The sequence below is a fragment of the Flavobacterium sp. CHNK8 genome, from assembly GCF_019774515.1.
GTDB classification, from domain to species: Bacteria; Bacteroidota; Bacteroidia; order Flavobacteriales; family Flavobacteriaceae; genus Flavobacterium; species Flavobacterium tiangeerense.
This window is the reverse complement of the sequence record NZ_CP081492.1, coordinates 3,286,776-3,344,446: the sequence shown is the minus strand read 5'-3', so window position 1 is coordinate 3,344,446 and position 57,671 is coordinate 3,286,776. Positions and strand designations below refer to the sequence as shown.

Sequence of the window (57,671 nt, the reverse complement as noted above, 5' to 3'; positions counted from 1 at the left end):
AAATGAACTTGATAGAGCATTTTTGGCGTGAGTTCTTTTCTTCCTTGCATAGTTAAAAATACAATTTCTTTTACTTTTTTGCAAGTTTTTTTTGATATATTTGTTCGAGTTGTGCAACAAGCACACACGCTACAAGCAATTTGGGTATTAGGCTTAATGGAAAAATTGGTTTTTTATTTGGAAGATTTGGCAAATCCGAAGAATGGACTTAATTTAGTCCCAAACCCGCTGTAGTCCCAAGACGGTACTAGTAATTGTAAAAGGCGAAAACGCAATGACAAATCAGTTCAACTTTGACATAAAATCTGCGGGACAAATTTCTAAAGAATTTATCGACAGAAACATTCTGACTTTTAATCAAGCAACTTTATTCGTAAAAGAACTAGCTTATGGACGTAATGCGGACAAAAATAATTTAGCTTCTGTGTTTACTGACAATTGTGGAACTTGTAGCACAAAGCACGCTTTACTCAAAAAACTTGCAGACGAAAATAATTTTGAAACAGTTAAACTTATTGTTGGAATTTTTAGAATGAACAAAAATAATACACCTGAAATTTCTGCAACACTATTACAAAATAATTTAGATTTTATTCCAGAAGCTCATTGTTATTTGAAATTTGAAGACCAAATACTCGACCTTACAAAAATTAATTCTAACCCGAAAGACTTTGTGAATGACCTAATTGAAGAAATAGAAATTTTGCCAGAACAAATCACCGACTACAAAGTAAACTATCACAAAAATTATCTTGTAACTTGGCTCGACAATAACAAACAAATAAATTTTTCACTTAACGACATTTGGAAGATTAGAGAACAATGTATTGAAGACTTGGCAAACAGATGACAAGAAAAACACTACAAAATATTTAGGTGATTGTCTAAATGGTAAATTGGTTTTGTATTTGGGAATTTTGGCTAGTCCTAAAAATAACGATGATTTAGACCCAAACCGCTTGAAACAAAGTAACTTTGGCGTTCAGATTAAAAAAAAGACACAATAAAGACACAAATTAACTTTATGAATATTGAGCTATTAAAATACCCTACAGGTAAGTTTGACAAACCTACATTAATAACGAAAGACATTTTGAAAAAATGGATTTCTGATATTTCTACCTTTCCTCAGAGATTATCAAACGAAGTCATAAATTTAACTGACGAGCAACTTGACACCCCCTACAGACCTGATGGCTGGACAATTAGGCAAGTAGTTCATCACTGTGCTGACAGTCATATGAACAGTTTAATTCGTTTAAAACTTTCATTGACAGAGGATAAACCAACAATAAAACCATATTATGAAGATCGTTGGGCAGAACTGTCTGATAGCAAAAATATGCAAATAGAACCGTCATTAAAAATGATTGAAGGTATTCACGAAAGATGGACCGTTTTATTAAACAATTTAGCAGAAAGCGACTATTCAAAAATATTTATTCATCCCGAACACGGAAAAGAGTTCAGGATAGACGAGTATATTGGAGTTTATGCGTGGCATTGCAACCATCATCTTGCTCATATAACTGAAACAAAGAAACGAAACAACTGGAAATGAGTTTAAAAAACATTGTACAGAATAAAACCCGAAATGCTGTAGCTCGAGAACTTAATCCTTTATAGCCTCGAGAAGGGAAAAATAAAACTTAAAAGAAAATTAACAGTACCAAAATTGACAAATTCCAGTAACATATTTTCTGAAATACAACTTTTAAATAATTCCATATTTAAACTTTGCGGAATGCAACTTGAAAACCTAGAAATTGAAAAAGAAAGTCAAGAGTATTTCGCTCATAATTTTAAACTTAATAAACAAAAAGTAATATTCAGAATGGCGAAAATCACGCCAACTAAAACGGGGCAATTTGTATCAATCTGGAAACGAAATGAAAAGGGCATAACGGAACCGCATAGTGTTGACGATGAATTCGAATTCTACTTAATTGCAACGCGTCAAGCAGAAAGGTTTGGAGTTTTTATTTTCAACAAAACAGTTTTGAGCGAAAATAGAATTTTGACAAGCCCAAAAGGGAAAGGAAAACGTGGAATTAGAGTATATCCAAATTGGAGCGTAACAGAAAATAAACAAGCACAAAAAACTCAAAATTGGCAAACAAAATATTTCGTAGAAATTGGAAACAGCAACGAAATTGACTTAAACAAGTTAAAAAAGTTACTGAAATTAGAGTCAGAATAAAATTAACGCCGCTACCGCGGATTTGCAATCCGTGCCTACAAGTTTTATCAAATTTGTAAAATCGAGCGCACTCGTGATTCCGTTTTAGCTCTGAAATTATCAAAATTGTTTGGCAAACCAGTAAATGATTTTTTTGAATTAGAAGGAGATGAATAAAGGTGTTTTTATCTTTTTTGTCAAAATGCAAGTAAATCGATTTTGGCTTAAAGCGTAACTTTCGACCTACGACTTTCAACTTTCAACTTTAATTTACTACTTTCGCATTTCGATTAAAGAAAAGGATAAAATGAGCACAAAATTTACTGAATACAAAGGACTTGACTTGCCAACAGTGGCGTCAGAAGTACTTGCTTTTTGGAAGAAAGAAACTATATTTGAAAAGAGTGTAACCACTCGCGAAGGCAATCAACCGTTCGTATTTTTTGAAGGCCCGCCTTCAGCAAATGGATTACCAGGAATTCACCACGTGATGGCACGTGCTATTAAAGATATTTTTTGCCGTTATAAAACTCAAAAAGGATTCCAAGTAAAGCGTAAAGCCGGTTGGGATACGCACGGTTTACCTGTGGAATTAGGTACCGAGAAAGAACTTGGAATTACCAAAGAAGATATTGGAAAAACCATTTCTATTGAAGAATACAACGAAGCGTGTAAAAGAACAGTTATGCGCTACACGGATGTATGGAATGATTTGACCGAAAAAATGGGATATTGGGTTGATATGGAAGATCCGTATGTGACCTACAAACCAAAATACATGGAAACCGTTTGGTGGATTTTAAAACAAATCTACAACAAGGATTTGATGTACAAAGGATACACCATTCAGCCGTACTCTCCAAAAGCAGGAACAGGATTGTCCTCACACGAGGTTAATCAGCCAGGAAGTTACCGCGATGTAACGGATACTACAGTTGTGGCACAATTTAAAGTTCTTGAAGAAAGCCTCTCAGATTTGCAACGCATTTTTGAAATAGGACATCTTTTTGAAGATACTTTTTTCTTAGCTTGGACTACTACACCGTGGACTTTACCAAGTAACACCGCGCTTACCGTTGGTCCTAAAATTGACTATGTTGTAGTAAGTACCTACAACCAATATACGTTTAAACCTGTCAATGTAATTTTAGCAAAAGCATTGGTAAACAAACAATTTGCTGGAAAATATACAGAAGTACAAGAGGAAAGCGAATTGTTGAATTACAAAGAAGACGATAAAAAAATCCCATTCTTTATAACTGCAACGTGTAAAGGAGCTGATTTAGTCAACATTCAATACGAACAATTAATGCCATTGGTATTGCCGTATCAAAATGCTGAAAACGCTTTTAGAGTGATTTTAGGAGATTTTGTTACTACCGAAGATGGTACTGGAATTGTTCATACTTCGCCAACTTTTGGTGCCGATGATGCCAAAGTAGCCAAAGAAGCTACACCAGAAGTGCCACCATTATTGGTGCTTGATGAAAACGGAATTCCGGTTCCATTAGTAGACTTGCAAGGACGTTTTGTACAAGGACTTGGTAGTTACTCAGGCAAGTATGTGAAAAACGAATATTACAACGAAGGTGAAGCTCCAGAGCGTTCCGTTGATGTAGAAATTGCGATTCAATTAAAAGAAGAAAACAAAGCGTTTAAAGTAGAGAAATACGTGCACAGTTACCCACATTGCTGGAGAACAGACAAGCCTATTTTGTACTATCCTTTGGATTCTTGGTTTATCAAAATATCAGAGGTCAAAGATAGAATGTTCGACCTAAACGAAACCATCAATTGGAAGCCAAAAGCAACTGGAGAAGGTCGTTTTGGGAACTGGTTGAAAAACGCTAATGACTGGAATCTTTCCCGTTCTAGATATTGGGGAATCCCATTGCCAATTTGGAGAACTGAGGATAAACTAGAGGAAGTTTTAATTGGTTCTGTTGAAGAATTGTACAACGAAATAGAAAAATCTATCGCTGCTGGTTTTCAAAAAGAAAATCCTTTTAAAGGGTTTGAAATCGGAAACATGAGCGAGGAAAACTATGATTTAATTGATTTGCATAAAAATGTAGTCGACGAAATTACGTTGGTTTCGGCTTCGGGTAAGCCAATGACACGCGAAACCGACTTAATTGATGTTTGGTTCGATTCAGGTTCTATGCCGTATGCACAATGGCATTATCCTTTTGAAAACAAAGAAAAAATAGATCAAAACCAAGATTTCCCAGCTGATTTTATTGCTGAAGGTGTGGATCAAACCCGTGGATGGTTTTATACTTTGCACGCTATTGGTACTTTGGTTTTTGATAAAGTAGCCTATAAAAATGTAGTTTCAAACGGATTGGTTTTAGACAAAAACGGACAAAAAATGTCCAAACGTTTAGGCAATGCTGCGGACCCTTTTGAAACTTTAAAAGAGTACGGACCAGATGCTACGCGCTGGTACATGATCTCAAATGCTAATCCTTGGGACAACTTGAAATTTGACTTAGAGGGAATTGCTGAGGTACGAAGAAAATTCTTTGGTACTTTATACAATACCTATTCCTTCTTTAGCTTGTATGCTAATATTGATGGTTTTACATATGCTGAAGCGGAGATTCCTGTACAAGAGAGACCAGAAATTGATCAATGGATTATTTCTGAGCTAAATACTTTAATTAAAGAAGTGGATGGCTTTTATGCCGATTATGAGCCTACAAAAGCAGCGAGAGCCATATCTGAATTTGTTCAGGAAAACTTGAGTAACTGGTACGTTCGTTTGTGCAGAAGACGTTTCTGGAAAGGCGAGTACGCGCAGGATAAAATTGCTGCTTATCAAACATTATACACGTGTTTGTTAACGGTAAGTAAACTAGGTGCGGCTATTGCTCCATTTTTCATGGATAAACTTTACAGAGATTTAACGCAAGCAACACAATCTGAAACGTTCGAGAGTGTACATTTGGCGGAGTTTCCAAAATACGTTGAAAACTTTGTTAATAAGTCGTTAGAGAGTAAAATGCAGAAGGCACAAACCATTTCATCTTTAGTTTTATCACTACGTAAAAAGGAAATGATTAAGGTACGTCAACCTTTGCAAAAGGTAATGATTCCAGTACTTGACGATAATCAAAGAGCTGAAATTGAGGCCGTATCTGACCTTATAAAAGCAGAGGTAAACGTGAAGGAAATAGTACTTCTTGATGATGCATCAGGAGTTTTGGTAAAGCAAATTAAACCAAATTTTAAGGCACTTGGGCCTCGTTTTGGTAAAGATATGGGATTGATTTCCAAAGAGATACAAGGTTTTTCTAAAGAGCAAATTGCGCAGTTAGATAAAGAAGGAAACCTCGATATTGTAATTGCAGGAAATTCCGTAACTTTAACCTTAGAAGATGTGGAGATTACTTCACAAGATATTGAGGGCTGGTTAGTAGCAAATTCTAATGGAATTACTGTTGCACTTGACATTACAATATCAGACGAATTAAGACAAGAGGGGATTGCAAGAGAATTAGTAAACAGAATTCAAAACATCCGTAAAGATTCAGGATTTGAAGTAACGGATACGATTAAAGTGCAATTAAAGCGAAATGGAATTTTAGAAGAGGCTATCTTGAAAAATGAAGCATACATAAAATCAGAAACATTAACACATGATTTAGTTTTTGTAGATGATTTACAAGAAGGTACAGAAATAGAATTTGACGAGATAAAAACAATGATATTAATTTCAAAATAAAATACGATGGTAGATGAAGCTACACGATACTCTGACGCTGATTTAGCAGAGTTCAAAGAGTTAATACTCAATAAAATTCAAAAAGCACAAGCTGATTTAGATTTGATCAAAAGTGCTTACATGAATGATTTAAATAACGGAACAGATGATACATCGCCTACATTCAAAGCTTTTGAAGAAGGAAGCGAAACCATGTCTAAAGAAGCAAATTCACAATTGGCAATTCGTCAGGAGAAATTTATTCGAGATTTAAAAAACGCACTTTTCCGTGTTGAAAATAAGACTTACGGAGTTTGTAAAGTAACAGGTAAATTGATTGGGAAAGAAAGATTAAAAATCGTTCCTCATGCAACAATGAGTATTGAAGCAAAGAACTTGCAACGATAAACCTCTTGTTAAACAAGATTTAACGCTCCATTGGGAGCGTTTTTTTTGATTAAATTGTTATTTTTGCGCCATTAAAATTTATAAAATGACATTACGAAAAGCGTATCTCCTTATTTTTATCTTATTGATTGTTGATCAAGTTTCTAAAATTTACATTAAAACTAATTTTGTTTTAGGGGAAGAAGTGGAAGTGTTCAATTGGTTCAAAATTCTATTCATTGAAAATGAAGGGATGGCTTGGGGAGTTCAAATTCCAGGAGCGTATGGAAAATTGTTTTTAACTCTTTTTAGAATTGGTGCTGTTGGTGGTATAGGCTATTGGTTGTGGGATTCTGTAAAAAAGAAGAGTTCAGATTATTTGATTGTTGCCATTTCTTTAATTCTTGTTGGTGCTTTCGGTAACATTATTGATTCTGTTTTTTATGGTGTTATTTTTAATGACAGTCAACAACAATTAGCTACTATGTTTTCGGATCAACCTTATGGAACTTGGTTTCACGGAAAAGTAGTAGACATGCTTTATTTCCCTTTTTGGCATGGAAATTTGCCTGATTGGTTGCCAATTTGGGGCGGAAAAGAATTTACTTTTTTCAACGCTATATTCAATGTTGCTGATATGGCAATTTCAACAGGAGTTGGAATCTTGATTTTTTTCAATAAAAAAGCATTTCATAACAGTTAGATTTAATGTTATTCACACTATAAAAAAAGACCTGTTCAATTTTGAACAGGTCTTTTTTATTAATTTTTATTTTGTCCGGGCGCGTAACGTTTAGCACTCTTTCCGCCATATATTTTTTTAGCTTGTCCTGGTGGAAGTGTTTTCGCTTTATATGTTGATCTGCTGGTTCCAGTATGGATGCTACAGTTTGAAAATGAAACTGCAAATAGAATAACCATAACGCTTACGGCAAATCTTGATTTTTTAAATGTTCTCATAACTTATTTAGATTTTTATCTATTGGCAAAGTAACGATTTAAAAATTAAAACGAGTGCACCTCATTTGGGGTGACACAATAATCCAGTTGTATGTCGCCTTCAAAAACGCCTTCTATACTTTCTTCAGGTTCAAAAAAAGACAGTCCAATATTGATTACATCTGGTTTGCATTCAGAGAGAAATTTATCATAAAACCCTTTGCCGTAGCCCACGCGATGTCCGCTTTTATCAAAAGCTAATAGCGGTACAAAAACAACATCAATTTTAGTTGAGGGAACTTCAATTCCATCTACAGGTTCTGGAATGTTGTATTTGTTTTTCTTAATTTTTGTATTGTCAGTAAGCAAAAAATGAGTCATTTTGCGGGTTTCGAAATCAGCTTTGGACACAATAATTTCCTTGTCTTTTCCTGATAATAAATGAAGAATGAATTCGGTATTTACCTCTTTTTGTTCTGTTATGGGTAAAAAAATATGGAAGTAGTTTTTCTCCCAAATAGGAAGTTTGATTATTTTATTGGCAACAGCCAAACTCATTTCCTCTATTTCATTTTCAGATAAAGAATTCCGTAAGGCTTTGTATTTTTGTCGTAACTCTGTTTTATTCATTTTACTAATTTTATTCTCCTTCTTCGCCTGATGCATTCGATAAGTGGTAAATAGCGTCACCTTCGTAAACAATCGGGGAATGATTGGCATTGATAATATAACCGTCGTTTGGGGCTTTTACTTTTCGTTCAAACTTTCCGTAGGGATCAGTTATGGAGGCAAGAATGGTTCCTTTTTTTACAAATTTACCTATTGAATTATAATCATGTAATAAACCAGAACATTTGGCACGTATCCAGCCTGATTTTTCAATATAAATGGTGTTGGATTGTTGTTGTTCTGCTGTATGTTTTAAATCGAGCATGTCAAGATGTTTAAGCAGTCTCTTAGCTCCATTTAAACCTTCTTTAGCGATATCTTTATTAATATCTAATGATTTTCCGCCTTCAAAAAGTAGCATTTTTACATTCATTTTTTCACTGGAACTCCTAAACGAACCAGCAATGTTTCTAGAATATAAGGTGAATGGGGCGTTAAAAACATCGGCAAGAATTTTTAAATCAGCATTATTATGTGCTATTCTAATTTGTGGTGCGTTAAAACGACTCGCTCCGCCAGCATGAAAATCAACAGCGTATTGCACAACAGGCATGATTTCGGTTAGAATGTGATAGGCAAATCGGCTGGCCAAAGAACCCGTTTTACTTCCGGGAAAAACACGGTTTAAATCCCTGCCATCAGGGAATTCTCTGGATTTATTAACAAATCCGTACACGTTAATAATAGGAATACAAATTATAGTACCTCTTTTAGGTTTGTTTATTTTTTCATGAATAAGTTGCCGTACAATTTCTACACCATTTATTTCGTCTCCATGAATTCCAGCAGAGAATAACACTACAGGACCTTCTAGTTTTGAACGTTTTACAATAACGGGAATGTTTAATTTAGTAGTAGTGTGCAGTCGGGCAATTTCAACATTTATTGTTTTGCTTTCGCCAGGATATATGCTTTCGCCAAAAAGCACAATAGGAGTAGTATTGCTTTTTATCATAAGTTCTTGAAAATATAAAAATAAGCATAATAACGAATTACAACCAAGAATTAGGCTAAATATTTTGCAAGAAACAATTCGCTAGCATTGATTTGTATTTCGTAATTTTAGAAGTTAACTTTGTTACATGAATCCAACAGCTCTAGCCCTACAAATACAAACCTTACCAGACAATCCCGGCGTATACCAATATTACGACAAAGAGGGAAAAATTTTGTATGTAGGCAAAGCTAAAAATCTAAAGAAAAGAGTTTCTTCCTATTTTAATAAAATTCACGATACTGCTAAAACAAATGTTTTGGTAAAGAAGATTGTGACCATAAAACATATTGTGGTTCCTACAGAGACTGATGCGCTTTTGTTAGAAAATAACTTGATTAAAACGCTACAGCCACGGTATAATGTATTGCTTCGCGATGATAAAAGTTATCCGTGGTTGTGTATCAAGAAAGAACCTTTCTCGCGCATATTTGCTACGCGTAGGATGGTTAAGGATGGATCGGAATATTTTGGACCGTATACCAGTTTCAAAACAGTAAGTACAATTTTAGAACTCATCAAAGAATTGTACCCGCTGCGTACTTGTAATTATGATTTAAGTAAGAATAATATAGAGAGCGGAAAGTTTAAGGTGTGTCTTGAGTATCATATTGGCAATTGTATGGGGCCATGTGAAGGTCATGAAACTATTGAAAACTACCAGAAACAAGTAGATGCCATTCGTGAAATACTCAAAGGAAACTTTAAGGAGAGCATGAAAGATTTCAAGCGGGTCATGACAAACTTAGCTGCCGAAATGCATTTTGAGGAGGCGCAAAAAATCAAAGAAAAAATAGAGGTTTTAGAAAATTATCAATCCCGTTCTACGGTGGTAAATCCTAAAATTACTAACATTGATGTTTTTTCCATTGTGTCTGATGAGGCGGCTGCCTATGTCAACTTTTTACAAATATCCCATGGCTCCATTATTAGGTCTCACACCATGGAAATCAAGAAAAAATTAGATGAACCTGACGAAGAGCTACTCGAATTGGCTATCATTGAATTAAGAGAGCGTTTTCAGTTACTATCTCGTGAAATAATTGTTCCGTTTCCAGTAGATCTGGGTGAAAACATAAAAATAACCGTTCCACAACTGGGAGACAAAAAGCAAATTTTAGATTTATCCATTCGTAACGCTAAGTTTTATAGAATAGAACAACTCAAACAACTACAAATAGTAGATCCAGATAGACACACCAATAGGATTATGGCACAAATGCAAAAAGATTTGCGCTTGCCCGTAGAACCTAGGCATATTGAGTGTTTTGATAACTCAAATATTCAAGGTACAAATCCAGTATCAGCATGTGTTGTTTTTAAAGATGGAAAACCAAGTAAAAAAGATTACCGCCATTTTAACATCAAAACTGTAGAAGGACCAGATGATTTTGCCTCTATGACTGAGGTGGTTTACAGACGCTACAAACGACTATTGGACGAAAACCAACCTTTACCTAATTTAATTATTATTGATGGGGGAAAAGGGCAGTTGTCCTCGGCCTTAAAAAGTATCGATGATTTAGGATTACGAGGTAAAATAGCCATTATTGGGATTGCCAAAAGGCTGGAAGAGTTGTTTTATCCTGGTGATTCTATTCCGTTATACTTAGACAAAAAATCCGAAACGCTCAAAGTGATACAACAACTGCGTAACGAAGCCCACCGTTTTGGGATAACGCATCATAGAGACAAACGCAGTAAAGCAGCGCTCAATTCATCTATAGAATCCATACCAGGCATTGGCGAAAAAACTATGTTATCCTTAATTCAGCATTTTAAAAGTGTTAAAAGATTAAAATTAGCCACAGAAAAAGAAATTTCAGACGTTGTAGGTAGTTCAAAAGCCAAAAAAATTACCGAATTTTACAACAATAAATAGTGTTTTTCTATGAGCCAATTCCAGCTATCCGTTTCAAGCGCTCCGCAAAAAAGCTTTTTTTCTAATAAAAGCAAAGGAGCTCCTGCGGTCGCTCTTTCCTTTTATGAAAAAATAGCTTTTTTTGCCTCTCGGCTTTTCACTACTATCTGGGGCTTTAAGCAAAGACCTGCAGGAGTACTTCCGGCAATACTCTTTTTTATAACTTCTTTTTTATTAGGATTGCAAACTACCGTTGCGCAAGAGCAAAAAAGTCCTAAAATAGGTTTGGTTTTAAGTGGAGGCGGTGCTAAAGGTTTTGCTCATATTGGAGTTTTAAAAGTGCTTGAAGAGGCAGGGGTTAAAATTGATTACATAGGCGGTACCAGCATGGGAGCTGTAATAGGCGGACTTTATGCAACAGGATATAATGCAAAGCAAATAGACTCTATTTTTCACACTACAAATTTTAACGAGTTATTAAACGATTTTATTCCTAGATCTTCAAAAAACTTTTACGAACGTGGAAATGATGAGTCCTATGCGCTAGTACTCCCTTTTAATAAAATGAAAATAGGCATCCCCGAAGCTTTATCAAAAGGGATGTACAACTATAATTTATTGAGTAGAATTACAAGAAATGTAAGTACTATTAAAGATTTTTCAAAACTACCCATACCTTTTTTATGCATAGGAACAAATATAGAAACTGGTGAGCAAGTGGTTTTGAACAAAGGCAATCTTGCACAAGCTATGATAGCAAGCTCTGCATTTCCTTCCTTGTTTGCACCAGTAGAAATTGATGGAAAAATACTGGTAGATGGAGGTGTGGTTAATAATTATCCTATTGAGGAAGTGCGTAAAATGGGCGCAGATATTATAATTGGTGTTGATGTGCAAGACGGACTTCTTGATCGTAGTCAATTAAAAGATGCGACAAAAATTTTGGTGCAAATTACAAGCTTGCAATCTATTGACCGTATGAAAAAAAACATTTCAAATACGGATATCTATATAAAGCCAGATATTTCTCAATACGGAGTCGTATCATTTGATAAAGGTAAAGAAATCATAAAAAAAGGGGAAGAGGCGGCAACACTCGTTTTAGATAAAATTAATACCATTGTCAATCCAGTAAAATTTTACACAAAACCAAGTCTTAAATTAATATCAGATAGCCTCTATATCCGAAATATAAATGCAGGTAAACTAGACAATTATACAAAGGAATACATCATAGGAAAACTCAGATTTAAACCTGGAACCAAGACCACATTTACTGATTTGCTCAGGGGAATAAACAATATAAATGCCACACAAAACTTCAGCGCTATTTCTTATTCGCTAGAAAAGAATCAAAACGAACTGGATTTAAACTTAAATCTAACCGAAAATCCAACTAAAACCTATCTGAAATTTGGCCTGCATTATGATGATTTATTCAAAAGCGGTGTTTTGATCAATCTAACTCGAAAAAAAGCAATTTTTAAAAATGATGTAGCTTCTTTTGACCTAGTTTTAGGAGATAATGTGCGTTACAGCTTAGATTATTATGTTGAAAATGGTTTTAATTTAAGTTTTGGATTCAAGTCTTTTTACAATCAATTTAGTAGAAATGTGTCTAATGAAATAAGCCCAATTACATCTAGTAATCCTAGTATCAATTCTATCAATGTCGATTTTACGGACTTGACAAATCAAGTTTATTTTCAATCCCTATTTGTTCAAAAATTTTTGATAGGTGGCGGTGTAGAATTGAAATATTTAAAAATAAAATCAGAAACACTGGCTAACGTAGATCCTACAATAGATAATAGTAATTACGTAAGTCTCTTTGGGTACTTAAAAGCCGATTCTTTTGATAATAAATATTTTCCTAAAAAAGGCTGGTATTTCTCGGGTGATATTCAAACCTATGTTGCTTCGTCAAACTATACAGGTGGTTTTCAACCTTATTCTATTGCCAAAGGAGATTTTGGGGTAGCAGCTTCTTTATTTAAAAATGCTACCGTAAAGTTCCAGACAGATGCTGGTTTCTCTTTTGGTCAACAAAGCGTTACTTTTTTCAATTTTATTTTAGGTGGTTATGGTTTCAATATGATAAATAATTTTAAATATTTATATGGGTATGATCATTTGAGTGTTGCTGGAAATAGTTACATCAAATCTACGGCTACTATTGATTATGAGTTTTTGAAAAAAAATCACCTTAATTTTTCGGCAAATTTTGCTAATATTGGCGACAGAATTTTTGAAACTGTCAATTGGATTTCTATTCCTAAATATTCAGGATACGCCTTAGGATATGGCATGGAAACAATCATAGGTCCTGTAGAAATCAAGTATACATGGTCTCCTGAGCTCTCCAAAGGTTTTACCTGGTTTAGCATAGGCTTTTTATTTTAAACTTAAATTAATTCAAAAATAATTACGATATTTGTCATAATGAAAGCAAATTGGACAGGTTTATTAGCGCATTTACAATTCCTAATCAAGAGAAATCCGGAATAGCGAATCAATTTTTGATTTAGAAAAAAACCAAGCGTTATCGCTGTAATTAATTACAACTTTTTTAAACAAAAAATTATGCCACTATATCATAAACTAGGGACTTTCCCTCAAAAAAGACACGTGCAATTCGAAAAACCGAATGGAGGTTTTTACTACGAACAATTGTTTGGAACCGAAGGTTTTCATGGTCATGCTTCCTTATCATACCATGTGCACCGCCCTACGCAAGTCAAAGAAATTCTCAAATCGTATTCCGTTGAACCTAAAATAGCCATTGGTAAAAACATAAAATCGTTGTTGTTAAAAGGTTTTGAACTAAAGCCCGAAGACGATTTTTTAGACAGTCGTAAAGCGTTATTAGTCAATAAAGACTGTACCATCGGTCTGGCAGCGCCTAAAAAATCTTTAACATCGTATTTCTATAAAAATGCCGATGCCGATGAAATGATTTTCATTCACAAAGGAAAAGGAAAATTGCGTACAATGTTAGGAAACATTCCTTTTGAGTACGGGGATTATCTTATTATTCCGCGCGGAATTATATACCAAATTGAGTTTGATACTGATGATAACCGTTTGTTTTACGTAGAATCATTTGCTCCATTTTATACTCCAAAACGTTATAAAAATGAATCGGGTCAGCACTTAGAGCATTCTCCTTTTTGCGAGCGTGATTTTATTTTGCCTAACGAGTTAGAAACGCATGACGAAAAAGGAGATTTCCTTATCAAAATCAAAAAAGAAGGCATGATGCACGAAGTAGTGTATGCTACACATCCTTTTGATGTTATCGGTTGGGACGGTTATAATTTCCCATACGGTTTTAGCATTCATAATTTCGAGCCTATTACAGGACGAGTACACCAACCGCCACCAGTGCATCAAACTTTTGAAACTGCCACTTTTGTAGTATGTTCATTTGTACCTAGATTGTACGATTACCATCCAAAATCAATTCCGGCGCCTTACAACCATAGTAATATTGACAGTGATGAGGTCTTGTATTACGTAGATGGTGATTTCATGAGCCGCAACAACATAGAGCAAGGACACATAACGCTCCACCCAAAAGGTATTCCGCACGGTCCAGCACCGGGAGCTATGGAGCGCAGTATTGGTCACACCGGAACAGAAGAGTTGGCCGTAATGGTAGATACTTTCCGTCCCTTAATGGTTACTGAGGAGGCCATGGGTCTAGACGACGGTCAATATTATAAATCTTGGGTTGAATAAATAAGTTTTCACCTTGGATTTCAGGAGCTATTTCCTGCTGTACGCTATATCTTTTTCTGATCTCGTTAAAAAAACGAGACCAGAAAAAGGATGTCGCTTCCATCAGGGCTAGAGCCACATTTACATAATACTATTTTTTTAAAATTAATAAATCCGTGTACCTCAGTTTATTTGCATCAGCTGCTTTATAAACTCAAGTACCGAATATAAACATAAATCACAATGAGTAAAGAAGTAAAATCAGTAGAATACGGACTAGAAAAAATATTTGAAGGAGCACAAGATTTCTTGCCGCTTTTAGGAACAGATTACGTAGAGTTTTATGTAGGTAATGCAAAACAATCTGCTCATTATTACAAAACAGCTTTTGGATATCAATCATTAGCTTACGCTGGTTTAGAAACGGGTGTAAAAGACAGAACATCTTATGTATTAAAACAAGATAAAATCCGCATTGTTTTAACTACTCCATTAACGCAAGATTCACCTTTACATGATCATTTAAAAAAACATGGTGATGGTGTAAAAGTAGCAGCTTTATGGGTTGAAGATGCAACAAGTGCTTACAACGAAACCATGAAACGTGGTGCGCGCTCTTTTATGGAGCCTACCGTAGAGCAAGATGAATTTGGTCAAGTAGTTCGCTCAGGGATTTATACTTACGGTGAAACGGTTCATATATTTGTAGAAAGAAAAAATTACAACGGGATTTTCTTGCCAGGCTACAAAGAATGGAAATCAGATTACAACCCTGAACCAACAGGATTAAAATACATAGATCACATGGTAGGAAATGTGGGCTGGAACGACATGAATACTTGGGTAAAGTTTTATGAAGAGGTAATGGGATTTGTTAACTTCCTGTCATTTGATGATAAGCAAATCAATACTGAATATTCAGCCTTGATGAGTAAAGTAATGTCAAACGGAAACGGAAGAATTAAATTCCCTATCAATGAACCTGCCGAAGGAAAGAAAAAATCACAAATTGAGGAGTATTTAGATTTTTATGGTGGGCCAGGAATACAACACATTGCTATTGCTACCGATGATATTATTAAAACAGTAAGCCAATTAAAAGCAAGAGGTGTAGAGTTCTTATCAGCGCCGCCACACGCCTATTATGAAGCTATTCCAGAGCGTTTAGGCGCTCACATGGATATGATGAAAGAAGATATCAACGAAATCGAAAAATTAGCCATCATGGTCGATGCCGATGAAGATGGGTATTTGTTGCAAATTTTTACTAAACCGGTTCAAGATAGGCCAACCTTGTTTTTTGAGATTATTCAAAGAATGGGAGCCAAAGGTTTTGGTGCTGGAAACTTTAAAGCCTTATTTGAATCAATTGAAAGAGAACAGCAATTACGAGGAACGTTATAAAAGTTAATTATTTTTACATATTGTGAAAAAATAACCATTCAACGACCTATTTTTTATTAAATGTTGTGTTAAACTTTATTTTTTATAAATAAAACTGGATTTGTTAGCTACCTTTGCACTCGCAAAAAGGGAAGGGGTGGTTTCCTTCCTAATTTCATATAAATTTCATAGTTTATAGTTTTTTGGTTAGTTAATAGCATAAAAACTCAGTCATTATTTGACTGAGTTTTTTTGTTTTAATATATTTGGAATAAAAATTGTAATACGAGTATATAAATTTATAAACTAAGAAATGAAAAAATTACTTGTACTCTGTATCATTGGTATCACCTTTGGTTTTTCCTCGCCCCAAGAGGATGCCTACGCAGTAGGAGAGTTTTTTAAATTCAGAATTCACTACGGCATTGTCAATGCGGGTTATGCTACTCTTGAAGTAAAAGATGCCAATGTAAACAATAAAAAAACGTTTCATATTGTTGGGAAAGGCTACACTACAGGTATGTCACGATTTTTCTTTAAAGTAGATGATTTATACGAAAGCTATATTGATAAAGAAACAAGAAATCCATACCAGTTTGTTAGAAAAATTGATGAAGGCGGATACACAAAAAATCAAGAAGGTTTTTTCAATCAATCCTCAAATAAAGTAGTTGTAAAAGATTATAAACATAAAACAGAAAAGGCACTTTATATTCCGAAAAACACTCAGGATATATTGTCAACATTTTACTACCTTAGGAATCATCCTAATATTGATAAGTTAAATGTTGGAGAATCTATAGCTGTAGACATGTTTTTTGATGATGAAACCACAAAATTCAAGCTAAAATTTATAGGTCGTGAAAATATAACCACTAAATTTGGCGTTGTTCCCTCCATGATATTTCGTCCCTTAGTGCAGTCGGGACGTGTGTTTAAGGAACAAGAAAGTGTTACGGTCTGGATATCAGATGATAATAATAAAGTGCCGTTACGCATAAAAGCTAGTTTAGCTGTAGGGTCTATAAAAGCAGATCTAGATGCTTATAAAGGGTTAAAAAGCCCATTTAAATTAAAAAAATAATGAGTAATACAGAGGTTTCTGAAACTATTTTAAAAGAAATTGAGCAAAAATATCAGGCTATTAATCAAAAAGTAGAAACCCAACTTGAAGGTTTGCTTTGGTCTAAACCCATAACGTATTGGGATTATATTCAAACAGATGCTTTGCTGGGCCTGCAAACGCAGCGCACCACCCTTCCCGATGAAATGGTGTTCATCATGTATCACCAGGTCAATGAGTTAATCTTCAAAATGATTCTTTGGGAAATCAAGCAAATTGCTTATCAGCCAGCTATTAATGCTGAATTTTTCACTGAAAGAGTCATGAGAATTAGCAGGTATTTTGACATGCTTACAACCTCTTTTAGTATTATGGGTGACGGTATGGAGGTGGATCAATACATGAAATTTAGAAATACATTAACTCCTGCTAGTGGTTTTCAAAGTGCGCAATATAGATTAATTGAATTTTCATCTACTGATTTAATTAACCTTATTGATAATAGATTTAGAGGGACAATAGATAGAGATACCCCATATGAGCATGCACTAGAACATTTGTATTGGCAAGCAGCAGGTAAGGATTATCACACGGGTAAAAAAACCTATTTGCTAGATGAATTCGAAAAGAAATACAAGAAAGAATTCCTAGCTTATATGGAAGAGTATAACACCATCAATATTTGGCAAAAATTCAAACAGTTGCCAGAGTTAGATCAGCAAAACCCAGAGTTAATCAAGGCTATGAGACATTATGATTATACTGTTAATATTACTTGGGTAATGCAACATTTAAACACGGCTAAGAAATATATTGATCAAAGTGGTCAAGGAGATGGAGAAGCAACTGGCGGAAGCGACTGGAAGAAATACATGCATCCTAAATACCAAAAAAGAATTTTTTTCCCAGAATTATGGAACAGTCAAGAATTAGAGAACTGGGGAGTTGAGGTCTAAGTTGAACGTAAACACATAGTTTGAAAAAAATATTCACAATAATTGCTGTACTAATATTAATAGTGTCATGCAAACAAGAGGAACTTAAAGTTGAAACAGTTAAGGGTATAACAAAACCAAAAAAAAGTGAGTTTGGTTTTGTGTATGCTGATTTTAATGTGGTACATGATACCATTCATGATGGCGATACCTTTGGGACTTTGCTGGAGAGTCAAAACATTGGAAATCGACAAGTTTATGATATTATAGCAAAAGTTAAAGATAGTTTTAATGTTAAAACAATTCGGCTAAACAAGCCTTATACTATTCTTAGATCTAAAAACAAAACTAATGATCTACAGGTTTTTATTTATCAGCCTGATAATTTGAGTTATTATGTTGTAGATTTTAGGGATACTGCAATTGCGGTGTATAAAAAAGTAAAACCCATAACTATTAAAAGACGAACAATAGGTGGCGTCTTGAAAGAATCATTATCAGAAACGTTAGGGAATGCTAAAATTGAAGGTGCTTTGGCTAGTAAAATCACTAAAATTTATGCGTACTCTATAGATTTTATGAAATTGAAAAAAGGCGATCGTTTTGCATTAACATTTACGGAGAGGTATATTAATGATTCTATTTATGATGGAGTAGAGGAACTCGAGGCTTCTTTTTTTGAATACAAAGGAAAGTTTATTTATGCATTTCCTTTTGCACAAAATCCAGAATCAGGTAAAGTAGATTATTATGACGAACAGGGTAAGACATTAAAAAATTTCTTTCTCAAATCTCCAATAAAGTTTAGTAGAATATCTTCTCGTTTTTCATCTAGTAGATTTCATCCTGTTCAGCATCGTTGGAAAGCACATAAAGGTACGGACTATGCTGCGCCAAGGGGAACACCTATTACAACCACAGCAGGTGGAGTGGTTGAGCAAAGTGGGTATTCTGCTGGAAACGGAAACTTTGTAAAAGTCAAACACAATGGAACATTTTCTACTCAGTACTTACACATGTCTAAAATTCTTGTGCGACGAGGGCAAAGAGTAACTCAAGGACAAGTTATTGGCTTAGTGGGTAGCACTGGTCTTGCAACTGGTCCTCACGTATGTTATCGTTTCTGGAAAAATGGTGTTCAGGTTGATGCATTAAGACTCAAATTGCCTACTGGCGAGCCCATGACAGGTGCAAATAAAAATAGGTTCTTACAACAAATAACTCCTTTGAAACAAGAACTGGATAGTATTGCAAATTTATAAGCAAACAGTACTTTATTTTAATAGTAGGTAGAGAGCATCTGCTTTTAAAAATGAAAATACTTTGCACTTCTATTTGTGAAACAATCGGGTTTTTAATCATTAAACTAATTTGAGTATTTTTACCCAAATTTTATTACAACTAAAAAAATACATTTTAAATGGCTTTAGATACAATTAATCCAACAAACACTAATGCTTGGAAAAAACTGGAATTGCACTTTCAAACTATGCAAAAGGCAACAATTCAAGATTTGTTCGAGTCAGATCCAGCAAGAACTGAAAAATTGAATATTCAATGGAATGATTTTTTAATAGATTACTCAAAAAATATCATTGATGAGGAAACAGTTCAGTTGTTAGTAGAATTAGCAAATGAAGTTGGACTTAAAGCTGCTATTGCTGATTATTTTGATGGTACAGTGATTAATAAAACCGAGAGTAGAGCCGTGCTTCATACTGCTTTGCGTGCTGTTGAATCTGCAGTGGTCAATGTAGATGGGATAAATGTAATGCCCGAAGTATATGAAGTAAAAAATAAAATAAAAGGATTTACAAACGAAGTTGTTTCGGGTATACGAACTGGTTATACAGGAAAGCCTTTTACAGATATCGTAAATATAGGAATAGGAGGATCAGATTTGGGACCAGCAATGGTAGTCGAGGCACTTCAGTTTTATAAAAACCATCTTAACGTTCATTTTGTTTCAAACGTGGATGGTGATCATGTTCAAGAGATTCTAAAAAAATTAAATCCTGAGACTACGCTTTTTGTAATTGTTTCAAAAACATTTACCACGCAGGAAACTTTAACGAATTCAGAAACGATTAAAGATTGGTTTCTAAAATCAGCAAAACAAGAAGATGTTGCCAAGCATTTTGTTGCAGTTTCAACTAATCTTGAGAAAGTTACTGCTTTTGGAATAGATGCCAGCAACGTTTTTCCAATGTGGGATTGGGTTGGCGGTCGTTTCTCTTTGTGGAGTGCAGTAGGTCTTACTGTCAGCTTATCAATAGGGTATGATAATTTTAATAGTTTGTTGAAAGGTGCTAATGAAATGGACGAGCATTTTAAGACAGCTGATTTTGATAAAAACATGCCTGTTTTATTGGCGATGTTGAGTGTTTGGTATAATAATTTCTTTGGTGCTGAAAGTGAAGCTTTAATTCCTTACACCCAGTACTTGCAAAAATTTGCACCTTATTTGCAGCAGGGTACCATGGAAAGTAATGGCAAAAGTGTTGGTCGAGATGGAAAACCTGTTAATTATCAAACAGGTACAATCATTTGGGGCGAACCAGGAACCAATGCACAACATGCTTTTTTTCAGTTGATACATCAAGGTACAAAATTAATTCCAGCTGATTTCATAGGATTTGTTACTCCTTTATATGGAGATGCCAATCATCATGATAAGTTAATGTCTAATTTCTTTGCGCAAACAGAAGCGCTGATGCACGGAAAATCTGCAACGCAAGTTCAAAAGGAATTTGATCTTCAAGGAATACCAGCTGAGAAAGCAGAATTCCTATTGCCCTATAAAATTTTCTCAGGTAACAAACCTACAAATACAATTTTAATTCAAAAATTAACTCCACATACTTTAGGTTCATTGATCGCTTTATATGAACATAAGATTTTTGTTCAAGGTATTGTTTGGAATATATTTAGTTTCGATCAATGGGGTGTTGAACTCGGTAAACAGTTGGCAAATTCTATTTTAGCGGAGATTACCACAAAAGAAGTTAAAAGTCATGATAGCTCTACTGCTTTTTTATTAAATCATTTTTTTAAAAATAAATAATCTAACGAGCCTTTAGTGAAAGTGATAATTTCAAAAAACGTTAAATTTTATCTACGTCAATCGCTTTTATAACGTATTGAATAATAAGTTTTAGCGTTTTTTTTATATTTCAAAAAATAAAAAGAATGTGAAAAAATATTTGTATCTCTAAAACGTCAATTTGTTTAATGAATAATTCTAAATTTAGCATTATTGTTCAATTTTATTCATAAAATAGTCTTTTTTGAACGGATTTGTTGATTTTTATTAATTTCTTACTTTGGCAAACAACGATTCTTAACATTGTGTTAACTTACTTAACTAAATTTGTTATAATTTTGCCAAATATTAATAAACTAATCAATATGAAAAAATTATTAAAAGCGTTTTTTGTGCTATCCGTTTTGTTGCTTTCTGCAACAAGCAGTTATGCACAAGGTAACACTAATTCTTCTATTAGTGGTAGTGTATATGATAAGGATAAGTTAACCCTACCGGGAGCTTCAATTCTTGCGGTACACACACCATCTGGTTCTCGTTACACAGCAACTACAGATTACACGGGTAATTTTAGAATCTCAAACATGAGAGTTGGTGGTCCGTACAAAATTACAATTTCATTTGTAGGTTTCGCTAACTTTGATGACAGTGATGTTTATTTGCAGTTAGGAGAAAACAAAACTTTTAAAATTAATTTAGCTGAAGAGTCAAATCAATTGAAAGAAGTTATTGTTAGAAGTTCAAGAGATAATACTTTTAATTCTCAAAGAACAGGTGCACAAACGGTTATTAACTCTGATAAGATTAAAGCATTGCCATCTTTATCAAGAAACATATCTGATTTTGCAAGATTAACACCTCAAGCGCAATTAAGAGGGGATGACGTTTTATCTATTGGTGGACAAAACAACAGATTCAATGCAATTTATATCGATGGAGCTGTTAGTAATGACGTTTTTGGTTTAGCAGCAAATGGTACTAACGGAGGTCAAACTGGAGTAAGTCCAATTTCTGTTGATGCTATTGAGCAATTCCAAGTGAGTGTTGCTCCTTATGATGTAAAATTATCAGGTTTTGCTGGTGGTGCTATTAGTGCTATTACACGTTCAGGAACAAACAATTTTGAAGGTTCTGCTTATTTCTTAAATCGTAATGAGTCAATCTCTGGTAAAACTCCTCCATCATTAGCTGGTACAGCTGGAAGAAAAAAATTAGGAGATTTTTCTGCTTTGACTTATGGAGTTCGTGCTGGTGGTGCAATAGTTAAAGATAAATTGTTTTATTTCATTAACTACGAAAGACAAGACAATGAGACTCCTCAACCATTTGAATTGTCAACCTATACAGGATTGTCAGCTAATAGATTGGGAGAGTTAAGGGCAAAATTAGCTACTTACGGTTATGATCCAGGTAATTTCAATAATAATGTACGTACATTAGTAAGTGATAAAGTAATTGGTAAAATTGACTGGAACATCAATGATGATCACAAATTATCATTCAAACACAGTTACGTAAAAGCTGAACAATTCTCTCCAAGTCGTTCATCGGCAACTGCAATTAGTTTTGAAAATGGTAGTCAGTTGTTTAATTCAGTTACAAATTCTACATCATTAGAATTAAACTCAAGATTTGGAAATAAATTTTCAAACAACCTGGTAGTGGCTTACACTAATGTAGCAGATGATAGAGATCCAGCTGGAAATCCATTTCCAACGGTGCAAATTTTTGATGGAGCTAACCAAAGTATATTTTTTGGAGCGGAAGGTTTTTCAACTGCAAACTTGTTAGATCAAAAAATATTAACGATTACTGATAATTTTGAAATCAATGCTGGTATCAGTAAAATTACATTGGGTACTCATAATGAGTTTTCACAATCTAAAAACGTATTTTTTGGTAACAACTTCGGGTCTTACCGTTATGCAAACTTAGATGATTTCTTATTAGATAGAAAACCGAATAGATTTCAATTGAACTACTCTTTAATAGGTGGTGAAGGAGATGGATCATTAGGAGCTGCTGAATTTGGAACAAAACAATTTGGTTTTTATGCTCAAAATGACATGAGATTATCTGATAATTTTAAATTATCCTATGGTGTGAGAGTTGATATTCCTGTTTGGGAAGACGGATTGGGTAATGCTGATTTCAACAACAGAACGATTCCATTGTTACAAGCTGCAGGTAAAAACTTGCAAGGTGCTGTAGTTGGAGAGCGTATCAATACAACTGCACATATTGCTCCTCGTATTGGTTTCAACTATGATTTAAATGGTAAAAAGGCAACTCAATTTAGAGGTGGTGCTGGTATTTTTACTTCAAGATTACCTCTTGTTTGGCCAGGTGGAACATACAACAACAATGGTGTTACACAAGGAGCTATTCAAATTACTAATGCTGCACAAATGCCTGTTTTCAACCCGAATCCAAGTGTGGCTAGTCAATTAACTGGAGTACCAAATACTCCTCAATTTCCAAGACCAGGTTCTGGTGGAAGAGGTGGTAACGTAGATTTATTTGCTAAAGATTTTAAATTACCACAAGTGTTTAAAGCAAGTTTTGCTGTAGATCAAAAATTACCTTTAGGTTTTGTTGTTACATCTGAAATCACATATAATGATAACATCAGCGCTGTAACTTATGAAAATTTAAATATTAGAGCTGCATCTAGTAGCTTAACTGGTGCTGATACAAGACCACGTTACAATGGTAACTCAAGAGTAGATAGTCAATATTTAGGTATTTACTTAGGTTCAAATACTAGTGAAGGAAAAGCATATAATATGTCTTTTACATTAGCTAAAAATTTCAAATCAGACTTTATTGACGGTAACATCTCTGGTACTTATTCTTACGGAAAATCTACTGTGATAATGGATGCTACATCATCTCAAAATAGTTCTCAATGGAATAATACTGAAACTGTAAATGGAGCAAATTCATTAAGTTTATCAAGATCTGATTTTGATCCAGGAAGAAGAATTATTTCAAATGGTAATGCTACAATTAAATGGAGTAAATTCACAAAGTCTAGAATTGGTTTCTTTTATGAAGGAGCTCAAGGAACTCCAATAAGCTATGTTTATAATGACTCTGGACGTTTATTACAAGATACATTTTCTAACTCTGCATTGATTTTCATTCCTGCAAAACAATCTGATATTGTTTTGGTGAGTACAACTGCTAATACATTAACTCCGCAACAACAATGGGATGCTTTAAGTGCTTTTATTGAAGGAAATGAGTATTTACGTGAGAGAAAAGGTGGTTATGCTGAGCGTAATGGAGATCGTTTAAAAACGAGCCATGTTGTGGATTTAAAATTCGCACAAGAGTTCACAATAAATGTTGGTAAAAAGAAACATACTTTCGAGATTACTGCTGATATTTTTAACTTTACAAACTTATTGAACAAAAATTGGGGTAAAAGATATTTTACTGCAAATGATCAGGTTCAATTGTTAACACAAGTTGGTTTTGGTACAGGCGCAAATGCAAATACGCCTACTTTTAGTTACAATCCAACTGTTGGAAACAGTATCAACCAAGTTGATGATGTAGGTTTAAACTCATCAAGATGGCAAATGCAAACTGGTGTTCGTTATACGTTTAACTAGTTTACCTTTAAATAAATCAACCCTCATTTCTTATGAAATGGGGGTTTTTTTTATGTCTTTTTTTATTATATTTGTTAAAACAAAAAAAGTATTTATGTACCATTTTATTCAAAAATTTCATTCGGGCTGGGCTTATCTAGCACTTTTAATCCTAGTTATTGCAGTTGTTAATTCTTTAATAGGATTGTTTTCTAAAAAGGATTTTACTTCAAAAGATCGTAAAATAGCATTATTTGCTTTGATTGTAATTCACATTCAATTACTAGTTGGAATTATTTTGTATTTCGTTTCGCCATTAGGGTTAGATTCTTTTGGTCAAATGCAGGATAAAGCGTTGCGCTTAACTTCTCTAGAGCACCCGTTGATTAATATTGTTGCCATTGTTCTTATTACAATAGGTTGGTCTAAACATAAAAAATTAGTTTCAAGTGAATCTAAATTTAAAACGTTTTCTATTTTTTACGGTATTGGTTTACTTCTTATTTTAAGTAGAATACCATGGAAATTATGGTTGTAATAACCAGTTAAAGCTCTAGAAATAGAGCTTTTTTTATCTAGGTATGGTTTTTGCAATTTTGTTCAACTAATACATAATACATGAAAAAATCAATTACTTTATTTATTTTTATAGCAATGGTAAGTATTGCTGTTTGTCAAACATCTGTAGCGACAAAGCAGAACGTCTCTAATGCTAAAGTTTCTTCTGTAAAAGGAGCAAGTAATAAAGGTCTTGTAGAAAAAGACTCCATCAAAAAAGAAAGGGCTATTACCGATATTCAGGAGAAAAAAGCTGATTCAATGATGGCGACTTTGGGAACATTCAAATTGTATAAAAAAGAGTCTCATGCCTCATATTACGCCGATAAATTTAATGGTAAAAAAACATCTAGTGGCAGACGATTTGATAACTCTAAGCTTACTGCTGCTCATAAAAAGCTTCCTTTTGGGACAAAAGTTAGAGTAACAAATGAAAAAAATGGTAAGTCAGTAATTGTTGAAGTTATAGACCGAGGTCCATTTGTTAGATCAAGGGAAATTGATTTAACCAAACGTGCTTTTATGGAAATTGCCTCTAATAAAGGTAGTGGTGGAATGCTTGTTACACTTGAAGTATTAAATAATTAATTACCATTCCTTAAAAGGTAAGATACTTAAGTTGGAGTTGTAGTAGCGTTGTTCTCCTGTTACTTCATCTCCAAGCCAATTGGGTTTATCAAATTTTTCGTTCTCAGAACTCAATTCGATTTCTGCAATGATAAGCCCTTCATTATCTTCATGAAATTCATCTACCTCAATCGTATGATTCCCAAACGGTATTTCGTATCTTGTTTTTGTGATTGCTCCTTTTTCGCACAACTTAAATAGTTCTTTGGCCTCTACCAGTGGTATCTCTTTCTCCCATTCATACCTCGAAGTTCCAGATTCGTTTGAAATTCCTTTTATGGTAAGGTATCCTTTTTCATTTTTCATTCTTACTCGTACCGTATGTTCAGGATTTGAACTTAAATATCCTTGAGATACAATGCTTTTCGTGTGAATCTCTTCTTTAAAGGATTGATTTTTAACAATAAATTTTCTTTCAATTTCAATCATAGCATTTTTGTTATTAGCAATTCAAATGTATCGTTTTTTATTTGAACTTATTATTCTCGATATAGAATTGTACTTTTCTTTACTTTCAAATTAGTTTTATCGGATATGGTATTGATTTTTGTTATCAAAGAAATCGTCATTCTATTTTTTGAATTGTAAATTTACATAAATTCTTATTCATGAAATTTTTTTCAAAACCTAAAGGTAAGCCAACGTTCGAAACCACTTTCAGAAATTTTTTTGATAATGCCTCTAGCGGTTTTATTCCTAATGTTTCTTATGAACTCTTGGTGCGTTTGGTAAGTATCCTAAGGCCTTCAAGAAAAGACGTAAACAAAACAGTTGACTTGCAGGATTTGATTTCTTTTTTAGAACAACATCCATCTCTTTGTGAACAATTTTCCTTGTATTTGAAATTAGTTTTAAAGGATTTAAGGTTCAATTCGGTACTTTCGGACGCAGCCATATTGCAAGATGTAGATTTTATTTTTGAATTAAAGAAACGTATTGTAGCTAAGTTTCTCCCCTTTCAACCAGAAAAAGACAGTTTAGAGTTTGTCTTGAACCAAATATTTTATTTGCCAACAGATGGAGATTGGATTAGTGCTATTCCGATCATTCAGTTAGATCATTTATTCAATTTATTAGAATTAGAAACTATTTATGACTCAGGACCCGCTAATTTTGCCTTGTCTGAGGTGATGATGTCCATGCATGTCATAACACAACGTGTTAGCGGTCGTGCCATGGAAAGGGAAGTGATCAAGATGGTTCCTGAATATGAGCAATTACAAAGTCCTTTTTCTGCTTTTGAAAAAGAATTATTTTTGATTGAGGATCGAATAAAAGAATTAAAGGAACATTTTATCACTCCTGATGATTTGTCTTATCAACAACTTTTAGTCTTGCATAAACAATGTTTGGATTTTGTAAATAAGGCGTTTCATAATAGTAGTAAGTTTGGCATATCATTACGGGTTAACCAAAATCTATTAAAAATAAAACAACAGTTAGAACGATTAGAATTTTTAATTTCCTTGATAGTTGTTTCGGATGTAAATGGAACTACAACAAACACAATACGACTTGGTATACAATTAATTCAATTTAACTGTTATAAGAGTAATATTCGAAAATTTATTGCCGAGAGTACACAACTTTTATCTTATGAAATCACTCAGCACACGGCTAAGACAGGTGAGCACTACATAACCGAAACCCGAAAAGAATATTTTAAGATGTTGCGGACTGCAATAGGTGGTGGTTTTATAGTAGGAATATTGTGTTTGATTAAAATTGCGCTTTCAAAAGTTGAAACTAGTCTTTTTGGTCATGCTTTTTTGTATAGTATGAATTATGCATTTGGATTTATCTTAATTTATGTTTTAGGGTTTACATTAGCCACAAAGCAACCAGCAATGACAGCATCAGCATTGATAAAGGCTTTAGAGGATGGTGCTTCCAAAAAAGGGAAAGAAATAGAAAAATATGCGGCTTTTTCCATTTTATTTGCCAGAGTTTTTCGTTCTCAATTTATAGCGTTTGTTGGAAACGTACTTATGGCATTTCCGGTTTCGTTATTTGGTATATGGATCATAGATTATTATTTTAATTATAATATTGCTGGATCAAAATGGGAAAACTTAGTTCAAGATTTAAGTCCAATACATTCCCTAGCTATGCTGCATGCCGCTATAGCCGGTGTTTTCTTATTTTTATCGGGTATTATTTCAGGTAGTGTTGCAAATAGGGACAAGCACAATCAGGTTTATTATAGAATTGCTGAAAATCCTTTTTTAAAACGAAATTTAGGCATCCAAAAGACTTTGGCATTATCAAAATTATATGAAAAACGCTGGGCTGGTATTATTTCAAATTTTTGGTTTGGTATTTTCATGGGTAGTACAGCTTCGTTTGGGTTGTTTGTAGGGTTGAATTTAGATATTAGACACATTACCTTTGCTAGTGGGAATCTTGCTTTAGCGTTATATGGATCTAATTATCAAGTAAGTCAAACAATGCTATTTTGGGGTATTTTTGGTATTGGAATTATAGGGTTAATCAATTTCCTCGTCAGTTTTAGTCTTTCATTAGGTCTCGCTTTTCGTTCTAGAGGAATGTCTTGGTTTGAATTGAGGCATATAGCAACCTCTATATGGAGGCATTTTAAAACTAAACCCTTGAGTTTCCTTTTTCCAACGGAGAGTAAAAATAAAACTGCCGTTATTGAAAACTATTTGCAAATAGATAATGCTAAGGATGATAGTCATAAAAAAGTTTAAGTAATTGTATAATGCGCAACTTGGATGCAAGAAGAAGTGTCAAAAAGAAAAATTATCCATGTAGACATGGATGCTTTTTATGCATCGGTAGAACAAATGGATAGTCCTGCCTTAAGAGGAAAACCAATCGCTGTTGGTGGTTCTGAGGTGCGTGGCGTAGTGTCCGCAGCAAGCTATGAAGCTAGGAAGTTTGGCGTTAAAAGTGCTATGAGTGGTATTGTAGCTAAGAAAAACTGTCCTGATCTTATATTTGTTAAACCACGTTTTGATCGGTACAAAGAAATTTCAAAACAAATTCAAAAAATCTTTTACGATTATACAGATCTTGTTGAACCATTATCTCTAGATGAAGCTTATCTAGATGTAACCCATAACAAAAAGGGAAATCCGAGTGCAACCTTATTAGCGCAAGAAATTAGAGCACGAATTTTTAATGAAGTTGGACTTACTGCTTCGGCAGGGATATCAATTAATAAATTTGTTGCAAAAGTTGCTAGTGATTATAACAAACCAAATGGCCAAAAAACAGTTAATCCTGATGAAGTCATTTCATTTCTTGAGGCTTTACCTATTAGGAAATTTTATGGAGTTGGTAAGGTTACTACTGAGAAAATGTATCAACTAGGTATTTTTACCGGACTAGAGTTAAGAGACAAATCAGTAGCTTTTTTAGAAAAACATTTTGGTAAAATGGGAAACTACTATCATGATGTGGTTAGAGGAATACATAATAGCCCTGTAAAAAGTTCCCGAATAGCAAAGTCCGTGGCAGCAGAGCATACCTTTGATATCAATCTATCATCAGAAATTTTTATGATAGAAAAATTAGAAATGATTGCATCCTCATTAGAAAAAAGATTAAAAAGACACAACGTTTCTGGTAAAACGGTGACTTTAAAAATAAAGTATAGTGATTTTACACAACAAACTAGAAGTAAAACGTTACCTTATTTTATTGCAGATAAATCTCTTATTTTAGAAATTGTTAAAGAATTATTGTATCAAGAACGGCTTAAAAATTCGGTAAGGCTATTAGGGATTTCAATGAATAACTTAAACACCGATGAAAAAAAAATTGTAGTAGTTCAGTTAAAATTTGAATTCTAAACACTCATTTGTAGTTGAACAATGGTTAAAGTTGGTAAAATAATATTTTTTCATTATAAATAAATATACTTTTGACCAATAATGTAAACATCATGAGTAATTTATCACAATACGACGCCGCATTTTCAAGATTTTATAACTGCATGCGAATCAAAACTTTGCCGCTGTATTCTTTTGATTTTCATCATGAATACACTAAGGTACTGCAAAATACCTTTATAGATACCGCTAGAATAAAAGTTTTAGCAACAAAAAATAAATGGAAAAATACAGATTGGGATTTGCAATCTATTTTAAAAGATGATGTTGTTATTGTAACTGATGTCAATCTAAGAATTGTTTTTGCATCGCATAATCTTGTAAAAATGAATGGCTATGTTGAAGAAGAAGTTCTAGGGAAAAGCCCAAAAATATTTCAAGGAGAAGTAACTAACCGAATCACATCAAGTGAGATTAAAAAAGCTATAGATGCTCATGAAGCTTTTGAGAATGTAGTAATGAATTATAAAAAAAATGGAGAAGTTTATGCTTGTTTAATAAAAGGATATCCTTTATTTAATAACAAAGGAGAGTTAAGTCACTACATAGCCTTTGAAAGAGCAGCATAAAAAAAACCTTTCCAAAATAATTCTTGGAAAGGTTTTTTTGATTTAATCAGTATTAGTTTTTACTGTTGAGTTTACTAAGCAGTCTAAGAAATTCAATATAAAGCCATACCAGAGTAATCATTAATCCCATTGCGCCGTACCATTCCATGTACTTTGGCATTTTTTCCTGAGCTCCTTTTTCGATTCTATCAAAATCTAAAAATAAATTTAAGGAAGCTATTACTATTACAAATACGCTAATTCCTATGCTTATCCAAGAATTACCATAGTGTACAGGAACAAAGCTAGTAAACATTGACAGTAACCAAGAAATTAAATAGTACGTTCCTATAGCTAGTGTTGCCGCAATTACAACTGATTTGAATTGTTCATTAACTTGTACAATTTTGTACTTATATAGACCCAGGCAAATCATAAATGTTACAAAAGTGGCACCAACAGCTTGAAGCACAATACCAGGATACAAAGCTTCAAAAATAGCGGATACTGCACCAATAAATAAACCTTCAAAAATAGCATAACCGGGAGCAAGATAGGGCGAGTATTGAGGTTTGAAAGCGGCTATAAGTACAAGTACTAAACCTACTACGGCACCGCCAATTGCAGGAACAAGTGGATTCATTCCGTTGAAAGTAAGCCACCAGATTACCGTAGCTGATCCAATTAGAATCATAAACAATAGTAAGCTCTTGTTTATTGTGCCAGAAATGGTCATTTCATCATTGTAGTCAATGATTGTTGCTTGATTTATCTCTTCACTTTTTGAAACAGCAGTTGAAAATCTTTTACTATTTAAAAACGGATTATTTGAATTCAAACTCATAATTTTTGTGTTTTATTTACCTTCAAATATAATTGTATTTCCTGTAAATTCATACTTATGATTTCGGTTTTTTAGCAAAAAAAAACCATCCACATAAGATATGGGATGGTTTAGCTAGGCTGTAATTAGTGTTATTCTATTTCAGAAACTCTCAGGGTGTTTACCATTCCTTTATCTTTAATAGGCATCGCTGCTAGATTGATAAGGAAATCTCCTTTTTGAACAAAGCCTTTTTGTTTCACAATCTCGTTTACATCTGTTACCGTATCATCAGTACTTACATCTTTAGTGTACATGAAAGATTTTACTCCCCACAATAAATTAAGTTGAGTCAGGATTCTTTCATTCGATGTAAAAACTAAAATGTGTGCATTAGGTCTCCAAGCCGAAATTTGAAAGGCTGTGTATCCACTATTAGTAAGGGTACAAATAGCTTTTGCTTTAATCACATTAGCCATAGTAGCAGCGTGATGACAAATAGTTTTTGTAATAAAACGTTTGGTTTTTATTTGTGGTGTGTTTTGTGGCACTTGAATTAGCGGAGAATCTTCAACTGCTTCAATAATTTGAGTCATTTTTTGAATAACTTGAACAGGGTAGTTACCCGTTGCAGTTTCACCAGAAAGCATTACTGCATCTGCGCCATCCATTACAGAGTTTGCAACATCATTTACCTCTGCACGCGTAGGAGTCAAGCTTGTAATCATAGTCTCCATCATTTGAGTTGCTACAATTACTGGGATTCTAGCTGTTTTTGCTCTACGTATTAATTCTTTTTGAACTAAAGGTACTTCGTGAGCTGGTAATTCTACTCCTAAATCTCCACGAGCTACCATAAGTGCATCACAATAGGCTACAATTTTATCAATGTTCTCTAACGCTTCAGGCATTTCGATTTTTGCAACAATAGGAATTTTATACTCAGAATGCTCTGCAATTAATTCTTGTAGATCTTGTAAATCTCGTGGTGTTTTTACAAAGGATAATGCAATCCAATCTACGTTTTGTCCAATGGCAAAAATAGCATCTTCAATATCTTTCTCAGTCATTGCTGGAAGGGATATCTTTGTATTAGGTAAGTTTACCCCTTTTTTAGATTTAAGTTCACCACCTTGTATTACTCTTGCAACTACTTCAGATTTTTTATCGGTTTCAACAATTTCAAAAATAAGTTTTCCATCATCAAGTAATATTCTTTCTCCAGGATTTACATCATTTGGAAAGTTTTTATACTTCATAAATACTTTTTTTGCAGTACCAAGAATATCTTCGGCTGTGGTAAATGTTATTAAATCTCCATCATGAACAACAACGCCTTCCTCCATAACACCTACGCGTAATTTAGGACCTTGTAAATCACCAAGAATTGCTGTTGTATAACCAAACTCTTTGTTTAACCCGCGAATAATATTTATTTTTTCTTTTACATCTTCGTAGTCTGCATGCGAAAAATTTACACGAAACACATTGACTCCTGCATCAATCATGTCCTTGATGGTTTCTCTTGTACTACATGCTGGCCCTAGTGTAGCTACAATTTTAGTTTTTTTGTTTGTAAGCATTTGTATTAAAAAATTAAATTGTTTTTAGATTTTATTTTAGTTGTCTCTACGCTGTAAACCGCAGAAACTTTATTTATGGTATTTAATAGTGTTTTTATTTCGTTTAAATTCAAGGTGTCATCTGTATTTTCAATTTTAAAAAAGTAGTCTACTTTTTTAAACTCAGGTAATAAAAATACTTTTGTAGCTACATCCATCTTGATATCAGAAAATAAATTTTGAGAAAATTCCTTTTGCTTCTCTTGCAGCACTTCATTTTTATTTTGGATTAAATCCCAAGAAATTTCATTTTCAGGACCTTCATAGAAAAATCTTGAAAAATTTGTTTCTCCCTCCTTAATCTTAATTTGAATTTCATTGCTACATTTACTCAAATTGATAGGTAATTTTTGATTGATAAAATAAGCCAATCGATAATCTTCTAATGAGGTATGTATAGCAATAAGATGATAGTCTATTGCATCAAATTCACCTAAATTAAGTTTAAGATTTGCCATTTCATCAAAAAATAAGATGTAAATATAGCATTTCTATTGAAGTGTATAGTCTTCTAAATAAGATGTTTTTGTTAATTTATGAACGAAAACGATATAGTTTTATAGAAAATTGTATTATTTTCTGTCCATTTTTTCTTGAAATGCAAAATAAGCGCGTTGGGATGCTTTTTCTTCTGCTTTCTTTTTAGAGGTAGCCCTTGCTTTTGCAATGACTTTATCGTCAATACTAAGTTTAACACCAAAAAAACGTTGGCCATCAATAGAGTTGTCATCAAAAATATCGTAATGAAATATTTTTTTCTCTTTTTGACACCATTCAATTACTAAGCTTTTATAGCTAATTACCTTGCCTTCTAGACGTGCAATATCTACATAAGGAGTGATTACTCTGTTTCTAATGAATTTTTCACAAAACTCGTAGCCTCTATCTAGGTAAATGGCACCTACTAAAGATTCAAAAATATTGCCATGAATATTTTCTCCAAAATGTTGAACAGGAACTTTACTTTCTATAAATTGAATCAAATTTAAGTCTTTCCCTAGCTCGTTTAAATGTTCCCTACTTACAATTTTAGAGCGCATTTTGGTAAGATACCCTTCGTCACCAGCAGGCGCTTCATTAAATAAATGAGCGGCAATAACTGCACTTAACATAGCATCTCCTAGAAACTCTAAGCGTTCATAATTGATGGGATTTCCAGATAAATCCAGCCTGTTAGATGATCTATGGGTAAAAGCTTTTGTGTAAAATTCTAGGTTTAAGGGAGGAAATCCTAGGATTTTCTGGATAGAATCAAAAAAAATCCCGTCTGTAGCCGAACGGGATTTTTTGAATATTTTTCTAATTATATTCATACAATTAGATATCTAATTTTTTTACCAAAACGCATGCGTTATGGCCTCCGAAACCAAATGTATTGCTCATTACTACATTCATATCTCTTTTTTGAGCTTTATTAAATGTAAAGTTCAATTTTGAATCAATGTTCTCATCATCTGTAAAATGATTGATAGTAGGAGGTACTAAGCCGTGTTTTAAGGAAAGTATAGCAGATATAGTTTCTACAGCACCTGCAGCACCTAATAAGTGACCTGTCATTGATTTTGTAGAATTTAAATTCATGCTATAGGCATGTTCGCCAAATACATGAAGAATAGCTTTTGACTCTGCCATATCACCAAGAGGAGTAGATGTTCCATGCATGTTTACACCATCTACATCAGAAGGTTGTAATCCAGCATCTCTAAGGCAGTTTAGCATTACATTTTTAGCGCCCAATCCTTCTGGATGTGGAGCAGTAATGTGGTAAGCATCTGCCGACATACCGCCACCACCTATTTCGCAATAAATGGTTGCACCACGAGCAACAGCGTGTTCGTATTCTTCAAGAACCAAGGCGCCTGCTCCTTCTCCTAGAACAAAACCATCTCTGTCTTTGTCCATTGGTCTTGATGCAGATTTTGGATCGTCATTTCTAGTTGATAGTGCATGCATTGCATTAAAACCTCCCATACCAGCAATTGTTACCGCAGCTTCAGAGCCACCTGTAACCATAGCATCGGCATGGCCAAGTCTAATATAATTGAAAGCATCTATAATGGCATTTGTAGAAGAAGCACATGCAGAAACAGTTGTAAAGTTAGGTCCTCTAAAACCATATTTAATGGAGATGTGTCCACCTGCAATATCGGCGATCATTTTTGGGATAAAGAAAGGATTAAATTTTGGAGTCCCGTCTCCTGAAGCATAATTAAGAACTTCAATTTGAAAAGTCTCTAATCCGCCAATTCCTGATCCCCAAATAACGCCCACGCGGTCTTTGTCAATTTTCTCCATATCAAAACCTGCATCTTTTACTGCTTCTTCAGATGCAACCATGGCATATTGAGCGTATCGGTCCATTTTGCGGGCTTCTTTACGGTCAATGAAATTTTCAACATTAAAGTTTTTAACCTCGCATGCAAAGTGAGTTCTAAATTTAGAGGCATCAAAGTAAGTGATAGGTGCAGCTCCGCTAACGCCATTAATCAAACCGTCCCAATACTCTTGTACAGTATTTCCAATAGGGGTAAGAGCGCCTAATCCTGTTACTACAACTCTTCTTAATTCCATAAATTCTTTGTTATGTTATCTTTAAACAAATAAAACCCACGCTGATACTGTATAAAATACTACAAAATAGCTATGGGTAATACAATAATATCTTTTGGATTGAAGTTCAATCTTAATTTTAATATTTAAAAAAATAATAACACCCGTTCACATGAATGCAAGCGGGTGTTTGATTTATTATTTTTTAGCTTCCTCGATGTAAGAGATTGCTTGACCTACAGTAGCGATGTTTTCTGCTTGATCGTCTGGAATTTGGATATCAAATTCTTTTTCGAATTCCATAATAAGCTCAACAGTGTCTAATGAGTCAGCTCCTAAATCATTAGTGAAGCTTGCTTCTGTTACAACTTCGTTTTCGTCAACGCCTAATTTGTCTACGATAATCGCTTTTACTCTTGATGCAATGTCTGACATAATCTTTAATTTTAGAATTTAATTTGTTGGCAAAAATAAAAAACTTTATTTTAAAACAACTATTTAGTTAATAAATGTGACATCTAATTTATGAAATATATTTTGACAAAGGTGTCTCAATGTTATTTATTTTCAATTATTATGCTTTTTTTTGTGGCTTCAAATAGAATGTAATTATGAAAAAAATCGTGATTTTTGCCTCCGGATCGGGTACCAATGCTGAAAATATTATCCAATATTTCAAAAAAACAAGCTCAGCAGCTGTTGTTGCAGTTTTTACAAATAATCCTAAAGCGGGTGTGATTACGAGAGTTCAGAAATACAATTTACCAATAGAGATTTTTACCAAAACACAATTATTTGAAAATGAAGTACTACAAAAAGTTCAAGCTCTCCAACCAGATTTGATTGTTTTAGCTGGTTTTTTACTCCAATTTCCTTCAAATATTATTAATGCCTTCCCTAATAAAATCATAAACATTCACCCCGCATTATTACCTAAATATGGTGGAAAAGGAATGTATGGAATGTATGTACATCAAGCAGTTCTTGATAATAAGGAATTAGAAACGGGAATCACAGTACATTATGTGAATGAAAATTACGATGAAGGCGCGATTATCGATCAACAAAGAGTTGCATTATCTGCGGTAGATACGGTTCCAACAATCGTCGAAAAGATACATGAACTAGAGCAAGAATTTTTCCCAATTATCATAGAGCGCATTTTAAACCAAAGTATATAATTGTAATGGGACACGATGTACACATATATACAGATGGTGCTGCCAAGGGTAACCCAGGAAATGGCGGCTATGGAGTGGTAATGGAATGGGTAGGAAAACCGTATAAAAAAGAATTTTATGAAGGTTTTAGGCGAACTACGAATAATAGAATGGAATTACTAGGCGTAATTGTAGGACTTGAAAAATTAAAAAATCCCAATACGAGAGTATTAGTAGTTTCGGATTCTAAATATGTCGTAGATTCTGTAGAGAAAAAATGGGTTTTAGGCTGGGAAAAAAAAGGATTTGTTGACAGGAAAAATGCCGATTTGTGGAAACGGTTTTTACTAGTATACCGCAATCACAAAGTCGATTTTAAATGGATAAAAGGACACAACAATCATGTTCAAAACGAAAGGTGTGATGAATTAGCCGTTATGGCATCCATGCAAAAACAACTTTCTGTGGATGCTTTTTATGAAAAAGAGGAGGCTAAATTGTTGTAAATATGTTGTTTAAATTGGCAAAACTTTACATGTCTTGCGCTTTGCAACTTTACAACTTATAAACTATCTTTGCCCCTTAATTTGAAACGTATATAATGAATAAATTATTGATTGTTGGAACAGTAGCTTTTGACGCAATTGAAACTCCATTTGGGAAAACGGACAAAATTTTAGGTGGTGCAGGAACATATATTGGTTTGTCTGCTTCTTTTTTTAATGTGCAATCAGCCATTGTTTCTGTAGTTGGAGATGATTTTCCTCAAGAATATTTAGATTTATTAACTTCAAGAAACATTGATATCTCTGGACTAGAAGTTGTACAAGGTGGTAAAACATTCTTTTGGAGTGGTCGTTACCACAATGACTTAAACTCAAGAGATACACTAGATACGCAATTAAATGTTTTGGCTGATTTTCAACCAAAAGTACCACAAGATTATAAAAATGCTGAGATTGTAATGCTAGGGAACTTACATCCATTAGTACAAAGCAGTGTTTTAGATCAAATGGAAACACAACCTAAATTAGTAGTGCTAGACACAATGAATTTTTGGATGGATTGTGCTTTACCTGAATTGCTAGACGTAATCAAGCGCGTTGATGTAATCACTATCAATGATGAGGAAGCGAGACAACTTTCTGGAGAATATTCTCTTGTTAAGGCTGCTGCCAAAATTCAAACTATGGGTCCTAAGTATGTGGTAATTAAAAAAGGAGAGCATGGCGCACTTATTTTTCATGATAAGGAAGTTTTCTTTGCTCCAGCATTACCATTAGAAGAAGTGTTTGACCCAACAGGAGCAGGAGATACATTTGCAGGAGGATTTGCAGGTTACTTGACACAAAGCGAAAACATCTCTTTTGAGAATATGAAAAATGCTATTATTCAGGGTTCTAACTTAGCTTCTTTTTGTGTAGAAAAATTTGGTACCGAGAGAATGCTAACTTTAGAGAAAACCGAAGTAGTGTCTCGATTAAAACAATTCAAATCGCTAACACAATTTGACATAGAATTATAATATCTTAAAACCTCGGAAACGAGGTTTTTTTTGTATAAAAATAGTAGCAGGAAATTTTAGTTTTTACTTTTGTAAAACATAAAACTTATGCTTTACTAATTTCAGAATATCACAACAACACAACAAATTACACTACAATGAGCGATGCTTTACAACATGAATGTGGAATAGCTTTAATTAGATTACTTAAACCGCTTGAATATTATAAAGAGAAATATGGAACCGCATTTTACGGAATCCAGAAAATGTATCTTTTGATGGAAAAGCAACACAACCGAGGTCAAGATGGTGCTGGTTTTGCAAGTATTAAACTAGATGTAGAACCTGGTGAACGGTACATCAGCCGTGTACGATCAAATCATGCGCAGCCTATTCAAGATGTCTTTAAACAAATAAACGACAGAATAAACGAAGAAATGGCAGCGCACCCTGAGTATGCTGATGATGTGGCTTTACAAAAACAAAAGTTACCGTACCTTGGTGAATTGTTTCTAGGACATGTACGTTATGGGACTTTTGGTAAAAATAGTATTGAAAGTGTTCACCCATTTTTACGCCAGAATAACTGGATGCATCGCAACTTGATCTTAGCAGGAAACTTTAATATGACTAATGTTAAAGAGCTTTTTCAAAATTTGATTGATCTGGGACAGCATCCAAAAGAGATGGCAGATACCGTGACTGTAATGGAAAAAATAGGTCATTTTCTAGATAATGCAGTTACAGATTTGTACCAAGATTGCAAAAACGAAGGATTGAGTAAGAGAGAAGCGTCGCCTGTAATTGCAGAACGATTAGATGTAGCTAAGATTTTATCACGCGCAGCTAAAAATCTAGATGGAGGATACGCCATGGCTGGACTTTTAGGTCACGGTGATTCTTTTGTATTTAGAGATCCTGCCGGAATTAGACCTGCATATTTTTATCAAGATGATGAAATTGTGGTAGTAGCATCAGAACGGCCAGTGATTCAGACCGTGTTTAATGTTCCTTTTGAATCGGTGCAAGAAATTGAACCAGGAAATGCTTTGATCATCAAGAAAAATGGCACGATTTCTATGAAAGAAATTTTGCCTCCAACGGTTAAAAAAGCATGTTCTTTTGAGCGCATTTATTTTTCAAGAGGTAGCGACGCCGAAATTTACCAAGAACGTAAAACTCTAGGAAGATTAATCTTGCCAGCAGTTTTAAAATCTATAGATGAAGATACAGACAATACCGTTTTCTCTTATATACCCAATACGGCTGAAACCTCATTTTACGGATTAGTAGAGGCTGCTCAGGATTTCTTAAATCAAAGGAAAAATAATTTTATCTTAGAAAACAGAAATACCTTAACTAAGGAAACGCTACAGGAGTTGCTTTCGGTAAAAATACGTACTGAGAAAGTAGCTATAAAGGATGCAAAATTAAGAACTTTTATTACTGAGGATAGCAGTAGGGATGACTTAGTTGCCCACGTTTATGATGTTACTTATGGTGTAATTAAGCCAACTGATAATTTAGTTATTATTGACGATAGTATTGTAAGAGGGACTACTTTAAAAATGAGTATCATCAAAATGATGGATCGTTTGAATCCAAAACGAATTGTAATTGTTTCATCGGCTCCGCAAATTCGTTATCCTGATTGTTACGGTATTGATATGGCCAAACTAGAGGGATTAGTGGCTTTTAGAGCTGCTCTTGAATTACTTAAAGAAAGGAATTTATATCATATTATAGATGAAGTGTATGCTAAATGTAAAGCACAAGAAAATTATAAAGATAATGATGTTGTGAATTATGTAACGGCTGTTTATGCTCCTTTTGAAGCTCAAGAGATTTCAGATAAAATTGCTGAAATGTTAAGTTCATCAGAAATAAAAGCCGAAGTGAAAATTATCTTTCAAACCGTTGAAGATTTACATATAGCTTGTCCAAAAAATTTAGGGGATTGGTACTTTACTGGGGATTATCCAACTCCAGGAGGGAATAGGGTAGTGAACCGCGCTTTTATGAATTTTTATGAAGGTAAAGATGCACGAGCATATTAGAAATAAGAATAAAAGAGGTTTTAATCGATTTTATAAGTTGTTCATCTAATTTATTTGACTAAACAATATAAAATATATATATTTATATCACCATAATATTAGTAGGTTAAATTTATGGTAGATTTGGGGCAAAAAGGGTGGAAGCAATTCCACCTTTTTTATTGGAATAAAGTCAAGGAAGAAATAAGAATATAGAGGAGAGAATAAAGAGAAGAGAAAAAAACAAAAAAGACGAATAAGCCAAGTGTTTGTTCGTCTTTTTTAATAAGGAGTAGTAATACTTTTTTAGATAAAAAAAATAGACAAACAACTTTTAAGTCATTTGTCTATTCTCTTTATTCTGATCTCTTAAAAGATTATTTCTCTAAAGCAAATCTTCTTGAAACTTCAGTCCAGTTGATTACGTTGAAAAATGCTTCAATATAATCAGGTCTTCTGTTTTGGTAGTTTAAGTAGTAAGCATGCTCCCAAACGTCCATTGCTAAAATAGGTGTTCCGCCACAACCTACACCTGGCATTAATGGATTATCTTGGTTTGGTGTACCACAAACTTCTACTTTTCCGCCTTTTTGTACACAAAGCCAAGCCCATCCTGAACCAAATTGTGTAGCCCCAGCTTTGCTAAAACTTGCTTTGAATTCTTCAAATGTTCCAAAAGCGGTTTCAATTGCAGCAAGTAAATCTCCTGTTGGTAACCCACCACCATTAGGTGTCATCACTGTCCAAAATAAGTTATGGTTGTAAAATCCACCACCGTTATTGCGTACTGCAGCGTTTTTTAAATCAAGATTGATCAAGATATTTTCAATGGTTTTACCTTCCATATCAGTACCTGCAATAGCTGCATTTAGATTGGTTGTGTAAGCATTGTGGTGCTTAGAATGGTGTATTTCCATTGTTCTAGCATCAATATGTGGTTCTAATGCATCGTATGCATAAGGTAATTGTGGTAATTCAAAAGCCATGATATAATTGTTTTATAAGTGAATTAATATATTATTCAAATTTAAACATTAAAGTTTGGAAACGGAAATTCTATTTCGTTATAATTTCATTAAATTAATTTATTAAGCACCATATTGCTGTGTAAGTATTAATAAATCAATATTTTACAGGTGTTCGTAAAGGCGCTGAAGGTAATTGTTGATTAAAATGTTTAAAATGTGTTATTTATAGGTGGTACTATTTTTATTCCATTAAAGACTAAAAATTCACCTAATAGGATAAGTATTTAATTTCCAAACGTGGATTTTAAACCTTAGATAAATTAGCGCTAAGATTGATTTAGGATTGCGCCATAGCCATACAAACAATACTTATTTTGGCTCCAGGAATTTTCAACAAAGCTCTTGAGCATGCCTCAAGTGTGGCTCCAGTTGTAATCACATCATCAATTAGTAGAAAGTGCTTGTTGTGATCTTTTTTATCAAATACAACATCAAACACGCTTTCTATTCCCTCAGTACGGCCTAATAAGTTTTTCTTTGATTGTGTTTTTGAGTATACATTGCGTTTTAAGATAGTATCATCGTAAGTGATTTTTAAATTTAATGATAGTGCTTTGCCAAATGTTGTAACTTGATTATAACCTCTTTCTCGAAGCTTCTTTGGGTGTAAAGGAACGGGTATAATGGCATCTACATCTTGTAACGCTTCAACAATTTTTAATTCATGAGCATACCAATCCCCAATAAGTGTCCCTACTTTTTCATGACCTTTGTATTTTAAGTTGTGAATGATTTGCTGTACAATGCCTTTTTTTCTAAAATAAAATAAAGCTGATGCATGAATTACCGGTATACGTCCATAGAATTTCTTGAACGCCTCATTGTTTTCCATCAAATGATGATTTGTCAAGGGAATGTTGTGTCTGCAAATGGTACAAATCACTAATTCATTGGCAACCAAAAAAGAATCGCACCCTGAACAAACTTTTGGAAAAAAGAGATTTATAAAGCTTTCAAACATATAATCAGGTATTTATTGATAAAAATAAACAAATCAATGCTCCATTGACTCATAATTTTCTTTTTTTTAAGTTCACTTTTTATATTTTTGCAGTACTATGGCAAAACAAGAAGATTTATTTAAGAATGTAATTTCGCATGCAAAAGAGTACGGATTTATTTTTCCGTCAAGCGAAATATACGATGGTTTAAGTGCAGTCTATGATTATGCACAAAACGGAGTGGAATTAAAAAAGAACATACGCGAGTACTGGTGGAAAGCAATGGTGCAAATGAACGAGAATATTGTAGGCCTTGATGCTGCAATATTGATGCATCCTACCACCTGGAAAGCCTCAGGTCACGTTGATGCCTTTAACGATCCTTTGATTGATAATAAAGATTCTAAACGTAGATATAGAGCCGATGTTTTAATAGAAGATTATGCCGAAAAATTAAATTTAAAGGCAAAAAAAGAAATCGAAAAAGCAAAAGTTCGTTTTGGAGATGCTTTCAATGAGCAAGAATTCATTACAACCAATGCGAGAGTGGTTGAATATTTAGCCAAAGAAAGAGAAATTCTAGAAAGAATGGGTCGTTCATTAGGCAACGGAGATCTTGAGGATGTGAAGGCTTTGATAGAAGAATTGGAAATTGCTTGTCCAGAATCGGGTTCTCGTAATTGGACCGAAGTGCGTCAATTCAACTTGATGTTTGGTACTAAATTAGGAGCCTCAGCAGATACGGCAATGGATTTATACTTGCGTCCAGAAACTGCTCAAGGTATTTTTGTAAACTTCTTAAATGTGCAAAAATCTGGACGAATGAAAGTTCCTTTTGGAATTGCACAAACCGGTAAAGCGTTTAGAAACGAAATCGTAGCGAGACAATTCATTTTCCGTATGCGTGAGTTTGAACAAATGGAGATGCAATTTTTTGTACGTCCAGGCGAAGAAATGAAGCATTATGAGTTTTGGAAAGAAGCCAGACTAAAATGGCATTTATCTCTAGGTTTAGGGAAAGAAAGATACCGTTTTCACGATCACGAAAAACTAGCACATTACGCTAATGCTGCTGCTGATATAGAATTTGATTTCCCTTTTGGATTCAAAGAATTAGAAGGAATTCACTCTAGAACAGATTTCGATTTGAAAGCACATGAGCAATTTTCAGGTAGAAAATTACAGTATTTTGATGCTGAATTGAACCAGAATTATGTGCCGTATGTGGTAGAAACTTCAGTAGGATTAGACAGAATGTTCTTGGCGGTTTTTGCTACTTCCTTAAAAGAAGAAACTTTAGAAGATGGATCTACTAGAACAGTTCTGAAATTACCTTCAGTACTTGCTCCAACTAAAGCAGCTATTTTACCATTAGTTAAAAAAGACGGATTGCCAGAAATCGCTAGACAAATTATTGACGATTTGAAATGGGATTTCAGTGTATCGTATGATGAAAAAGATGCGGTAGGAAGACGTTACCGTAGACAAGACGCATTAGGAACTCCATTTTGTATCACCGTAGATCATCAAACTATTGAAGATCAAACGGTAACCATACGTCATAGAGATAGTATGAAACAAGACCGCGTAGCTATTTCGGATTTAAAAGCCATTATTGAAAATGAAGTTTCAATGAAAAACTGGTTGATGAAAATGTAATACATGATAATTATAGTATAAAAAAGCTTCTCAATTGAGAAGCTTTTTTGCTTAGAAACGGTAACCTAGTGTTATACCACCACGCGGAACAACCTCTGGGCTATTGGTACTTAGTAAATTTCGACCTATTCCCGCATTGATTTCAAAGACAAATCCACGTTTGTGCACCCACTTTGACCCAAGTCCAAAACCAAGAGCAAAATCAGTATAGCGATCTTCATCAATATTAGTTAAATTTCCATTATTGTCGTAATAGTACATTTTATTACTAATACCAGTACTTATCATACTAAAACCTTCTACAAAAAATCCAGCAGCTGGTTTTTTTCCAAAATAAGCACGGTAGTAAGGAGTGAAGATAAAATTGCTATCAAATTCATCTTCGGCAACAAAGAAAACGGTTGCTCCTACACCGCTATCCTCTGTAATAAGTCTCTCGTAAGTAATCTCTACGGCACCTAAAACTAGGAATAAGGCATTTCCTTTAATTTCATTTTTCTTGAAGGTTGGTACTTCTTTTTCTTGGCTAAACGCTATACAGCTGCAGAATACACATAGTAAAGTAGTTATTTTTCTCATGATTTTTTTTGATAAAAGTAAGATAAATTTTAATTAAAAATTATTTTCACTAAAATATTTTAGAAAAGTGATATTTATTTTCCCCATAAATTTTGAGTATAAATCTTAGAATGATAACCAGTAGTATCGTATTGTAGAATAATTCAAAAAAAATAAAACGTTATATTGTAAAGTTTTTCAATGAGGAAAATGTTTTTTGAACTTGGTATAGGATATTTTATACTTTTGTTTTTAATTGTCGTTTAAAATACCACTTTTGAAAGTGCTGAAAATATTGAATTGTAGAGGATTATCAATTACAAACCCAAAAATGCAATATAAATACATAATTATAGATGACGACCCAGAAAGTCTCTTACAAACTAAATTGGTTGCAGATGGATTTCAGGAACTTTGCTATGTGGGTTCCTCCTATAATGCCACTCATGGCTTAGATCTTGTATTAGAACGCAAACCCGATGTTATTTTTATAGAAATAGACCCAAAAGACCGCAACTCAAATTTGGCGTTGCATTTTATAGATTGCCTTTATAAATATTTGAGTGTCATTCCCATTTTTGTAGTTACTACTCGTGATAAAAAACTGGCGTATGACTCTTTTCAATATGGTGTTAGGGAATATTTGATCAAACCTATTGAGCCTTCTACTATTGTAAAATTTTTGTTGAGGTTAAATAAAAAAGTAGAAAAGGAAGGAATTACAAATGAGATTGCAACATTTCACCATCAGCAGTTCCCTGTAGTAAGTTCAGTATCTGAAGTTCAATCCTTGCGTTTGTGTATTAAATCCTATGGTGACTACCGGTACATTGATGCAAAAGACATCTGTTTCCTAAAAGCAGATAATAATTCTACAGACATTCATTTGAACAATGGGGAACTAATAACGGCTTTTAAAACACTAAAATATTTTGAAACAGTTTTGTCTCAACCCTTCGCGAGGATTCATAAAAGTTACATCGTAAACAGAAACTACATTTCTAGAATTCACAGCGGGAATGCTCTTTGCTATATAAAAAACTCCAACGCACGCATACCTTATTCTAAAATGTACAAAGCGAATGTTGACCAAATTATCACTGATTTTGCAAACGGAAATTATTTAGAAATATAAATTTCCACACTTTACCCAATTTTCATACCTGTACACTCGTACACAGACCTGTTCTACCATTAACCTATTTTTATTGATTGTTGTTTGTATTTTGTATAGTAGTTTTACCTCAAGATAAGCTGTTAATCAGCACTATAATGAGTTAAAATAATATAAATATAAAACCCCAAATCATGAAAAAATCAATTGCAACATTAGGATTATTCACGTTATTAATGGTACTTACTTCAGTAGAATCAAACGCAAACATTACTCCATTAAATAATAATAAAGGTCAAATTGAGATTTTGATTTTAAATACGATGAAGTTGGATATTATTGGTAATGGTTCAGTTGCGGGGAATAAAAAAGATGATACCCCTCCTAAATCAGAACCTACGTTATTAGACAAAATATCTGATTGGTGGGATAGTTTATAATAAAATTCAACAAGTACAATTCTATAAAAATAGTAATCATGAAAAATACAATTATAACCACTGTTTTAGTAGGGATAGTTTTGGTGTTAACCTCCTTTACTTTTAAGAAAGAATCTTCTCCATCAGTAATGAAGGTATCAAAAGAGACCGCTTTTAAAATAGAAAATGTAAATATGGATCTTGTCGCAAATGCATCTGTAGGTGGAAACAAAAAGAATGACTAGTACCTTGTACTGTTAAAATCTATCAAAGCTGTCAAATTTTTGGCGGCTTTTTTTTTGACAACCGTTTAATTCCCTATTTTTGGTATTATAACACGTCGCCCATTGAAACCTATTTTTTACATTATTCTTTTGTTTCTTATTTTAGGTGTGAGCTGCACCAAAAAAAAAACAGTTGCAAAAAACAAGACAATTCCAAAGGATAGTTTAGAGATTTTTTTCTCCTTGGCTAACAATTTTGATTTATCTCTAGATCAAAGACAGCAATACATACAAAAAGCTTCAGCTATAGTCAACCGTCAAAATAATGATTCGGTTTACCGTACTAATTTATTTAAAATAGCCAATCGATATTATAATCTAGATCGTTTTGAGGACTATAAAAAAACGGTTACGCTTATAATAAAAAAGTCTGGAGCGAAACAGGATAATAATAGTATAGCAAAAGGGAGTGTGTATTTAGGAGACTATTTTTTATTAAAAGAACGGTCAGATAGTGCCTTTTATTATTACAATAAAGCCGAAAATAAATATTTAGAATTAAACGATACCTATAATGTTGCGTTAACGATTCTCAATAAAGCTACATTACAGTATATGGAAAGTGATTTTCTTGGAGCTGAAATAGCAGTTTTTAAAGTTTTAAAAATTATAAAGAATAAGAATTTCAATGACATTTGGTATAATTCTTACAATCTTTTAGGTCAAATTTACAATGAACTTGAAGATTACAATAATGCAATTGCATATCACAATAAGGCATTGTCAAGTATAGATGATAAACTAATGAATTCGTTTGCTCAGCCAAAAGCAACTTCTTATAATAACATTGGATTTGTATATCAAAACAAGAAAATGTTTCCTGAAGCAAAAACATATTTTGAAAAGGGACTAAAACAGAAAAATGTTTTTAAAGATAAGCCCGCTTTGTTTGCTATGTTGTTAAATAATTTAGCCTATTCTAAATTTCAACTTAAAGAAAACAAGGGGTTGCCTCAATTGTTTTTTCAATCTTTACAAATCAGAGACAGTTTGCAAATTACTACAGGGATTATTGCAAGTAAAATCAATATTTCAGAGTATTTTTTGTCAAAAAGAGATACACTAAGAGCTTTACAATATGCTAATGAAGCATTGTATTTATCTAAAAAAGCAAACAATTCTCGTAGTATATTAAATACATTAAAGCAAGTGTCTCTAGTAGATCCTAAAAACACTTCAAAATATACTAAGGAATATATTTTAATAAGTGAAAAACTTCAAAAATCAGATCGTGCTATAGGGAATAAATTTTCAAGAATTGAATACGAAACAGAAGAAGTCATTGAAAAGAATGACTATTTAACCACTAAAAACAGGAATTTATTATACGGTTTGATTTCATTTGGAGTTGTTGCATTGTTGTTGTATCTTGTTTTAAATCAGAGAAATAGAAATAAGGTTTTACTCTACAAACAAAGGCAACAAAAAGCCAATGAAGATATTTACAATTTAATGATTTCGCAACAAAGTACGATAGACTTAGGTCGGGTTAAAGAAAAGAAAAGAGTAGCTCAAGAGTTGCACGATGGGGTTTTGGGTAGAATTTTTGGGTTAAGAATAAATTTAGATACCTTAAATCAATTTGATGATTCAAATGCTATTGAAAAACGAAATGAATACTTAGTTGAGCTACGTAATATTGAGCAAGATTTACGAGAAATATCACATGATTTAAGCAGAGAGAATAAAGAGTTGATCAATAATTTTGTAGTCATTTTACACAATCTTCTTGAAGAACAAAGAAAAACTTTTTCTACAAATTTACACGCAAGTATTGACAATGCTATTGATTGGGACGCAATAAGTAATTCTATCAAAATCAATATTTATAGAATTGTGCAAGAAAGTTTACAAAACATAAATAAATATGCACATGCTAATTCCATCCATGTGAAGTGTTTAAAAAACCAAGATCAACTAATTTTAGAAATTATTGATGATGGAATTGGTTTTAACACAATCAAAGCAAAAAAAGGAATAGGTTTGCAGAATATCAGGTCAAGAGCCTTAGATTGTAATGGGACTGCAATAATTAATTCCATAATTAGTAAAGGGACCCACATTACAATTACAATACATTTAGTATAACCATTTAATACTAGAAAAAATGACAATTGAAGCCCCAGCTAAAATTAAATTTAAGAATAATATTTTAATCGTAGACGATCACCCTTTTATAATTGAGGGGTATAAAAATGCTATTACTCGTTATAAAACCGACGAGTATGCATTCAAAATAGATCAAGCTAAAAACTGTGAAACAGCTTATAATATTATTATCAATCCGGAAACGGCTCCTTTTGATATTGCTTTTCTAGACATTAGTATGCCTCCTTTTGAAAGTAAAAACATTTTCTCGGGGGAAGATTTAGCAAAATTAATGCAGGAATACATGCCAAATTGTAAAATTATTTTATTGACCATGTATACTGAATTATTGAAAATTAAAACTATAATCAACAATATCAATCCAGCTGGTTTGATTGTAAAAAATGATCTTAATTTTGAAGTTTTGATTTTTGCAATTGACACGATTATCAACAATAAAAAATACTATAGTGATTCTATTATAAGTATGTTGGAATTAGTAGATGCAGATGCTGTTGAGATAGACGTTTTTGACAAACAAATATTATTTCATTTGTCTAAGGGAACAAAAAAAAATGAAATGCCAGAATATATCCCCTTATCAGCAGGTGCAATTGAAAGAAGAAAATCAGATCTAATGAAGCTTTTAAAAATCGAAAGTGGATTAGATAAAGATCTGGTTCAAGAAGCAAAAGTAAAAGGATTGTTGTATTAATTTTTTATGAAAATTTTATTTTAAACCAAGATCAAAGAGCATTAACGTGCATCAATTACATATCAAGATACTTTTTATCACATAAAAAATGCCACAAAAAGTCTTGAACTTCTTGTGGCATTTTTAAATAGGTTCCGTTTTATAACCGAATAGTTATTCACTTAAAGCATCCCATCCACGGGCTTTGAGTGGAATTTTGGTGTCTGCACGCGTGATTAAATGAATTCCTTCACTTTCTTGAGTCATGTGACCAATAATTGTAAAGTTTGGATTGGCTTTTATTTTCTCAAAATCTTGTATGGATATGGTAAATAACAACTCGTAATCTTCGCCTCCATTGATGGCAACAGTGGTGCTGTCAATATTAAACTCTTCGCAAACATTTATAAACTGAGGGTCGATAGGTAATTTATCTTCATATAAATTACAACCTACTTTTGATTGTTTGCAAATATGAATGATCTCTGATGATAATCCATCTGATATGTCAATCATAGCCGTAGGTTTTACTTCTAGGGCATGTAATAATGTGCGTACATCTTTACGAGCTTCAGGTTTTAATTGACGTTCAATCAAATAAGTATAAGCGTCTAAGTCAGGTTGATTATTTGGATTCACTTGAAACACTTGTTTCTCTCTCTCTAGGACTTGTAAACCCATGTAGGCAGCGCCAATATCACCTGTTACAACCAGTAAATCAGTTTCCTTGGCTCCGTTTCTATATACGATTTCCTCTTCATTGGCTTCGCCAATAGCTGTTATACTTATGATCAATCCTTTTTGAGAGGATGTAGTGTCACCACCAATCACATCAACTTTGTATTCTGCAGCAGCATGTGTAATACCAGCAAATAATTCTTCTAAAGCTTCGAGTGGAAATCTGTTGGAAACGGCAACCGAAACGGTTATTTGAGTTGCCTTAGCATTCATCGCACAAATATCCGAAATGTTAACAACTACCGCTTTATATCCTAGGTGTTTTAAAGGCATGTAAGCCAAATCAAAATGCACTCCTTCAATCAACAAGTCAGTAGACACTACCACTTTTTTGTCCTTGAAGTCTAAAACAGCTGCGTCATCCCCAATTCCTTTTAGAGTAGAAGTTTGTGTAATTTCGAAGTTTTTTGTCAAGTGATCTATTAGGCCAAATTCTCCTAGTTGAGCAATGCTGGTGCGTTGTGGGTTTTTATCTTCTATCATGTAGCAAAGGTACAAAGGATTTTTGTTTGTCGCAAAGACTCAACGTTTCAAAGCATTTTTGAATCATAATAGATCAAATGTTTTATGGTTCTAAAAGTAGGTTTAAGTTAAAAGGAATTCATTTTTTTTTACTTTGTTATTGTCTTAAGGAACAACGGTTTGCAATGCGACAAAGGATAAAATAGTACTAAAAATAAGAAATAATTGGTAACATTTTAGTAAATAAGATACTAATCTGACTTAACTAAACCAATAAATCATGAAGTTAAAGATTAGTAACTTGAGCAAGACGTATAGCAATGGTGTAAAAGCATTGGATAATTTGAATTTAGAAATTGGAACAGGAATGTTCGGACTTTTGGGTCCTAATGGCGCGGGAAAATCTAGTTTAATGCGTACCATAGCTACTTTACAAAAACCGGATTCAGGTTCCATAGAATTTGATGGAATTAATGTTCTTGAAAATCAAATGGAATTGCGTAAAATTTTGGGATACTTACCTCAAGAATTTGGTGTTTATCCTAATATGTCTGCAGAAGATTTACTAGATTATTTTGCCCGATTAAAAGGAATTTCCTCTCAAAAAGAGCGAACAGTAATTGTCAAACAAGTATTAGAAGTTACTAATTTGTATGACGTTAGAATGAAAAATGTAAATGGCTATTCAGGTGGTATGAAACAGCGTTTTGGTATTGCGCAATTGTTGTTAAATAATCCAAAGTTAATCATTGTTGATGAACCTACTGCTGGTTTAGATCCTGCGGAAAGACACCGTTTTTTAAACGTACTAAGAGAAATAGGTACAAATCATACCGTTATTTTTTCAACGCATATTGTTGATGATGTAAAAGAATTATGTAATGAAATGGCCATTCTAAATGGTGGAAAAATATTAAATCAAAGTACTCCTAAAGCTGCAACAGCTGAACTTTCAGGTCAAATTTGGACCAAAATTATTGAAAGAGAAGCTTTGGAACAAAACGAAAAAGACTTTAATGTAATTTCTTCTAATTACAACCAAGACAACACGCTTAATATTAGGGTGTATAGTCAGGAAAAGCCAAATGAAAGTTTTGTTCAGGCAGAACCTCAGTTAGAAGATGTATATTTTGTTGCACTAAAAAAAGACCTATAAAATGTTTGGAACCTTATTTACTTTTGAATTAAAAAGGTGGCTAAAAAATCCAACTTTTTATATATACGCCGGAATTTTCATGGCATTTTCTATGTTAATGATGGCTAGTAGTCTTGGAATTTTTGATAGTTTTAAAACTACTACGGCCTCTAACGCTATGGCAAATTCGCCTATAGCATTAAACAATATGTTAAACGCATTGTCAGTTTTCATTTATTTTTTATTGCCTTCCATAATAGGTGCGTCTGTTTATCGTGATTTTAAATATAACATGCATTCTATCTTGTTTTCGTATCCATTTAGCAAATGGGATTACTTAATGAGTAAGTTTTTCAGTTCCTTATTAGTTGTTATTTTAATCACCCTTTGTATTGGTTTAGGTGCTTTTTTAGCTTCATTTTTACCAGGAGTAAATCCACAGTTATTGGGTCCCCATAGTTTTATGGCCTATTTGCAAAGTTATTTGATATTTATAATCCCTAATTTGGCATTTTTTGGTGTAATTGTTTTTTCAGTAGTAACAATTACCCGCAATATTTCGGTTGGTTTCATTACTGTCTTACTACTTTTATTTGTGCAAGGTATTGTAAGTAGTTTTACAAAAGAAAGTGAGAATCGATTTTTGGTTGCGCTTTTTGATCCTTTTGGTAGTGAAGCTTTAAGTTATTATACAAAGTATTGGACCGTTTACGAGAAAAACGAAAATTTACTACCTTTTAAGGGAGCTATTATTTACAATAGGGCAATTTGGTTGACTGTTTCTATGGTAATTTTAGGTCTTATGTACCGCTATTTTTCATTTACTCAAACAGCATTAACATTAAGAAAAAGTAAAGATAATGAGCGCATTACGAAGAACAATTTTGGTGGAATCACTAAAGTCAACTTGCCTAAAGTAGGGTATGATTATTCAACTAAACAAAATTTGAAAACAGCTTGGAGTTTATCTCAAGTAGATTTTAAATTTATTGTGAAAAACTGGATATTTATCAGCATAGTGCTTGTAGGAATGCTTTTTATTTTAATTACAGCTTTGTCTTCGGGTGCATTTTTTGGAACAGAAACCTATCCGGTTACTTGGCAAATGCTCGAAATTCCTGGAAGTACTTTTGGGTTGTTTATCAATATTTTAACCTTTCTTTTTTCTGGGATTTTAATTCATCGTGCTACTACAACTAGAATGTTTCATTTAATAGATGTAACTCCTACTCCTAACTGGGTTTTACTTTTGTCAAAGTTTATTGCCATTGTCAAAATGCAAATGGTATTACTTTTAGTAATTATGTTTTCGGGGATTTTGTTTCAGGTGTATAAAGGTTATTTTAATTTTGAAATAGGTCATTATCTTTTTGAATTGTATGCCTTAAAATGGATAGAATATATAATTTGGGCATTAATGGCAGTTCTTATTCAAACATTAGTTAAAAACTATTTGTTAGGATTCTTTATCCTTTTACTTTTTTACATCGGATTAAGTTTTCTGCCAGCAATAGGGGTTGAGCAACTAATTTATCAGTTTAATAGTGATACGGGTTATAGTTTTTCTGATATGAATGGTTATGGTCACAGATTGTCATCTTATTTTCTCTATAAAATATATTGGTTAGCACTTGGAATTATTTTCTTTGGTTTAGCATTACTTTTTTGGACTAGAGGTACGGTACAATCTTTTAAGGGTCGTTGGTCTGATTTTAAAACCAGATTTACAAAGCAAATTGCATTGCTACTGGTAGCGGCAACATTCGTTTTTTTAGGAATTGGTGGAGCGCTGTATTATCAAGATAATATTTTAAACGAAAATAAAAGCGGAAACGAACAGGAGGTAGAAATTGTAAATTGGGAAAAGAAATACAAAAAGTTCGAGAACAAAGTTCAACCAAGAATTACAGATATTAAAATTGATATGGATTTGTTTCCAGAGGAACGCAATTTTGTTGCTAATGGGAAATACATTTTAAAAAATAAATCAACCCAAGTAATTGACTCCATTTTTGTAGATTATAAAGAAGGAACCCAAGTTAGTTTCAATGTCAAAAACAAGCTGGTTTCTAAGGATACACTTTATAATTTTAACATATATAAATTAGAGCAAGCGTTGCAACCTGGTGACTCTATCCAAATGAGTTTTGTTATTAAGAACAAGCCAAATACTTTCTTTAAAAATAACTCTCCTGTTTTATATAATGGAACGTTTATTAATAATAAGGATATTTTTCCTTCTCTAGGATATTCAGCTTCAAGTGAATTGACAGATGATGATGTTCGAAAAAAATACGGACTGAAACCAAAAGATCGAATGGCTAAACCAACAGATAGTATTGCTAGGAAAAACACTTATATCAGTTCTGATGCGGATTGGTTAACATTTGAAACCACAGTAAGTACCTCTGGAGATCAAACAGCTATAGCACCTGGTTATTTAAAAAAGAAATGGCAGAAAAACGGACGAAATTATTTCCATTATAAAATGGATAAAAAAATGCTTAATTTTTATGCTTTTAACTCTGCTCGATATGAGGTTAAACGAGACAAATGGAAAAATGTAAACATTGAAATATATTACCACAAAGGACACGAATACAACTTAAATCGAATGATTGCAGGTGTAAAGAAATCCCTAGAGTATTATACTAAAAATTTCAGTCCGTACCAGCACAAACAAGTTCGAATTATTGAATATCCTAAAACGCAAGGTCAATTTGCACAATCATTTGCTAATACGATCCCTTACTCTGAAGCCATAGGTTTTATAGCTGATGTAAATGACGACAATCAAGACGCTGTTGATTATCCTTTTGCAGTTACATCACACGAGGTAGCGCATCAGTGGTGGGCTCACCAAGTTATAGGTGGCAATGTTCAAGGGGTAACATTACTCTCTGAGAGTTTGTCAGAATACAGTTCATTAAAAGTTTTAGAGCATACGTATGGAAAATCTAAAATGCGACGATTTCTAAAAGAGGCACTAGATAAATATTTGAAACAACGAACTTTTGAAAGCAAAAAAGAACAACCTTTAATGTTTAACGAAAACCAACAATACATTCATTATGAGAAAGGATCATTGGTATTGTATGCCTTAAGTGATTATATTGGAGAACAGAAAATGAACAATACCTTAAAGAATTATATAAGTAAGGTAGCTTTTCAAGATGCTCCCTATACCAACTCAATAGAATTGGTAAACGAATTTAAAAAAGCAACTCCAGATTCGTTACAATATGTTATTAAGGATATGTTTGAGACAATAACTTTATACGATAACAGAATTAGTACTGTGACTTCTAAAAAAATGCCTAATGGCAAATTTCAAGTTACGATTCAGTTTGAAGTTTCAAAGTATAAAGCGGATGAGGAAGGAAAAAGAATCTTCAAAGATCCTAAAGGAAAAACATTAAAGTTCACTAGGAAAGGCGACAAGTATCCTACAGAATCGTTTCCTTTACAAGACTATGTAGAAATTGGAATTTTTTCGGAGCAAACCATTAAAGGAAAAAAAACAGATAAAGAATTGTATCTTAAAAAATTAAAAATTAATACTATTGATAATAAAGTGGTGTTGATGGTGAACGAAAAACCAACAGAAGTTGGCGTTGACCCTTATAATAAGTTGATCGATACAAATTCTGATGATAATAGAAGGAAATTGTAAAAAGAAAGCGAAGTCTATATAGATTTCGCTTTTTTTTTGACTAAATTTAGATTTCTTTCAACAATTTAATTTGATTACATGAAAATGAAACCCATTGTAACACTAACCATAAATCCTTCCTTAGATAAAAGCACTCATTTCACAGGACTAATTGCTGAGCAGAAAATACGTTGTAACAAGCCGCGTTATGATGCAGGAGGAGGCGGTATTAATGTATCTAAAGCAATAGCAAAATTAGGAGGGACGTCAACTTGTATTTTTACCTCAGGCGGCTCTTCTGGAGAAATGCTCGAGGAATTGATTGCCAAAGAAAATTTAGAATCTAACGTACTGCGTACCAAAAACTGGACTAGAGAAAACTTCATCGCTTTCGACAATACTTCACAATCACAGTATCGGTTTGGTTTTCCTGGAAACGAATTATTAGAAGACGAAAAAAATACAATTCTACAAAAGATAAAAGACTTAAAAACAGATTTTCTTGTGATCAGTGGTAGTTTAAATGAAGGACTACCTTCCAGTTTTTATCAAGAAATAGCCCAAATAGCAAAAGCTTCTAACATCAAAGTTATTGTTGATACATCTGGTGAACCACTGAAAAAAGTTTTAGAAACAGGGGTCTACTTGATAAAGCCCAACATTGGCGAATTAGCAAAATTAATTGGTGTAGATCGATTAGAATTACCAGAGGTTGAAAAAGCAGCCAAACAATTAATAGAAAATAAAAGTGCTGAAATTGTTGTGGTTTCACTAGGAGCTGATGGAGCTGTTTTAGTCACGCAAGACGAAACTCATTTTGTTCAAGCACCAAAAGTAGAAAAGAAAAGCACCGTAGGAGCTGGCGACAGTATGGTAGGTGGTATGGTGTGGGCATTGTCTCAAAACAAAACTTTTGAAGAAGTAATTCGATGGGGAGTTGCGTGCGGAACAGCTGCTACAATGAATGAAGGAACTCAATTATTTAAAGCGGAAGATGTAATACAATTGTTGGGTGAAATGTAAAAAAATAAAACCCAACAACTTTCGTTATTGGGTTTTATAAGAAATCAGTAGGATGGTGTTTTTATAAATACTTCTTAATCTAATAGTACAAATTTATAACTTACAAAGGGTGATCGATTATTTTCCATCATTTTTGTATTATAGGAAGGTAAAAAATGTATCCCTGTTAGCTTAAAAAACTACTTTTTTCAAAGTATACATTTATTTAAACAAACTAATATTTGTTATGTAGGATATCCTAACGGTTGGATTACTTTCTTGTAACGTATTGGTGTAATTCCAAATGTTTTGATGTATATAGCTCAGTTGAATTTGTTGGTTTTTATCAATATTATAGCCTAAACCTCCAATAATTCTATTTTGATTAAAAAAAGTTTTTCCAGCATTGGAACCAATATTGAAAAAAGCTTCATCGCCTAGAATCCCGAATAATTTTACTTTGTCCTCTTTCTTAGTTAAAGTATAATTCATCAAGAACATATATCTCAATCTGTTTCTATAATCGTAATGATCAATTGAATACTCTGTGCCATTTTTTACTGCAATTCCAACAAATCTATTTTCATCTCTTAAACGATGCGTGAATTTAAATTTACCATTCGAGTGAACAAACGTTCCTTGAATCCAAACATGATCTTCAGGAATATCTGTTTTGTTTAAAGCCGGACTTCCATAAACATAGGTGTTGTAATGTGAATAACCAATACTACCATTGAATTTTTTAGTAAATTGATAATCAAGAGATGGTCTCACAAAATATTGTTGCTTTTCTGAAACCCCGTTTGCATATCGCATAGTGGCTTCTAGTGTAAACGATAACTTTTGGCTTAACATGTTTTTTCCAACATAATGAAACCAAACATCGTTATTACTTGTTTTTACTTGTGCGCTTGAACTATTTGGCAAAAGAATTCCTAGTAGCCCAACGAGAGCTACTAAGAAATGACTATATTTTTTCATTTGTTAATTTATAAAATTTAAATTTTTTCTTGAAGATTTTGGGTGTGCAGAAAAGGCAGTATGATTTTCTAATCCTACAATGGTTACTTTTCCTCCGTTAGATTCATAATCATGAACAAAATGTTCTAAGTTTTCCATAACAGAATTGTCTACAAGCTTAGTGTTTTTCAAGTCGATAGTAACATTAAAGCCATATGGGATTTCTTCTAATTTTCTTTTAATTCCTAAGAAATTAGTGAAAATTGCAGCTTTACTAATCGTTACTAAATACTCATTTCCTTCGAAAGCTACCTCAGTTGGTGCTTTAAAAAATGATGAAATTGGAGTTCCGTGTAATAAGTGAATAATCATGTTTAAAACCATACCTGCAGCAATACCTACTAATAAATCTTCAAACAAAGTAAAGAAAATAGTCACTAAAAATATAGCTAATTGTTCTTTTCCTATTTCAAAGGTATGAATGAATTCTTTTGGATGCGCTAATTTTATTCCAACCGTAACTAACATCGCTGCTAATGCGGCATTCGGAATCATTTCTAATAATGGTGAAGCGACTAATAAAAATGCTAAAATGAAAAAACCATGAAAGAAATTCGCCCAACGTGTTTTACCACCATTGTTCACATTAGATGAGCTACGCGCTACCTCTGCAATCATTGGTAAACCACCTAAAAATGCAGCAAAAACATTTCCAATTCCAACCGCAATTAAATCTTTATTGGTATTCGATTTTCTTTTGAAAGGATCCGTTAAATCAATAGCTTTTACAGTTAATAAACTTTCAAGCGTTCCAACCAAAGCAAACATAATGACGAATTTGATAAAAGTTCCTGTTTGTGAAATACCAGCAAAACTAGCATTGAAATTAATATTATCTACTAAATTTCCAATTTTCACCAAAGAATAAGCAGGTTCAGTATGTGCGAAATCCATATATAACTCAGCTGGAATAGCAAATAATAAAACTACAAGTGGTGCTGGAAACATTTTGATATACTTGTTTTTGATATATGGCCAACCCAACATAATAGATAAACTCACTACACCAATAATAGTAGCTTTATAGTCTAGATTCATAATGAAATTCGGAATATTAGCTAGTAATTCCAATGGACCTTTTCCTTTTGCAAGTGTTGGATTATCGTTTAATAAT

The 57,671-nt window shown here is 33.3% G+C and carries 50 protein-coding genes (2 of these 50 cut by a window edge); 33 read left to right on the top strand and 17 right to left on the bottom strand.

Annotated features, from left to right (window positions below):
- Window positions 1-50 carry the 5' portion of an IS1182 family transposase gene (locus K5V07_RS14530; protein WP_255577982.1) on the bottom strand. The gene continues 1,327 nt to the left of window position 1, outside the view, so only the first 50 of its 1,377 coding nucleotides appear in the window; it begins with the start codon at window positions 48-50; the stop codon falls past the left edge of the window.
- 224 nt (window positions 51-274) lie between these two features.
- On the opposite strand from K5V07_RS14530, the gene K5V07_RS14525 reads away from it, so the two are divergent.
- From K5V07_RS14525 to K5V07_RS14500, 6 genes are all read left to right on the top strand, one after another.
- A complete protein-coding gene (locus K5V07_RS14525) occupies window positions 275-850 on the top strand; it encodes a hypothetical protein (protein ID WP_255577981.1) in 576 nt (191 codons plus the stop codon).
- Window positions 851-1,024: 174 nt separating this feature from the next.
- Complete coding sequence (locus K5V07_RS14520) at window positions 1,025-1,561, top strand: YfiT family bacillithiol transferase (RefSeq protein ID WP_221918046.1); 537 nt, start codon at window positions 1,025-1,027, stop codon at window positions 1,559-1,561.
- 183 nt (window positions 1,562-1,744) lie between these two features.
- On the top strand, window positions 1,745-2,200 hold the full coding sequence (locus K5V07_RS14515; RefSeq protein WP_221918045.1) for a MepB family protein: 456 nt from the start codon (window positions 1,745-1,747) through the stop codon (window positions 2,198-2,200).
- A gap of 286 nt (window positions 2,201-2,486) precedes the next feature.
- Entirely contained in the window at window positions 2,487-5,906 is a 3,420-nt protein-coding gene (gene ileS / locus K5V07_RS14510; RefSeq protein WP_221918044.1) for an isoleucine--tRNA ligase, read from the top strand.
- Between the two features lie 6 nt (window positions 5,907-5,912).
- Entirely contained in the window at window positions 5,913-6,293 is a 381-nt protein-coding gene (locus K5V07_RS14505) for a TraR/DksA C4-type zinc finger protein (protein ID WP_086453962.1), read from the top strand.
- Between the two features lie 85 nt (window positions 6,294-6,378).
- Window positions 6,379-6,975, top strand: a complete 597-nt coding sequence (locus tag K5V07_RS14500; RefSeq protein ID WP_144890313.1) for a lipoprotein signal peptidase — start codon at window positions 6,379-6,381, stop codon at window positions 6,973-6,975.
- A gap of 59 nt (window positions 6,976-7,034) precedes the next feature.
- Here K5V07_RS14500 and K5V07_RS14495 read toward each other — a convergent pair whose 3' ends face one another.
- Genes K5V07_RS14495 through K5V07_RS14485 form a run of 3 tightly spaced genes read right to left on the bottom strand, consistent with a single transcriptional unit; the run spans window position 7,035 to window position 8,835 of the window.
- On the bottom strand, window positions 7,035-7,232 hold the full coding sequence (locus tag K5V07_RS14495) for a hypothetical protein (RefSeq protein WP_221918043.1): 198 nt from the start codon (window positions 7,230-7,232) through the stop codon (window positions 7,035-7,037).
- A gap of 45 nt (window positions 7,233-7,277) precedes the next feature.
- Window positions 7,278-7,841 carry a 5-formyltetrahydrofolate cyclo-ligase gene (locus K5V07_RS14490; protein WP_221918042.1) on the bottom strand — a complete coding sequence of 188 codons (564 nt, stop codon included), beginning with the start codon at window positions 7,839-7,841 and terminating at the stop codon, window positions 7,278-7,280.
- A gap of 10 nt (window positions 7,842-7,851) precedes the next feature.
- A complete protein-coding gene (locus K5V07_RS14485; protein ID WP_086453965.1) occupies window positions 7,852-8,835 on the bottom strand; it encodes a succinylglutamate desuccinylase/aspartoacylase family protein in 984 nt (327 codons plus the stop codon).
- 127 nt (window positions 8,836-8,962) lie between these two features.
- Here K5V07_RS14485 and uvrC point away from each other — a divergent pair, with 127 nt between their 5' ends.
- The 11 genes from uvrC (at window position 8,963) to K5V07_RS14430 (ending at window position 25,624) form a co-directional block, all read left to right on the top strand.
- Entirely contained in the window at window positions 8,963-10,756 is a 1,794-nt protein-coding gene (gene uvrC, locus K5V07_RS14480; protein WP_221918041.1) for an excinuclease ABC subunit UvrC, read from the top strand.
- A gap of 9 nt (window positions 10,757-10,765) precedes the next feature.
- Window positions 10,766-13,138, top strand: coding sequence for a patatin-like phospholipase family protein (locus tag K5V07_RS14475; protein ID WP_221918040.1), 2,373 nt, complete (start codon window positions 10,766-10,768; stop codon window positions 13,136-13,138).
- 180 nt (window positions 13,139-13,318) lie between these two features.
- Window positions 13,319-14,476, top strand: a complete 1,158-nt coding sequence (locus K5V07_RS14470; RefSeq protein ID WP_221918039.1) for a homogentisate 1,2-dioxygenase — start codon at window positions 13,319-13,321, stop codon at window positions 14,474-14,476.
- Between the two features lie 222 nt (window positions 14,477-14,698).
- Window positions 14,699-15,859: a 4-hydroxyphenylpyruvate dioxygenase gene (hppD, locus tag K5V07_RS14465; protein WP_221918038.1), complete on the top strand. Its 1,161-nt coding sequence runs from the start codon at window positions 14,699-14,701 to the stop codon at window positions 15,857-15,859.
- A 292-nt stretch (window positions 15,860-16,151) separates the two neighbouring features.
- Complete coding sequence (locus K5V07_RS14460) at window positions 16,152-16,922, top strand: DUF3108 domain-containing protein (protein WP_144890336.1); 771 nt, start codon at window positions 16,152-16,154, stop codon at window positions 16,920-16,922.
- Window positions 16,922-17,857 (top strand): tryptophan 2,3-dioxygenase family protein, encoded by a 936-nt coding sequence (locus K5V07_RS14455; protein ID WP_221918037.1) that lies wholly within the window; start codon window positions 16,922-16,924, stop codon window positions 17,855-17,857. Before K5V07_RS14460 ends, K5V07_RS14455 begins: the two co-directional genes overlap by 1 nt.
- Window positions 17,858-17,877: 20 nt before the next feature.
- Window positions 17,878-19,098, top strand: a complete 1,221-nt coding sequence (locus tag K5V07_RS14450) for a peptidoglycan DD-metalloendopeptidase family protein (RefSeq protein WP_221918036.1) — start codon at window positions 17,878-17,880, stop codon at window positions 19,096-19,098.
- A 158-nt stretch (window positions 19,099-19,256) separates the two neighbouring features.
- Window positions 19,257-20,900 carry a glucose-6-phosphate isomerase gene (pgi, locus tag K5V07_RS14445; RefSeq protein ID WP_221918035.1) on the top strand — a complete coding sequence of 548 codons (1,644 nt, stop codon included), beginning with the start codon at window positions 19,257-19,259 and terminating at the stop codon, window positions 20,898-20,900.
- A 344-nt stretch (window positions 20,901-21,244) separates the two neighbouring features.
- The gene (locus K5V07_RS14440; RefSeq protein WP_221918034.1) at window positions 21,245-24,499 is read left to right on the top strand and encodes a carboxypeptidase regulatory-like domain-containing protein; all 3,255 of its coding nucleotides are present in this window, start codon (window positions 21,245-21,247) and stop codon (window positions 24,497-24,499) included.
- Between the two features lie 94 nt (window positions 24,500-24,593).
- Window positions 24,594-25,016: a hypothetical protein gene (locus tag K5V07_RS14435; RefSeq protein ID WP_221918033.1), complete on the top strand. Its 423-nt coding sequence runs from the start codon at window positions 24,594-24,596 to the stop codon at window positions 25,014-25,016.
- 80 nt (window positions 25,017-25,096) lie between these two features.
- Window positions 25,097-25,624: a septal ring lytic transglycosylase RlpA family protein gene (locus tag K5V07_RS14430; protein ID WP_221918032.1), complete on the top strand. Its 528-nt coding sequence runs from the start codon at window positions 25,097-25,099 to the stop codon at window positions 25,622-25,624.
- On the opposite strand, the gene K5V07_RS14425 is transcribed toward K5V07_RS14430, so the two are convergent.
- The gene (locus K5V07_RS14425; protein WP_221918031.1) at window positions 25,625-26,092 is read right to left on the bottom strand and encodes a CYTH domain-containing protein; all 468 of its coding nucleotides are present in this window, start codon (window positions 26,090-26,092) and stop codon (window positions 25,625-25,627) included.
- A 179-nt stretch (window positions 26,093-26,271) separates the two neighbouring features.
- Between K5V07_RS14425 and K5V07_RS14420 the strand changes: the two genes are divergently transcribed.
- From K5V07_RS14420 to K5V07_RS14410, 3 genes are all read left to right on the top strand, one after another.
- Window positions 26,272-28,374 carry a site-specific recombinase gene (locus K5V07_RS14420; RefSeq protein ID WP_221918030.1) on the top strand — a complete coding sequence of 701 codons (2,103 nt, stop codon included), beginning with the start codon at window positions 26,272-26,274 and terminating at the stop codon, window positions 28,372-28,374.
- Between the two features lie 24 nt (window positions 28,375-28,398).
- Window positions 28,399-29,481, top strand: coding sequence for a DNA polymerase IV (gene dinB, locus K5V07_RS14415; protein ID WP_221918029.1), 1,083 nt, complete (start codon window positions 28,399-28,401; stop codon window positions 29,479-29,481).
- Between the two features lie 92 nt (window positions 29,482-29,573).
- Window positions 29,574-30,089: a PAS domain-containing protein gene (locus K5V07_RS14410; protein ID WP_221918028.1), complete on the top strand. Its 516-nt coding sequence runs from the start codon at window positions 29,574-29,576 to the stop codon at window positions 30,087-30,089.
- A gap of 52 nt (window positions 30,090-30,141) precedes the next feature.
- Here K5V07_RS14410 and K5V07_RS14405 read toward each other — a convergent pair whose 3' ends face one another.
- The 6 genes from K5V07_RS14405 to K5V07_RS14380 all read right to left on the bottom strand — a co-directional run bounded on the left by K5V07_RS14405 (window position 30,142) and on the right by K5V07_RS14380 (window position 35,498).
- Window positions 30,142-30,912 (bottom strand): Bax inhibitor-1/YccA family protein, encoded by a 771-nt coding sequence (locus K5V07_RS14405; RefSeq protein ID WP_221918027.1) that lies wholly within the window; start codon window positions 30,910-30,912, stop codon window positions 30,142-30,144.
- 131 nt (window positions 30,913-31,043) lie between these two features.
- The gene (gene pyk, locus K5V07_RS14400) at window positions 31,044-32,474 is read right to left on the bottom strand and encodes a pyruvate kinase (RefSeq protein ID WP_144890370.1); all 1,431 of its coding nucleotides are present in this window, start codon (window positions 32,472-32,474) and stop codon (window positions 31,044-31,046) included.
- 5 nt (window positions 32,475-32,479) lie between these two features.
- Window positions 32,480-32,971, bottom strand: coding sequence for an IPExxxVDY family protein (locus K5V07_RS14395; protein ID WP_144890372.1), 492 nt, complete (start codon window positions 32,969-32,971; stop codon window positions 32,480-32,482).
- Between the two features lie 114 nt (window positions 32,972-33,085).
- Window positions 33,086-33,826: a ribonuclease III gene (gene rnc, locus K5V07_RS14390; RefSeq protein WP_086455434.1), complete on the bottom strand. Its 741-nt coding sequence runs from the start codon at window positions 33,824-33,826 to the stop codon at window positions 33,086-33,088.
- Between the two features lie 4 nt (window positions 33,827-33,830).
- Window positions 33,831-35,084, bottom strand: coding sequence for a beta-ketoacyl-ACP synthase II (fabF, locus tag K5V07_RS14385; protein ID WP_221918026.1), 1,254 nt, complete (start codon window positions 35,082-35,084; stop codon window positions 33,831-33,833).
- A 177-nt stretch (window positions 35,085-35,261) separates the two neighbouring features.
- Window positions 35,262-35,498: an acyl carrier protein gene (locus tag K5V07_RS14380; protein WP_007137004.1), complete on the bottom strand. Its 237-nt coding sequence runs from the start codon at window positions 35,496-35,498 to the stop codon at window positions 35,262-35,264.
- A gap of 176 nt (window positions 35,499-35,674) precedes the next feature.
- On the opposite strand from K5V07_RS14380, the gene K5V07_RS14375 reads away from it, so the two are divergent.
- The 4 genes from K5V07_RS14375 to K5V07_RS14360 all read left to right on the top strand — a co-directional run bounded on the left by K5V07_RS14375 (window position 35,675) and on the right by K5V07_RS14360 (window position 39,784).
- Complete coding sequence (locus tag K5V07_RS14375; protein WP_221918025.1) at window positions 35,675-36,244, top strand: phosphoribosylglycinamide formyltransferase; 570 nt, start codon at window positions 35,675-35,677, stop codon at window positions 36,242-36,244.
- A gap of 5 nt (window positions 36,245-36,249) precedes the next feature.
- Window positions 36,250-36,729: a ribonuclease HI gene (gene rnhA, locus K5V07_RS14370; protein WP_221918024.1), complete on the top strand. Its 480-nt coding sequence runs from the start codon at window positions 36,250-36,252 to the stop codon at window positions 36,727-36,729.
- Window positions 36,730-36,824: 95 nt separating this feature from the next.
- Complete coding sequence (locus tag K5V07_RS14365) at window positions 36,825-37,748, top strand: PfkB family carbohydrate kinase (RefSeq protein ID WP_144890386.1); 924 nt, start codon at window positions 36,825-36,827, stop codon at window positions 37,746-37,748.
- A gap of 137 nt (window positions 37,749-37,885) precedes the next feature.
- A complete protein-coding gene (locus K5V07_RS14360; RefSeq protein WP_221918023.1) occupies window positions 37,886-39,784 on the top strand; it encodes an amidophosphoribosyltransferase in 1,899 nt (632 codons plus the stop codon).
- A gap of 356 nt (window positions 39,785-40,140) precedes the next feature.
- Here K5V07_RS14360 and K5V07_RS14355 read toward each other — a convergent pair whose 3' ends face one another.
- Together K5V07_RS14355 and K5V07_RS14350 are read right to left on the bottom strand one after the other, a co-directional pair.
- Entirely contained in the window at window positions 40,141-40,749 is a 609-nt protein-coding gene (locus K5V07_RS14355) for a superoxide dismutase (protein ID WP_182651261.1), read from the bottom strand.
- Between the two features lie 319 nt (window positions 40,750-41,068).
- Entirely contained in the window at window positions 41,069-41,752 is a 684-nt protein-coding gene (locus K5V07_RS14350) for a ComF family protein (RefSeq protein ID WP_221918022.1), read from the bottom strand.
- A gap of 97 nt (window positions 41,753-41,849) precedes the next feature.
- Between K5V07_RS14350 and K5V07_RS14345 the strand changes: the two genes are divergently transcribed.
- Window positions 41,850-43,391 (top strand): glycine--tRNA ligase, encoded by a 1,542-nt coding sequence (locus tag K5V07_RS14345; protein ID WP_221918021.1) that lies wholly within the window; start codon window positions 41,850-41,852, stop codon window positions 43,389-43,391.
- A gap of 51 nt (window positions 43,392-43,442) precedes the next feature.
- On the opposite strand, the gene K5V07_RS14340 is transcribed toward K5V07_RS14345, so the two are convergent.
- Window positions 43,443-43,970, bottom strand: a complete 528-nt coding sequence (locus K5V07_RS14340) for a DUF3575 domain-containing protein (protein ID WP_221918020.1) — start codon at window positions 43,968-43,970, stop codon at window positions 43,443-43,445.
- Between the two features lie 310 nt (window positions 43,971-44,280).
- Between K5V07_RS14340 and K5V07_RS14335 the strand changes: the two genes are divergently transcribed.
- The 5 genes from K5V07_RS14335 (at window position 44,281) to K5V07_RS14315 (ending at window position 48,569) form a co-directional block, all read left to right on the top strand.
- Entirely contained in the window at window positions 44,281-45,084 is an 804-nt protein-coding gene (locus K5V07_RS14335; protein WP_221918019.1) for a LytTR family DNA-binding domain-containing protein, read from the top strand.
- Window positions 45,085-45,257: 173 nt separating this feature from the next.
- A complete protein-coding gene (locus K5V07_RS14330; protein WP_221918018.1) occupies window positions 45,258-45,503 on the top strand; it encodes a hypothetical protein in 246 nt (81 codons plus the stop codon).
- Between the two features lie 38 nt (window positions 45,504-45,541).
- Window positions 45,542-45,727 carry a hypothetical protein gene (locus K5V07_RS14325; protein ID WP_221918017.1) on the top strand — a complete coding sequence of 62 codons (186 nt, stop codon included), beginning with the start codon at window positions 45,542-45,544 and terminating at the stop codon, window positions 45,725-45,727.
- Window positions 45,728-45,829: 102 nt separating this feature from the next.
- Complete coding sequence (locus K5V07_RS14320) at window positions 45,830-47,854, top strand: tetratricopeptide repeat-containing sensor histidine kinase (protein ID WP_255577978.1); 2,025 nt, start codon at window positions 45,830-45,832, stop codon at window positions 47,852-47,854.
- 19 nt (window positions 47,855-47,873) lie between these two features.
- Entirely contained in the window at window positions 47,874-48,569 is a 696-nt protein-coding gene (locus tag K5V07_RS14315; protein ID WP_221918016.1) for a response regulator, read from the top strand.
- 153 nt (window positions 48,570-48,722) lie between these two features.
- Here the strand turns inward: K5V07_RS14315 and thiL are convergent, their stop codons facing one another.
- On the bottom strand, window positions 48,723-49,769 hold the full coding sequence (gene thiL / locus K5V07_RS14310) for a thiamine-phosphate kinase (protein ID WP_221918015.1): 1,047 nt from the start codon (window positions 49,767-49,769) through the stop codon (window positions 48,723-48,725).
- Window positions 49,770-50,028: 259 nt separating this feature from the next.
- On the opposite strand from thiL, the gene K5V07_RS14305 reads away from it, so the two are divergent.
- The 3 genes from K5V07_RS14305 (at window position 50,029) to K5V07_RS14295 (ending at window position 55,558) form a co-directional block, all read left to right on the top strand.
- Complete coding sequence (locus K5V07_RS14305; protein ID WP_086455109.1) at window positions 50,029-50,904, top strand: ABC transporter ATP-binding protein; 876 nt, start codon at window positions 50,029-50,031, stop codon at window positions 50,902-50,904.
- 1 nt (window position 50,905) lies between these two features.
- Window positions 50,906-54,556, top strand: coding sequence for a M1 family aminopeptidase (locus tag K5V07_RS14300; RefSeq protein WP_221918014.1), 3,651 nt, complete (start codon window positions 50,906-50,908; stop codon window positions 54,554-54,556).
- Window positions 54,557-54,634: 78 nt separating this feature from the next.
- Window positions 54,635-55,558 (top strand): 1-phosphofructokinase family hexose kinase, encoded by a 924-nt coding sequence (locus K5V07_RS14295; RefSeq protein ID WP_221918013.1) that lies wholly within the window; start codon window positions 54,635-54,637, stop codon window positions 55,556-55,558.
- Window positions 55,559-55,759: 201 nt separating this feature from the next.
- Here K5V07_RS14295 and K5V07_RS14290 read toward each other — a convergent pair whose 3' ends face one another.
- Together K5V07_RS14290 and K5V07_RS14285 are read right to left on the bottom strand one after the other, a co-directional pair.
- Window positions 55,760-56,518, bottom strand: coding sequence for a DUF2490 domain-containing protein (locus tag K5V07_RS14290; RefSeq protein WP_221918012.1), 759 nt, complete (start codon window positions 56,516-56,518; stop codon window positions 55,760-55,762).
- 3 nt (window positions 56,519-56,521) lie between these two features.
- Window positions 56,522-57,671: the 3' portion of a SulP family inorganic anion transporter gene (locus tag K5V07_RS14285; protein ID WP_221918011.1), read on the bottom strand. The gene runs 458 nt beyond the window's last position; only the last 1,150 of its 1,608 coding nucleotides appear in the window; its start codon lies off the right edge, out of view; it ends in the stop codon at window positions 56,522-56,524.

Excerpts from the sequence above, each read along its gene's own strand:
- K5V07_RS14435 (WP_221918033.1), top strand. The coding sequence starts at position 24,594 with ATGTACCATTTTATTCAAAAATTTCATTCGGGCTGGGCTTATCTAGCA.
- K5V07_RS14455 (WP_221918037.1), top strand. The coding sequence starts at position 16,922 with ATGAGTAATACAGAGGTTTCTGAAACTATTTTAAAAGAAATTGAGCAA.
- K5V07_RS14460 (WP_144890336.1), top strand. The coding sequence starts at position 16,152 with ATGAAAAAATTACTTGTACTCTGTATCATTGGTATCACCTTTGGTTTT.
- K5V07_RS14350 (WP_221918022.1), bottom strand. The coding sequence starts at position 41,752 with ATGTTTGAAAGCTTTATAAATCTCTTTTTTCCAAAAGTTTGTTCAGGG.
- K5V07_RS14305 (WP_086455109.1), top strand. The coding sequence starts at position 50,029 with ATGAAGTTAAAGATTAGTAACTTGAGCAAGACGTATAGCAATGGTGTA.
- K5V07_RS14380 (WP_007137004.1), bottom strand. The coding sequence starts at position 35,498 with ATGTCAGACATTGCATCAAGAGTAAAAGCGATTATCGTAGACAAATTA.
- K5V07_RS14335 (WP_221918019.1), top strand. The coding sequence starts at position 44,281 with ATGCAATATAAATACATAATTATAGATGACGACCCAGAAAGTCTCTTA.
- K5V07_RS14490 (WP_221918042.1), bottom strand. The coding sequence starts at position 7,841 with ATGAATAAAACAGAGTTACGACAAAAATACAAAGCCTTACGGAATTCT.
- K5V07_RS14325 (WP_221918017.1), top strand. The coding sequence starts at position 45,542 with ATGAAAAATACAATTATAACCACTGTTTTAGTAGGGATAGTTTTGGTG.
- dinB (WP_221918029.1), top strand. The coding sequence starts at position 28,399 with ATGCAAGAAGAAGTGTCAAAAAGAAAAATTATCCATGTAGACATGGAT.
- K5V07_RS14430 (WP_221918032.1), top strand. The coding sequence starts at position 25,097 with ATGAAAAAATCAATTACTTTATTTATTTTTATAGCAATGGTAAGTATT.
- K5V07_RS14315 (WP_221918016.1), top strand. The coding sequence starts at position 47,874 with ATGACAATTGAAGCCCCAGCTAAAATTAAATTTAAGAATAATATTTTA.
- K5V07_RS14300 (WP_221918014.1), top strand. The coding sequence starts at position 50,906 with ATGTTTGGAACCTTATTTACTTTTGAATTAAAAAGGTGGCTAAAAAAT.
- rnc (WP_086455434.1), bottom strand. The coding sequence starts at position 33,826 with ATGAATATAATTAGAAAAATATTCAAAAAATCCCGTTCGGCTACAGAC.
- K5V07_RS14515 (WP_221918045.1), top strand. The coding sequence starts at position 1,745 with ATGCAACTTGAAAACCTAGAAATTGAAAAAGAAAGTCAAGAGTATTTC.
- K5V07_RS14410 (WP_221918028.1), top strand. The coding sequence starts at position 29,574 with ATGAGTAATTTATCACAATACGACGCCGCATTTTCAAGATTTTATAAC.
- K5V07_RS14505 (WP_086453962.1), top strand. The coding sequence starts at position 5,913 with ATGGTAGATGAAGCTACACGATACTCTGACGCTGATTTAGCAGAGTTC.
- fabF (WP_221918026.1), bottom strand. The coding sequence starts at position 35,084 with ATGGAATTAAGAAGAGTTGTAGTAACAGGATTAGGCGCTCTTACCCCT.
- K5V07_RS14440 (WP_221918034.1), top strand. The coding sequence starts at position 21,245 with ATGAAAAAATTATTAAAAGCGTTTTTTGTGCTATCCGTTTTGTTGCTT.
- K5V07_RS14525 (WP_255577981.1), top strand. The coding sequence starts at position 275 with ATGACAAATCAGTTCAACTTTGACATAAAATCTGCGGGACAAATTTCT.
- K5V07_RS14395 (WP_144890372.1), bottom strand. The coding sequence starts at position 32,971 with ATGGCAAATCTTAAACTTAATTTAGGTGAATTTGATGCAATAGACTAT.
- K5V07_RS14290 (WP_221918012.1), bottom strand. The coding sequence starts at position 56,518 with ATGAAAAAATATAGTCATTTCTTAGTAGCTCTCGTTGGGCTACTAGGA.
- K5V07_RS14360 (WP_221918023.1), top strand. The coding sequence starts at position 37,886 with ATGAGCGATGCTTTACAACATGAATGTGGAATAGCTTTAATTAGATTA.
- K5V07_RS14425 (WP_221918031.1), bottom strand. The coding sequence starts at position 26,092 with ATGATTGAAATTGAAAGAAAATTTATTGTTAAAAATCAATCCTTTAAA.
- K5V07_RS14470 (WP_221918039.1), top strand. The coding sequence starts at position 13,319 with ATGCCACTATATCATAAACTAGGGACTTTCCCTCAAAAAAGACACGTG.
- rnhA (WP_221918024.1), top strand. The coding sequence starts at position 36,250 with ATGGGACACGATGTACACATATATACAGATGGTGCTGCCAAGGGTAAC.
- uvrC (WP_221918041.1), top strand. The coding sequence starts at position 8,963 with ATGAATCCAACAGCTCTAGCCCTACAAATACAAACCTTACCAGACAAT.
- K5V07_RS14420 (WP_221918030.1), top strand. The coding sequence starts at position 26,272 with ATGAAATTTTTTTCAAAACCTAAAGGTAAGCCAACGTTCGAAACCACT.
- K5V07_RS14330 (WP_221918018.1), top strand. The coding sequence starts at position 45,258 with ATGAAAAAATCAATTGCAACATTAGGATTATTCACGTTATTAATGGTA.
- thiL (WP_221918015.1), bottom strand. The coding sequence starts at position 49,769 with ATGATAGAAGATAAAAACCCACAACGCACCAGCATTGCTCAACTAGGA.
- K5V07_RS14345 (WP_221918021.1), top strand. The coding sequence starts at position 41,850 with ATGGCAAAACAAGAAGATTTATTTAAGAATGTAATTTCGCATGCAAAA.
- K5V07_RS14340 (WP_221918020.1), bottom strand. The coding sequence starts at position 43,970 with ATGAGAAAAATAACTACTTTACTATGTGTATTCTGCAGCTGTATAGCG.
- K5V07_RS14365 (WP_144890386.1), top strand. The coding sequence starts at position 36,825 with ATGAATAAATTATTGATTGTTGGAACAGTAGCTTTTGACGCAATTGAA.
- K5V07_RS14295 (WP_221918013.1), top strand. The coding sequence starts at position 54,635 with ATGAAAATGAAACCCATTGTAACACTAACCATAAATCCTTCCTTAGAT.
- K5V07_RS14520 (WP_221918046.1), top strand. The coding sequence starts at position 1,025 with ATGAATATTGAGCTATTAAAATACCCTACAGGTAAGTTTGACAAACCT.
- K5V07_RS14355 (WP_182651261.1), bottom strand. The coding sequence starts at position 40,749 with ATGGCTTTTGAATTACCACAATTACCTTATGCATACGATGCATTAGAA.
- K5V07_RS14405 (WP_221918027.1), bottom strand. The coding sequence starts at position 30,912 with ATGAGTTTGAATTCAAATAATCCGTTTTTAAATAGTAAAAGATTTTCA.
- hppD (WP_221918038.1), top strand. The coding sequence starts at position 14,699 with ATGAGTAAAGAAGTAAAATCAGTAGAATACGGACTAGAAAAAATATTT.
- ileS (WP_221918044.1), top strand. The coding sequence starts at position 2,487 with ATGAGCACAAAATTTACTGAATACAAAGGACTTGACTTGCCAACAGTG.
- K5V07_RS14495 (WP_221918043.1), bottom strand. The coding sequence starts at position 7,232 with ATGAGAACATTTAAAAAATCAAGATTTGCCGTAAGCGTTATGGTTATT.
- pgi (WP_221918035.1), top strand. The coding sequence starts at position 19,257 with ATGGCTTTAGATACAATTAATCCAACAAACACTAATGCTTGGAAAAAA.
- K5V07_RS14500 (WP_144890313.1), top strand. The coding sequence starts at position 6,379 with ATGACATTACGAAAAGCGTATCTCCTTATTTTTATCTTATTGATTGTT.
- pyk (WP_144890370.1), bottom strand. The coding sequence starts at position 32,474 with ATGCTTACAAACAAAAAAACTAAAATTGTAGCTACACTAGGGCCAGCA.
- K5V07_RS14375 (WP_221918025.1), top strand. The coding sequence starts at position 35,675 with ATGAAAAAAATCGTGATTTTTGCCTCCGGATCGGGTACCAATGCTGAA.
- K5V07_RS14475 (WP_221918040.1), top strand. The coding sequence starts at position 10,766 with ATGAGCCAATTCCAGCTATCCGTTTCAAGCGCTCCGCAAAAAAGCTTT.
- K5V07_RS14485 (WP_086453965.1), bottom strand. The coding sequence starts at position 8,835 with ATGATAAAAAGCAATACTACTCCTATTGTGCTTTTTGGCGAAAGCATA.